Origin of the sequence: Rahnella ecdela, assembly GCF_019049625.1 — a bacterium.
GTDB lineage: Bacteria > Pseudomonadota > Gammaproteobacteria > Enterobacterales > Enterobacteriaceae > Rahnella > Rahnella ecdela.
Map to the genome: position 1 here is coordinate 57,672 of NZ_JAFMOY010000121.1, position 57,671 is coordinate 115,342.

General features: G+C 50.7%; 52 protein-coding genes (1 of these 52 only partly in view). 33 read left to right on the forward strand and 19 right to left on the reverse strand.

The genetic code is table 11. The annotated features are described in order from the left end of the window. The first annotated feature begins 80 nt into the window (after positions 1-80). The 5 genes from gpmM (at position 81) to J1784_RS09195 (ending at position 6,332) form a co-directional block, all read left to right on the forward strand. On the forward strand, positions 81-1,625 hold the full coding sequence (gene gpmM / locus J1784_RS09175) for a 2,3-bisphosphoglycerate-independent phosphoglycerate mutase (RefSeq protein WP_217148943.1): 1,545 nt from the start codon (positions 81-83) through the stop codon (positions 1,623-1,625). Between the two features lie 172 nt (positions 1,626-1,797). Next, positions 1,798-3,063, forward strand: a complete 1,266-nt coding sequence (envC, locus tag J1784_RS09180; RefSeq protein WP_217148993.1) for a murein hydrolase activator EnvC — start codon at positions 1,798-1,800, stop codon at positions 3,061-3,063. A gap of 2 nt (positions 3,064-3,065) precedes the next feature. After that, positions 3,066-3,998, forward strand: a complete 933-nt coding sequence (locus J1784_RS09185) for a divergent polysaccharide deacetylase family protein (protein WP_217148944.1) — start codon at positions 3,066-3,068, stop codon at positions 3,996-3,998. Positions 3,999-4,176: 178 nt separating this feature from the next. Then, positions 4,177-5,400, forward strand: coding sequence for a glycosyltransferase (locus tag J1784_RS09190; RefSeq protein WP_217148945.1), 1,224 nt, complete (start codon positions 4,177-4,179; stop codon positions 5,398-5,400). Between the two features lie 2 nt (positions 5,401-5,402). Continuing rightward, positions 5,403-6,332: a hypothetical protein gene (locus J1784_RS09195; RefSeq protein WP_217148946.1), complete on the forward strand. Its 930-nt coding sequence runs from the start codon at positions 5,403-5,405 to the stop codon at positions 6,330-6,332. Between the two features lie 69 nt (positions 6,333-6,401). On the opposite strand, the gene tdh is transcribed toward J1784_RS09195, so the two are convergent. Both tdh and kbl read right to left on the reverse strand, forming a co-directional pair. Further along, a complete protein-coding gene (tdh, locus tag J1784_RS09200) occupies positions 6,402-7,424 on the reverse strand; it encodes an L-threonine 3-dehydrogenase (protein ID WP_217148947.1) in 1,023 nt (340 codons plus the stop codon). Positions 7,425-7,433: 9 nt separating this feature from the next. Then, entirely contained in the window at positions 7,434-8,630 is a 1,197-nt protein-coding gene (kbl, locus tag J1784_RS09205) for a glycine C-acetyltransferase (RefSeq protein WP_217148948.1), read from the reverse strand. A 241-nt stretch (positions 8,631-8,871) separates the two neighbouring features. Here kbl and rfaD point away from each other — a divergent pair, with 241 nt between their 5' ends. The 12 genes from rfaD to coaD all read left to right on the forward strand — a co-directional run bounded on the left by rfaD (position 8,872) and on the right by coaD (position 21,352). Then, positions 8,872-9,804, forward strand: a complete 933-nt coding sequence (gene rfaD, locus J1784_RS09210; RefSeq protein ID WP_112289323.1) for an ADP-glyceromanno-heptose 6-epimerase — start codon at positions 8,872-8,874, stop codon at positions 9,802-9,804. A 29-nt stretch (positions 9,805-9,833) separates the two neighbouring features. Then, positions 9,834-10,883, forward strand: coding sequence for an ADP-heptose--LPS heptosyltransferase RfaF (gene rfaF, locus J1784_RS09215; RefSeq protein WP_217148949.1), 1,050 nt, complete (start codon positions 9,834-9,836; stop codon positions 10,881-10,883). Then, positions 10,883-11,866 carry a lipopolysaccharide heptosyltransferase RfaC gene (gene rfaC / locus J1784_RS09220; RefSeq protein WP_217148950.1) on the forward strand — a complete coding sequence of 328 codons (984 nt, stop codon included), beginning with the start codon at positions 10,883-10,885 and terminating at the stop codon, positions 11,864-11,866. Before rfaF ends, rfaC begins: the two co-directional genes overlap by 1 nt. A 2-nt stretch (positions 11,867-11,868) precedes the next feature. After that, positions 11,869-12,966 carry a glycosyltransferase family 9 protein gene (locus J1784_RS09225; protein WP_217148951.1) on the forward strand — a complete coding sequence of 366 codons (1,098 nt, stop codon included), beginning with the start codon at positions 11,869-11,871 and terminating at the stop codon, positions 12,964-12,966. Continuing rightward, positions 12,959-13,963 (forward strand): glycosyltransferase family 8 protein, encoded by a 1,005-nt coding sequence (locus tag J1784_RS09230; protein WP_217148952.1) that lies wholly within the window; start codon positions 12,959-12,961, stop codon positions 13,961-13,963. Before J1784_RS09225 ends, J1784_RS09230 begins: the two co-directional genes overlap by 8 nt. Continuing rightward, on the forward strand, positions 13,960-15,246 hold the full coding sequence (locus tag J1784_RS09235; RefSeq protein WP_217148953.1) for an O-antigen ligase family protein: 1,287 nt from the start codon (positions 13,960-13,962) through the stop codon (positions 15,244-15,246). Before J1784_RS09230 ends, J1784_RS09235 begins: the two co-directional genes overlap by 4 nt. A gap of 66 nt (positions 15,247-15,312) precedes the next feature. Continuing rightward, complete coding sequence (locus J1784_RS09240; protein WP_217148954.1) at positions 15,313-16,320, forward strand: glycosyltransferase; 1,008 nt, start codon at positions 15,313-15,315, stop codon at positions 16,318-16,320. A 160-nt stretch (positions 16,321-16,480) separates the two neighbouring features. Continuing rightward, positions 16,481-17,563, forward strand: coding sequence for a putative lipopolysaccharide heptosyltransferase III (gene rfaQ, locus J1784_RS09245; RefSeq protein WP_217148955.1), 1,083 nt, complete (start codon positions 16,481-16,483; stop codon positions 17,561-17,563). Then, entirely contained in the window at positions 17,556-18,701 is a 1,146-nt protein-coding gene (locus J1784_RS09250) for a glycosyltransferase family 4 protein (RefSeq protein WP_217148956.1), read from the forward strand. Before rfaQ ends, J1784_RS09250 begins: the two co-directional genes overlap by 8 nt. 120 nt (positions 18,702-18,821) lie before the next feature. Then, positions 18,822-20,096 carry a lipid IV(A) 3-deoxy-D-manno-octulosonic acid transferase gene (waaA, locus tag J1784_RS09255; RefSeq protein ID WP_217148957.1) on the forward strand — a complete coding sequence of 425 codons (1,275 nt, stop codon included), beginning with the start codon at positions 18,822-18,824 and terminating at the stop codon, positions 20,094-20,096. Beyond that, positions 20,096-20,863: a glycosyltransferase family 2 protein gene (locus J1784_RS09260; RefSeq protein WP_217148958.1), complete on the forward strand. Its 768-nt coding sequence runs from the start codon at positions 20,096-20,098 to the stop codon at positions 20,861-20,863. Before waaA ends, J1784_RS09260 begins: the two co-directional genes overlap by 1 nt. 6 nt (positions 20,864-20,869) lie before the next feature. Beyond that, a complete protein-coding gene (gene coaD / locus J1784_RS09265) occupies positions 20,870-21,352 on the forward strand; it encodes a pantetheine-phosphate adenylyltransferase (RefSeq protein ID WP_120509378.1) in 483 nt (160 codons plus the stop codon). Positions 21,353-21,360: 8 nt separating this feature from the next. On the opposite strand, the gene mutM is transcribed toward coaD, so the two are convergent. The 4 genes from mutM to radC form a co-directional block, all read right to left on the reverse strand. Continuing rightward, a complete protein-coding gene (gene mutM, locus J1784_RS09270) occupies positions 21,361-22,170 on the reverse strand; it encodes a bifunctional DNA-formamidopyrimidine glycosylase/DNA-(apurinic or apyrimidinic site) lyase (protein WP_217148959.1) in 810 nt (269 codons plus the stop codon). A 141-nt stretch (positions 22,171-22,311) separates the two neighbouring features. After that, on the reverse strand, positions 22,312-22,479 hold the full coding sequence (gene rpmG / locus J1784_RS09275) for a 50S ribosomal protein L33 (RefSeq protein ID WP_004392084.1): 168 nt from the start codon (positions 22,477-22,479) through the stop codon (positions 22,312-22,314). 11 nt (positions 22,480-22,490) lie between these two features. Then, positions 22,491-22,727, reverse strand: coding sequence for a 50S ribosomal protein L28 (rpmB, locus tag J1784_RS09280; protein ID WP_004953342.1), 237 nt, complete (start codon positions 22,725-22,727; stop codon positions 22,491-22,493). A gap of 265 nt (positions 22,728-22,992) precedes the next feature. Further along, complete coding sequence (gene radC, locus J1784_RS09285; RefSeq protein WP_217148960.1) at positions 22,993-23,673, reverse strand: RadC family protein; 681 nt, start codon at positions 23,671-23,673, stop codon at positions 22,993-22,995. A 188-nt stretch (positions 23,674-23,861) separates the two neighbouring features. On the opposite strand from radC, the gene coaBC reads away from it, so the two are divergent. The 3 genes from coaBC (at position 23,862) to slmA (ending at position 26,280) form a co-directional block, all read left to right on the forward strand. Next, entirely contained in the window at positions 23,862-25,076 is a 1,215-nt protein-coding gene (gene coaBC, locus J1784_RS09290; protein WP_217148961.1) for a bifunctional phosphopantothenoylcysteine decarboxylase/phosphopantothenate--cysteine ligase CoaBC, read from the forward strand. Continuing rightward, positions 25,054-25,512, forward strand: coding sequence for a dUTP diphosphatase (gene dut, locus J1784_RS09295; protein ID WP_217148962.1), 459 nt, complete (start codon positions 25,054-25,056; stop codon positions 25,510-25,512). The genes coaBC and dut overlap by 23 nt, the downstream gene beginning before the upstream one ends. 171 nt (positions 25,513-25,683) lie before the next feature. Further along, on the forward strand, positions 25,684-26,280 hold the full coding sequence (slmA, locus tag J1784_RS09300) for a nucleoid occlusion factor SlmA (protein ID WP_217148963.1): 597 nt from the start codon (positions 25,684-25,686) through the stop codon (positions 26,278-26,280). 64 nt (positions 26,281-26,344) lie between these two features. Here slmA and J1784_RS09305 read toward each other — a convergent pair whose 3' ends face one another. The 4 genes from J1784_RS09305 to rph form a co-directional block, all read right to left on the reverse strand. After that, on the reverse strand, positions 26,345-26,881 hold the full coding sequence (locus J1784_RS09305) for a GDYXXLXY domain-containing protein (RefSeq protein WP_217148964.1): 537 nt from the start codon (positions 26,879-26,881) through the stop codon (positions 26,345-26,347). Next, positions 26,868-29,075: a DUF2157 domain-containing protein gene (locus tag J1784_RS09310; protein WP_217148965.1), complete on the reverse strand. Its 2,208-nt coding sequence runs from the start codon at positions 29,073-29,075 to the stop codon at positions 26,868-26,870. The genes J1784_RS09305 and J1784_RS09310 overlap by 14 nt, the downstream gene beginning before the upstream one ends. A 32-nt stretch (positions 29,076-29,107) precedes the next feature. Continuing rightward, a complete protein-coding gene (pyrE, locus tag J1784_RS09315) occupies positions 29,108-29,749 on the reverse strand; it encodes an orotate phosphoribosyltransferase (RefSeq protein ID WP_217148966.1) in 642 nt (213 codons plus the stop codon). Between the two features lie 83 nt (positions 29,750-29,832). Further along, positions 29,833-30,549 carry a ribonuclease PH gene (rph, locus tag J1784_RS09320; RefSeq protein WP_013577632.1) on the reverse strand — a complete coding sequence of 239 codons (717 nt, stop codon included), beginning with the start codon at positions 30,547-30,549 and terminating at the stop codon, positions 29,833-29,835. 126 nt (positions 30,550-30,675) lie between these two features. On the opposite strand from rph, the gene J1784_RS09325 reads away from it, so the two are divergent. After that, the gene (locus tag J1784_RS09325; RefSeq protein ID WP_217148967.1) at positions 30,676-31,539 is read left to right on the forward strand and encodes a YicC/YloC family endoribonuclease; all 864 of its coding nucleotides are present in this window, start codon (positions 30,676-30,678) and stop codon (positions 31,537-31,539) included. 78 nt (positions 31,540-31,617) lie between these two features. Here the strand turns inward: J1784_RS09325 and fabF are convergent, their stop codons facing one another. After that, a complete protein-coding gene (gene fabF / locus J1784_RS09330) occupies positions 31,618-32,892 on the reverse strand; it encodes a beta-ketoacyl-ACP synthase II (protein ID WP_217148968.1) in 1,275 nt (424 codons plus the stop codon). Between the two features lie 141 nt (positions 32,893-33,033). After that, the gene (locus tag J1784_RS09335) at positions 33,034-33,654 is read right to left on the reverse strand and encodes a TetR/AcrR family transcriptional regulator (protein ID WP_217148969.1); all 621 of its coding nucleotides are present in this window, start codon (positions 33,652-33,654) and stop codon (positions 33,034-33,036) included. 345 nt (positions 33,655-33,999) lie between these two features. Here J1784_RS09335 and J1784_RS09340 point away from each other — a divergent pair, with 345 nt between their 5' ends. Next, positions 34,000-34,617: a trimeric intracellular cation channel family protein gene (locus J1784_RS09340; RefSeq protein WP_217148970.1), complete on the forward strand. Its 618-nt coding sequence runs from the start codon at positions 34,000-34,002 to the stop codon at positions 34,615-34,617. Positions 34,618-34,632: 15 nt separating this feature from the next. On the opposite strand, the gene ligB is transcribed toward J1784_RS09340, so the two are convergent. Beyond that, positions 34,633-36,327, reverse strand: a complete 1,695-nt coding sequence (ligB, locus tag J1784_RS09345) for an NAD-dependent DNA ligase LigB (RefSeq protein WP_217148971.1) — start codon at positions 36,325-36,327, stop codon at positions 34,633-34,635. 278 nt (positions 36,328-36,605) lie between these two features. On the opposite strand from ligB, the gene gmk reads away from it, so the two are divergent. The 6 genes from gmk to J1784_RS09375 all read left to right on the forward strand — a co-directional run bounded on the left by gmk (position 36,606) and on the right by J1784_RS09375 (position 44,030). After that, positions 36,606-37,229, forward strand: coding sequence for a guanylate kinase (gene gmk, locus J1784_RS09350; protein ID WP_217148972.1), 624 nt, complete (start codon positions 36,606-36,608; stop codon positions 37,227-37,229). Between the two features lie 54 nt (positions 37,230-37,283). Continuing rightward, positions 37,284-37,559 carry a DNA-directed RNA polymerase subunit omega gene (gene rpoZ, locus J1784_RS09355; protein WP_015699238.1) on the forward strand — a complete coding sequence of 92 codons (276 nt, stop codon included), beginning with the start codon at positions 37,284-37,286 and terminating at the stop codon, positions 37,557-37,559. A gap of 19 nt (positions 37,560-37,578) precedes the next feature. After that, a complete protein-coding gene (spoT, locus tag J1784_RS09360; protein ID WP_120509389.1) occupies positions 37,579-39,687 on the forward strand; it encodes a bifunctional GTP diphosphokinase/guanosine-3',5'-bis pyrophosphate 3'-pyrophosphohydrolase in 2,109 nt (702 codons plus the stop codon). 5 nt (positions 39,688-39,692) lie between these two features. After that, positions 39,693-40,391, forward strand: coding sequence for a tRNA (guanosine(18)-2'-O)-methyltransferase TrmH (trmH, locus tag J1784_RS09365; protein ID WP_217148973.1), 699 nt, complete (start codon positions 39,693-39,695; stop codon positions 40,389-40,391). Continuing rightward, entirely contained in the window at positions 40,388-42,469 is a 2,082-nt protein-coding gene (gene recG, locus J1784_RS09370) for an ATP-dependent DNA helicase RecG (protein WP_217148974.1), read from the forward strand. Before trmH ends, recG begins: the two co-directional genes overlap by 4 nt. A gap of 232 nt (positions 42,470-42,701) precedes the next feature. Further along, entirely contained in the window at positions 42,702-44,030 is a 1,329-nt protein-coding gene (locus tag J1784_RS09375; protein WP_217148975.1) for a PTS sugar transporter subunit IIC, read from the forward strand. Positions 44,031-44,085: 55 nt separating this feature from the next. On the opposite strand, the gene gltS is transcribed toward J1784_RS09375, so the two are convergent. Further along, entirely contained in the window at positions 44,086-45,297 is a 1,212-nt protein-coding gene (gene gltS, locus J1784_RS09380) for a sodium/glutamate symporter (protein WP_217148976.1), read from the reverse strand. A gap of 239 nt (positions 45,298-45,536) precedes the next feature. On the opposite strand from gltS, the gene J1784_RS09385 reads away from it, so the two are divergent. Together J1784_RS09385 and J1784_RS09390 are read left to right on the forward strand one after the other, a co-directional pair. Then, on the forward strand, positions 45,537-46,928 hold the full coding sequence (locus tag J1784_RS09385) for a nucleobase:cation symporter-2 family protein (protein WP_217148977.1): 1,392 nt from the start codon (positions 45,537-45,539) through the stop codon (positions 46,926-46,928). Between the two features lie 154 nt (positions 46,929-47,082). After that, positions 47,083-48,777 (forward strand): AsmA family protein, encoded by a 1,695-nt coding sequence (locus J1784_RS09390; RefSeq protein ID WP_217148978.1) that lies wholly within the window; start codon positions 47,083-47,085, stop codon positions 48,775-48,777. 69 nt (positions 48,778-48,846) lie between these two features. Here the strand turns inward: J1784_RS09390 and fabY are convergent, their stop codons facing one another. The 5 genes from fabY to typA form a co-directional block, all read right to left on the reverse strand. Further along, complete coding sequence (gene fabY / locus J1784_RS09395) at positions 48,847-49,779, reverse strand: fatty acid biosynthesis protein FabY (protein ID WP_217148979.1); 933 nt, start codon at positions 49,777-49,779, stop codon at positions 48,847-48,849. A gap of 33 nt (positions 49,780-49,812) precedes the next feature. Beyond that, entirely contained in the window at positions 49,813-50,250 is a 438-nt protein-coding gene (gene dtd, locus J1784_RS09400) for a D-aminoacyl-tRNA deacylase (protein ID WP_112289293.1), read from the reverse strand. An 18-nt stretch (positions 50,251-50,268) separates the two neighbouring features. Continuing rightward, positions 50,269-51,138 carry a virulence factor BrkB family protein gene (locus tag J1784_RS09405; protein ID WP_217148980.1) on the reverse strand — a complete coding sequence of 290 codons (870 nt, stop codon included), beginning with the start codon at positions 51,136-51,138 and terminating at the stop codon, positions 50,269-50,271. A gap of 11 nt (positions 51,139-51,149) precedes the next feature. Then, positions 51,150-51,737: a glucose-1-phosphatase gene (yihX, locus tag J1784_RS09410; protein WP_217148981.1), complete on the reverse strand. Its 588-nt coding sequence runs from the start codon at positions 51,735-51,737 to the stop codon at positions 51,150-51,152. A 163-nt stretch (positions 51,738-51,900) separates the two neighbouring features. Beyond that, positions 51,901-53,724 carry a ribosome-dependent GTPase TypA gene (gene typA / locus J1784_RS09415; RefSeq protein ID WP_217148982.1) on the reverse strand — a complete coding sequence of 608 codons (1,824 nt, stop codon included), beginning with the start codon at positions 53,722-53,724 and terminating at the stop codon, positions 51,901-51,903. A 457-nt stretch (positions 53,725-54,181) separates the two neighbouring features. Here typA and glnA point away from each other — a divergent pair, with 457 nt between their 5' ends. The 3 genes from glnA to glnG all read left to right on the forward strand — a co-directional run. Continuing rightward, positions 54,182-55,591: a glutamate--ammonia ligase gene (gene glnA, locus J1784_RS09420; RefSeq protein ID WP_013577652.1), complete on the forward strand. Its 1,410-nt coding sequence runs from the start codon at positions 54,182-54,184 to the stop codon at positions 55,589-55,591. A 270-nt stretch (positions 55,592-55,861) separates the two neighbouring features. Next, the gene (gene glnL, locus J1784_RS09425) at positions 55,862-56,911 is read left to right on the forward strand and encodes a nitrogen regulation protein NR(II) (RefSeq protein WP_217148983.1); all 1,050 of its coding nucleotides are present in this window, start codon (positions 55,862-55,864) and stop codon (positions 56,909-56,911) included. A gap of 7 nt (positions 56,912-56,918) precedes the next feature. Next, positions 56,919-57,671: the 5' portion of a nitrogen regulation protein NR(I) gene (glnG, locus tag J1784_RS09430; RefSeq protein WP_217148984.1), read on the forward strand. The gene runs 660 nt beyond the window's last position; 753 of the gene's 1,413 nt are visible here — the first part of the coding sequence; the start codon lies at positions 56,919-56,921; its stop codon lies off the right edge, out of view.

Genomic DNA, 57,671 nt, shown 5'->3' on the forward strand with positions numbered 1-57,671 from the left:
GCCTTTAGCCGCGCCTGTTTATCCCATTTCAGCGGGCGAGCCTATTGAGCATTTCATCTTTTAAACTGAGGTCAATTGACATGTCGAGCAACAAAAAACCGATGGTTCTGGTGATTCTGGACGGCTACGGACATCGCGAAGAGCAACAAGATAACGCGATTCTGAACGCCAAAACGCCGGTGATGGATAACCTGTGGGCCAATAATCCGCACACGCTTATCGCCGCCTCCGGGCTGGATGTCGGCCTGCCTGACGGTCAGATGGGCAACTCCGAAGTTGGCCATGTCAATTTAGGTGCGGGCCGCATCGTGTATCAGGATCTCACCCGTCTGGATAAAGAAATCAAAGAAGGCGATTTCTTTAATAATAGCGTACTGACTGGTGCTGTTGACCGCGCAATCAGCGCAGGCAAAGCGGTTCACATTATGGGTCTGTTGTCAGCGGGTGGCGTTCACAGCCACGAAGATCACATTATGGCGATGGTAGAACTGGCGCACCGTCGTGGCGCGAAAGCGATTTATCTGCATGCATTCCTTGATGGCCGTGATACACCGCCACGTAGTGCAGAAGCAGCACTTAAACGCTTCTCTGAGAAATTCGCGCAAATTGGTACCGGTCGTATCGCATCCATCGTCGGTCGTTATTACGCGATGGATCGTGATAACCGCTGGGATCGCGTGCAGCTGGCTTACGATTTGATGTCTCAGGCCAAAGGCGCGTTCACCGCTGATAACGCACTTGGAGGTCTGCAGGCCGCATATGCCCGCGATGAAAACGATGAATTCGTGAAACCTACCGTATTGCAGGCAGCAGGTGAAGAATCTGCTGCGATCCATGACGGCGATGCAATGATATTCATGAACTTCCGTGCTGACCGTGCCCGTGAAATCACCCGCGCCTTTATCAACCCAGATTTCGACGGCTTTACCCGTGAAAAAGTCATTAACTTCGGCGATTTTATCATGCTGACCGAATACGCCGCTGACATCAAAGCCGCCTGTGCTTACCCACCAGCATCGCTGAAAAATACCCTCGGCGAATGGCTGATGGCGCACGGCAAAACACAGTTGCGTATTTCAGAAACCGAAAAGTACGCGCACGTTACCTTCTTTTTTAACGGTGGTATGGAAGACTCATTTGAAGGCGAAGACCGTATTCTGGTGAAATCCCCGAACGTGGCAACCTACGACCTGCAACCGGAAATGAGCTCGGTTGAACTGACGGAAAAACTCCTCGGCGCGATTGCCAGCGGCAAATACGACACCATTATTTGTAACTATCCGAATGGCGATATGGTCGGTCATACCGGCGTTTACGACGCCGCGGTGAGCGCCGTTGAAGCACTCGATAATTGCGTTGCTCAGGTTGTGGATGCAGTGAAAGCTGTCGGTGGCCAGTTGCTGATCACCGCCGACCACGGCAACGCAGAACAAATGCGCGACCCGGCAACCGGTCAGGCGCATACCGCGCACACCAGCCTGCCGGTACCGTTAATCTATATCGGCGGAAACGCGCAAGCGGTTGAAGGTGGTAAATTGTCTGATATCGCACCAACGATGCTTTCACTGATGGGCATGGAAATTCCGGCTGAAATGAGTGGCAAACCGCTGTTTATTGCGCGCTAATTTCCTTTAAAGCTCAGTTAAAAAGGCGTACTGACACCCGTTGGTACGCCTTTTTTGTTTGTGCATCAGCCGGTTGATTAGTGTTACGATACGATAAGGGACAGCCATATTGTCTATCATCCACGGTCGACAAGCGGAAAAAAGTTTGAGCAAATTCATTCATTTCAGCCTGATGAGAACCCGCCTTTCCGCTCAGGACAAGGTCGTATCCGCCTTCCCATCTTCAGCCTTATTGCTTTGTGCTTCTTTACTCTCTCTTTCCGTGAGTGTGCATGCTGACGACAATAAAGATCAGCTCAAAACCATTCAGCAAAACATCGCGGAAAAAGAAAAAAGTGTAAAACAGCAGAAACAACAGCGCGGCACTCTGTTGCAGCAATTGCAGGCGCAGGAAAAAACCATTTCCTCTGCCAGCAGCCAGCTTCGCGGAACTCAGTCAACGCTCTCCACGCTCAGCAAAGACATTGCCAGCCTGAATGCCTCAATAGATAAATTGCAGAAACAGCAAAAGACTCAGGAAGAGATCCTGGCGAAACAGCTCGATGCGGCATTTCGTATCGGCCAGCATAAAGGTTTGCAGCTACTGCTCAGCGGTGAAGAAAGCGACCGTAATGAGAGGCTTCTGGCATATTTCGGCTATCTGAATACCGAGCGTCAGAAAACCATCGAAGAACTGAAACAGACCCGCACCACGCTGGCTGAACAGCGTGTTTCTTTGCAATCAAAGCAAACACAGCAAAAAAGTCTGCTGACTGAACAGCAAACGCAGCAACAAAAACTCGAACAAGCGCGTGCCGCCCGTAAGCAAACCCTTACGGCGCTGGAATCCTCATTGCAAAAAAATGAGCAGAGTCTGACGGAACTGCGAGCCAACGAATCCAGCCTGCAAAACAAAATTGCTGCCGCTGAACGTGCCGCCAAAGCGCGCGCGGAAAAAGAAGCGCGTGAAGCCGCTGCCGTCAGGGCGAAAGAACAACAAGCGAAGAAAAAAGGTTCTACCTATAAACCGACCCAAAGCGAACAGTCACTGATGGCCCGAACCGGCGGTCTGGGACGTCCATCCGGGCAAAATATGTGGCCGGTTAACGGTTCGTTGATACATCGCTTCGGCGAACAACTACAGGGTGAACTACGCTGGAAAGGCATGGTCATTTCAGCACGCGAAGGCAGTGATGTCCGGGCGATTGCAGACGGACGCGTCATTCTGGCGGACTGGTTGCAGGGCTACGGGCTGGTTGTGGTGATCGACCACGGCAAAGGCGACATGAGTCTGTATGGTTACAACCAGGATGCGCTGGTCAGCGTCGGCGATCAGGTGAGAACCGGTCAGGCTATCGCGAAAGTGGGGAACAGCGGCGGACAGGGCCAGCCATCGCTGTATTTTGAAATTCGTCGTCAGGGCCAGGCAGTAAATCCACAACCGTGGTTGGGAAGATAGCATTGCGATATAAAAAGTCCGTTTTAGCTGCCCTTTGTGGTACTGCGTTTTTCGTTTGTCAGGTTCAGGCAGCGAAATTATCCATCCTGATTGATGACTTTGGTTATCGCCAGCATGAGGAAAACCAGGTACTTCAGATGCCTAAAGCGGTATCCGTCGCGATTTTTCCTAATGCGCCAGATTCGCAAATGATGATGAACAAGGCACATCAGCAGGGCCGGGAAATTCTGATCCACCTGCCGATGGCCCCGCTCAGTAAGCAGCCACTGGAAAAAGATACGCTGACACCTTCTATGAGTACCGCAGAAGTGAAACATATTGTCGATCAGGCTATCAGCAATATCCCGTACGCGATTGGTATCAACAATCATATGGGCAGCGCCATGACCTCCAGTCTGACCGGGATGGAAAACGTCATGCAAGCCATGAATGCCCACAACTTATTCTTTCTCGACAGCATGACGATCGGTAACACCAAGTCGGTTCAGGCCGCTCAGGGAACACGGGTGAAAGTGATTAAGCGCAACGTCTTTTTAGATGATGTGCAGAATGAAGCTGAAATCCGCCATCAGTTTGAACGGGCTATTCAGCTTGCACGCAAGAATGGATATGCCATTGCCATCGGTCATCCCCACCCGACCACGGTAAAAGTGCTGCAGCAGATGCTGTCGAATTTACCTTCCGATATCGTACTGGTACGCCCAAGCGATCTGCTCAACGAACCGCAGCGAAGCGCCCCGGCAGGTAAAGTGACCCGTACCGTGCCGTCGAAACCATCGCGTAAAGGCATCAGCATCTGCCGCGTGAAACAGCCTGTCCCTCAAATTTATGCCGATAGCATGTTTAAAGTGCTGGGTGAAAGTCTGTCTGCATTACCGGCAGTACAGTTTGTTGAACGCCAGTATTTAACGTGGACCACACTTTCTGGAAAATAGGATCCACAGACATTGACGGGTGTCAGGTTCTCATTTTGGAAAATGGATTTAAAACACTCATACAACATATTGATATGAATGGTTTTAGCTTCAGAATCAAATAACTAGAGCTTATAGGATTTGCCTCTTATAATGGGTAGCATATTTTTTTAACCGGGCTGAGCAAGGGCGCTAACCGATGGGACTAGATCGATCTAAAATTCTGCTGCTGGACAGCGGCAAAGAATGGGGAGGTGGCACCAACAGCATGTTGGAGCTGCTGAAAAGAATCGATCGTGAAAAGTTTGAAATCAGTTGCTGCTTTTACAATGATTATGCCCGCGATAACGGCGAAACAATCAGCCAGATATTGAACTCGCTCAATGTGCCGGTGTTTTTCATTCCCCAGGTCAGACAACCCACGTGGGCGAAAATCAGCAAAGAAATCCTGCGAACGCTGTTTTTCTTTAGCGGTAATTTGCGCCAGAAAGCCATTTATTCCGTCGATAAAATCTGGCGCATTAACCCCAATATCCGAAAAATTCATTCCCTGCTTGAGCTCGGTCAGTTTGATATTTTATATATGAATAATCAGCCCAGCTCTAACGTGGAAGGCTACTATTCGACCGCAGGCTTACCGACAGAAATCGTGCAACATTGCCGCATTGAACCGGTTCTTAACAGGGAGGTTGTGCGCATCGTTAACCGCTTCTGCCACAGCATTATCTCTGTTTCTCAGGGCGTTCAGGAACAATTGCTTAAACGTGGCGTGCGCAAAGAGCTGTGTTTTACCGTCTTCAACGGTATTGATATTCATCAGCCCTTGCCCGATGGCACCAGGATCCGCGAAGAACTCGGCGCAACGCAAGACACGTTCATCTTAGGCAGTATCGGCTCTCTGATTAACCGTAAAGCCCACCACTTCACTTTACTGGCACTCGACAAATTTAACCGCGCGTTCCCGGAAGCGAAATGGAAAATGGTGTTTGTCGGTGAAGGCCCGAATTTACGCCGTCTCATTCAGCAAGTTTCGGCTCTGAATATGATGGATAAAGTGGTATTTACAGGCTTCCAGAGCAATGCGCTAGAATATCTGGCGGCCTTTGACACCTTTATCTTAGGCTCAAAAAGTGAAGGCTTACCGCGCGTGGTACTTGAGTCCATGTTACTGAAAACACCGGTGATCGGGTCGAATGTCACGGGAACTGCTGAGCTGATTAAAAATGCAGAAACCGGGATGCTTTTTGAGTATGGCGATATTGAGATGCTCTTTAATCATATGAAAACGCTGTATCTCAACACCCATTTGCGAAGTGAAATCGCGGCGCAGGCAAACCTCAATGTCCGCGAAAAATTTGCGATTGAAAAATATGTCTCTGGCGTGGAAACCGTTTTAAGCAGCGTTAAAAAGAAACAAGGCTGAACATGTTTAAATTTCTAAATCCTAAATATCGTCACATTCTTTCACGCCACAATCTGCCATATGCCAATACGGTCTTAGCGGGAGCGCCGAAGAACAATATCACCTCTGTCGTCATTCCTTCCGCAGGTGCTGACTATATTGAAGAAGCTTGCTTATGCGCGGAATTTGCCGATAAATTCGCCACTCAGTTGCAGGAAATCGTCATTGTGACCGATCAGGATGCCAGCCTGTTCCGGCCTTTGCCTGAAAAAGTCCGGATCGTTACGCTTAATCCTGAAACCAAAACGGGTGATTATCGCTATAAACAAATTTATCTCAGCCGTCTGATTAAACTGCTGGCCCCTTTGCAGGCGAAAACTGACGGTATTTTGATGATCGATTCAGACCTGAATCTGCTGAAAATGCCTGAGATTCAGCTGCACGAAAACCATATTTATTCGAGTTTCCGTCAAGGCAAAATGATTGCCAAACTCCAGGGGTGCGACCCGGAAATTATTCCGGCGTATTACAAAAACAGCGTGCGGCCTTATATCGTTGACCACGTCAACGGCGCATTTTTAGCGGCGACGCGTAAAACCTGGGAACGTTTGTGTCCGCTGTGGATGATGTTTTTCAGAGATACCTGGAATATCCTGCCAGACAATCAGCCTCCAACGGATCAGCTGCCACTGGCGGCAATGCTCGATACTCTGGATATCAAAAGCGTCAATCTCGGCGACTGGATGAACTGGCCGGTTTCGAAGAAAATTGGCGGCACGCCGTCGGTTATTCCGAAAGAAGTCATTGGTGCGCATGGCGGTTTCCCGCTGACTGAATGGCAAAAATATCTGGCCTCGCCGGATAATGAGCTGCTGTTTAAAGGCCAGGATTACACCCGTAAAGTGCGATATCTGACAGATGTCGAGAAACAACAGGCAGAGACGGGCGCATAAAAATGCTCTTCAGGTCAGACAAAAGCCCGCCATTTCAGCGGGCTTTTGTCATATCTGCGAAAAGTCAGCTCACCAGTTAAGGATGACTTTTCCGGAATGTCCGGAACGCATCGCATCAAACCCTTTCTGAAATTCATCAATCGGGAAATGATGAGTGATCAAAGGGGTGAGATCTAAGCCGGACTGGATAAGAGCAGCCATTTTGTACCAGGTCTCAAACATTTCCCGCCCGTAGATCCCTTTAATAAACAGCCCCTTGAAAATCACCTGATTCCAGTCGATGGCCATTTCCGTGGAAGGGATACCGAGCATAGCAATCCGCCCGCCGTGATTCATGGCACTGAGCATGCTGCGAAACGCCGCCGGTGCGCCGGACATTTCCAGTCCGACATCAAACCCTTCCGTCATCCCCAGTTCTTCCATAACGTCCGGCAGGCTTTGCTGGCTGACATTGACCGCCCGCGTCACGCCCATTTTGCGTGCCAGTTCGAGGCGGTATTCGTTCATGTCGGTGATCACCACATGACGCGCGCCAACGTGTTTGCAAATCGCTGCGGCCATTATCCCAATCGGACCAGCACCGCTTATCAGCACGTCTTCCCCGACGAGATCAAAAGACAGTGCGGTATGAACCGCATTGCCCAGCGGGTCGAAAATTGCCGCCAGATCATCAGAAATATTGTCGGGGATTTTGAACGCATTGAACGCTGGCAAAACCAGATATTCCGCAAAGGCACCAGGACGGTTTACTCCGACGCCCTGAGCATTGCGACATAAATGCGTGCGTCCGCCACGGCAGTTTCGGCAATGTCCGCAGGTGATATGGCCTTCACCGGAAACACGGTCGCCAATGCTAAAACCTTTGACTTCCTGACCAATTCCGACAACTTCGCCGACGTATTCATGCCCGACCACCATCGGCACGGGAATGGTTTTTTGCGACCACGCATCCCAGTTGTAAATATGCACATCAGTTCCGCAGATGGCTGTTTTACGGATTTTGATCAGCAAATCGTTATGGCCCATTTCGGGCACCGGCGCATCCGTCATCCAGATGCCTTCTTCACGTCTGAGTTTTGCTAAGGCTTTCATGGAAACTCCTCAGGCGATCACGCCAAGTTTTTTGCCGATACGGGTAAAGGCTTCAACCGCCTTTTCGATTTGTTCGGTGCTATGTGCCGCAGACATCTGGGTGCGGATTCGCGCCAGCCCTTGCGGCACCACCGGATAAAAGAAACCGGTGACATATATGCCTTCCTGCTGCAAAAGTGCGGCAAATTCTTGCGCTAAACGGGCTTCGCCCAACATGACAGGAATGATGGCGTGATCGGCTCCCGCCAGCGTGAAACCAGCAGCAGTCATTTTTTCACGGAACATTTTGGAATTGCGGAGCACGCGCTCACGCAGTTCGCTGCCTGCTTCAAGCATGGACAACACTTTTAGCGAGGCAGAAACAATCGAAGGCGCTAAAGAATTGGAGAAAAGATAAGGACGTGAACGCTGGCGCAACCAGTCAATCACTTCCTGACGCGCCGCCGTATAACCACCGGAAGCGCCGCCCAGCGCTTTACCCAGCGTACCGGTGATGATATCTACCCGCCCCATCACGTCACAATACTCGTGAGTACCGCGTCCTTCGGCACCGACAAAACCGACAGCATGGGAATCGTCGACCATCACCAGCGCGTCAAAACGTTCCGCCAGATCGCACACACCTTTCAGGTTGGCAATCACGCCATCCATGGAAAATACACCGTCGGTCGCGACCATAATATGCCGGGCACCCTCGTCTTTTGCCTGCTGTAAGCGGGCTTCGAGTTCGTCCATATTATTGTTGGCATAGCGATAGCGTTTGGCTTTGCACAACCGGACGCCATCGATGATTGATGCGTGGTTAAGCGCATCTGAAATGATAGCGTCTTCTTCACCCAGCAGCGTTTCGAATAAGCCACCGTTAGCATCAAAACAGGAGGAATAAAGGATCGCGTCGTCCATACCGAGAAAATCTGCCAGACGATGTTCGAGTTCTTTATGAGTATCTTGTGTACCGCAGATAAAACGCACCGATGCCATACCGAAACCGTGGCTGTCGAGCCCTTCTTTCGCGGCCCGGAGAAGCTCCGGATGGTTAGCTAACCCGAGATAATTATTGGCGCAGAAATTGATAACCGGCTTGCCACCGGCGACAGAAACTTCAGCTTGCTGAGGCGTGGTTAAAATACGTTCTTCTTTAAACAGTCCTTCAACCCGCGCCTGATCGAGCTGGTCTTCCAACTGCCGATAAAACGAAACAGACATACAGTATTCTCCTGAAATGACTCATTCACGGAATACCTTACTAATCTGGATATGAAATAACGATGGAACCGCTCACAATATCTTAGTTTTGTAGCATAGTTCACGCCTTACGGTCTGAAACACAAGAATGCGTGTTATCGGACACCTTCCCAATGTGAGCTTCATAATGAAGTGTTATGATATTACCCAATTACAGGCTGCGCATGGTGCGCGGTTCTTCAAATGATTAAAGGTGGATCCCATGATAATCGTCACTGGCGGCGCTGGTTTTATCGGCAGCAATATTATTAAATCGCTCAATGATATGGGATACCGCGATATTCTGGTGGTTGATAACCTGAAAGACGGCACCAAATTCGTCAATCTGGTTGATCTGGATATTGCGGATTATTGCGACAAAGAAGATTTCATCGCCAGTATCGTTGCAGGCGACGATTTAGGTGATATTGACGCCATTTTCCATGAAGGCGCCTGTTCGTCCACCACTGAGTGGGACGGCAAGTACATGATGGATAACAACTATCAGTACTCTAAAGATATTCTGCATTATTGCCTGGATCGCAGCATTCCTTTCCTTTACGCCTCTTCTGCAGCTACTTACGGCAGCCAGAGCACCAGCTTTGTAGAAGACCGTAAATACGAGCAGCCGCTGAACGTCTATGGCTATTCAAAGTTCCTGTTTGACCAGTATGTTCGCGAAATTTTGCCACATGCAGAATCTCAGATTTGTGGTTTCCGTTACTTCAACGTCTACGGACCACGTGAAGGCCATAAAGGCAGCATGGCCAGCGTCGCGTTCCATCTGAATAACCAGATCAACGCCGGCGAGAACCCGAAATTGTTCTCCGGCAGCGAAGGTTTCAAACGCGATTTCATCTACGTGGGCGACGTGGCTGCGGTAAACCTGTGGTTCTGGCAGAACGGTGTTTCCGGTATTTTCAACTGCGGTACCGGCCGTTCAGAATCCTTCCAGGCCGTGGCAGATGCGGTGGTGGCGTACCACAAATCTGGCGATATCGAATACATTCCTTTCCCGGAAAAGCTGAAAGGCCGTTATCAGTCCTTCACTCAGGCCGATATGACCGCGCTGCGTAATGCCGGTTATGACAAACCTTTCAAAACGGTTGCTGAAGGCGTGACGGAATACATGAGCTGGCTTAACCGCACAGTTTAAGCCCTGCACATTGAGGAATGGTTAACGGTATGAAAATACTGGTGATTGGGCCGTCATGGGTCGGTGACATGATGATGTCTCAAAGTCTCTACCGCACCCTGAAAGCTGCGCACCCGCAAGCACAAATAGACGTGATGGCACCTGCATGGTGTCGTCCTTTGCTCGACCGGATGCCACAAGTCAATCAGGCACTGGCGATGCCATTGGGTCACGGTGCTCTGGAGCTTGGCGAGCGTCGCCGTCTGGGCGTTTCATTACGTGATACGCATTATGACCGCGCCTATGTCTTGCCTAATTCCTTTAAATCAGCGCTGGTTCCGTTCTTTGCGCACATTCCTCGGCGTACTGGCTGGCGTGGCGAAATGCGCTATGGCCTGCTCAATGATTTGCGGGTGCTCGATAAGGTGGCATTTCCGCTGATGGTTCAGCGCTACGCTGCACTGGGCTACGAAGCCGGGCGAATCAAAACGGCTGCTGATCTTCCGCAGCCCATTCTGTGGCCAAAACTTCAGGTCACCGAAGCCGAAATCACCGCCGTCAAAAACGCATTTAATGTCGATAATACACGTCCGTTGATCGGGTTTTGTCCGGGCGCTGAATTCGGTCCGGCCAAACGCTGGCCGCATTATCACTACGCCGTGCTGGCCGAAAAACTGATCAGTGAAGGCTATCAGGTCGCGCTGTTTGGCTCAGAGAAAGACAATGCGGCAGGGGAACAAATCCGCCTGGCGCTGACCGAAAATGCTCAGCCCTTCTGTTTGAATCTTGCCGGTAAAACCTCATTGGATCAGGCGGTTGTGATGATAGCTTCTTGTCAGGCTGTGGTCAGCAATGACTCAGGTCTGATGCATGTGGCCGCTGCGCTGGGAAAACCGCTGGTAGCACTATACGGGCCGAGCAGCCCGGACTTCACCCCGCCGCTCAGTCATCAGGCAAAAGTGATCCGCCTTATCACCGGCTACCATAAAGTCCGAAAAGGCGATGCCGAAGAAGGCTATCACCAGAGTCTGATTGATATTCAACCAGAGCAGGTTTATCAGGAATTAAGCCAGTTACTGAGCGCAAGGAAGGAGCTTTAATGCGGGTTCTCATCGTCAAAACCTCGTCCATGGGCGATGTTCTGCACACGCTTCCGGCGTTAACGGATGCCATGCAGGCTATTCCCGGGATCCGCTTTGACTGGGTTGTGGAAGAAGGTTTCACTCAGATCCCCGGCTGGCATCCGGCTGTAGACCGCGTTATTCCGGTGGCCATCCGCCGCTGGCGTAAAAACTGGTTTGGCTCTGAAACCCGGCAACAACGTTGTGATTTCAAACGTGAAGTTCAGTCCACCAGCTATGACGCCATCATTGACGCTCAGGGCCTAATCAAAAGTGCAGCGCTGATCACCCGCGTCGCCAAAGGTGAAAAACACGGGCAAGACTGCAAAAGCGCCCGTGAACCTTTCGCCAGCTGGTTCTTTAATCAGCGGCACGAAATTGATAAAAAGCAGCACGCCGTGGAACGAACCAGAGAATTGTTCGCTAAAAGTCTCGGTTATGAAAAACCTGCGAACCAGGGCGACTACGCCATTGCGGCGCGTTTCCTTTCACATCTGCCTGACGATGCCGGTCAGTATCTGGTCTTCCTCCATGCGACCACCCGTGCAGACAAACACTGGCCGGAAGAAAAGTGGCGGGAGCTGATCGGGATGCTGAGTACAACTAATCTACGCGTCAAACTGCCGTGGGGCGCTGAGCATGAATATCAGCGCGCATTGCGCCTCGCTGAAGGGTTCCCGTACGTGGAAGTCTTGCCTAAATTGAGCCTCGAGAAAGTAGCCGAGGTGTTAGCCGGTGCAAAAGCCGTTATCTCGGTGGATACCGGACTCAGCCATCTGACCGCCGCGCTGGATCGGCCGAATATCACCCTTTATGGCCCGACAGATCCGGGTTTGATTGGCGGGTACGGGAAGAATCAGTTTGTCCTGAAAGCAGAAAATAACTCGCTGGAGAATTTGCCGGCGGAACGCGTTTTTGAGCAACTTAACGATGTAATTTCTGCCGATAAGGAAATGGACTGACCATGAGCTATGTGATTATTTTCATTTTGCTGTGGCCATTCAAAATGCTGATGAAACCTTTTCATCAGCGCAAAGGACGCAATCTGGTCATCCAGACTGCCAAAATTGGCGATTTTGTTAATATCACGCCGCTACTCAAACATCTGAAAAAATCAGATGTGCTAATCAGTAAAACAGTGCTCCCGCTGGCGGGGCGCGATTCAACGATTGAGTCGTGCTTCCTGATTGAAGAATACAAAAATTCTCTGTTGGGCAAAATCCGTCTGGCATTCAAATTGCTTAACCGTTACGAGAATGTCTATCTGCTGCAACCCAACAGCACTAATGCGTTCTACGCTGCATTTTGTAATGCGAAATACAAAGCCTTTCTGATCGCCTACACCCGCAAGTGGTATCACGGGATTTTTTATCAGACGGCCGACGTGGTTCGCTTGCATCAAAAAACCGATTTCACACTGGAAAGTTACCTGAAGCTGGCAGATGCCAGTCTCAGTGCAGAAAGCTATTCTAAACATGCCACCTATCCCTTGTGGAAGCCTGAAAGAACGTTGCCGGAGCTAACTGAAAACAATAAGATTAAAATTGGCATCAGCATTTCGGCAGGTAATAAAGCTAAAACAATTCCGACGGCCGTATGGATTAAAATCCTCAATATTCTGGCCGGGATGCCTTGTCAGTTTTATGTGTTTGGTCCGGAAAATGAGCAGAAATATCTTGATCAGCTACTGGAGAAACTGGGCAATAGCGAAAATATCATCAGCTTAATAGGTAAACTCGAATTGCAGGAAGTTCCCTATGCGATTTCGCAGATGGATATGTATATTGCCTCAGACTCTGGCAACATTTATATCGCTGATGCCGTTAATATCCCGGTAGTTTGTCTTGCGGGCCCGTGCGACCTGACTGAGCAACATCCGACCTGCGCACCTTTGATTTTGACACCAGAAGACAAAAAGCTCATACCCGAATCTTTCATTTTCTCAGCACCTTATAAATTCAGGCACAGTGCAGAAGAACTCTTTGCATTAAGCGATACACAGCTGGATAAAATACGTTCATTCGTTATGAACAAAGTATTTCAGGGACAAAGCCATGTCTGACCATGAATATCTGAACTATCTCGAGTATAAAGAAGAGCTCGTGAACAATTTGGGGGTTTCACCCTTTCCTGTGGTTCATATTGCATTCGGAATAAACAATGCATATGCCCGCGGCATGGGGATTACTATATTTTCTGTATTAGAAAACAACCCTGAACTAGCATTTCATATTCATGTTTTTGGCAGTGTACTGGACGAGAAGTCAAAATCTCTGCTGCTTGAACTGGCAGTGGATAACCCACTCGCTATTACCTGTTACGTTTTTAAGGAGTCTGCCTTCTCCGATTTTCCGCTGATGGGTCGCTATCCACAGGCAATATATTATCGTCTGTTTACTCCTTATATTCTGGCTGACGTCACATCGAAATTTATCTATCTTGACGCAGACACCTTATGCTTAGGCAGTTACAAAGAGCTGAATGAGATGGATATCAGCTCTTATACGCTGGCAGCCGTGAATGATACGCAACGAGCCAGAAATAAGCTATGTTCTCAATTAGGCCTGACCAACAACAATTATTTTAACTCAGGTTTTTTATACATCAACATTCCTCAGTGGCTTGCGAAAAACACAACTGAACGGATAATTAAGACGCTTTCCTGTCAGAAAAATGAATTTAAATTCCCAGACCAGGACGCCCTCAACATCGTTCTTGAGCATGAAGTATTTCTGCTTCCTAAAAAATACAACTTTGTTTGCGACATAATTTTAAACAAAGTGGGAAAAAAAATAGCGATTCCGGAAGATACCATCCTGATCCATTATACCGGGAAGTGTAAACCCTGGCATATTTGGGGAATGGGAGAGCTGGCTGATATTTACGATCGTTATTATGCACAATCTCCGTGGCACGCAGTTCCACACGATATGCCTGTTTCGTATAAAGAGATGAAACGCTATGCGCAGGCGCTCTGGCACAAAGGCCGGTATGCGGCAAGTTTATGCTGGATGACTAAGTACATGAATAGTAAGATTTTCAGGAAGAGTCCTTTATGATCAGGCAGCTGATAACAGAGATTAAACAATCGTCCTTTGACGATAAACTGGCATCTTTATTTTTCTTATTTATTACAATTTCCATTTCCTTCTTTATGTACTCCGGGGAGGTAACCCGTAACTTCTTTTATATCGCCACCTATATCGCTGTAATCTACTTTATCTACCTCACCTTACGGGTTGAAAAGAAGATTTGCTTTCATCCGATAACCACGGTAGTTCTGCTACTGGGGATCAGTAAGTTGCTTTGGGTTATCCTCACCATAAATCATGAATATCCGCTAATCGCTTATCATTATCAAATTAGTGGGAAAAGACTCATATTAGCGTCTTTTATCCTGTATGCCATTGAACATAATATCCATAAATGGAAGATTCCCACACTGACAGTCCGCACAGGCATCTCCATTATGACGCTTCTGTTTATCATCATCTCTGTCACACGGATAGTTATTTATTTAAAAACTGGCGACAGAATAAAAATAAATTCTGATGCCCCAACTACCGGCGCTTATACATTCACTATTTTCTCGCTACTGGTGATGTACAGCCTGAAGTTTCATGGATTAAAACATTACAGGCTCATTTGTCTGGTAGTCATGACCATGACCTTTGGTGTTCTGGTAGCAACAGAAACCCGTTCAGCGGTCATGCTCTTTACCTTAATCAGCGCATGCAGCGTGCTTTACGATTTCGCGAAGAGTTCACATACCTCAAAAGTGATTTATGGCTTTGCTATTGCAGGGTTAATCATCGCAGCTGTTTTATCCGGCCACCCTTATTACAGCAAAGTCGTCAACCGTATAGATAATCTCCATAATGAAATCGAATCTTACGATGCCGGAGATCGTAATACTTCAGTGGGCGCACGTTTCTCAATGTGGCGTGCGGGTATCGATGCTTTTAAACATCACCCTTTCGGGCAGTCAGCTGACAGCCGGAATGCGCTTGCAACAACCTTCATCAATCAACATGAGGGAGGAAACCCGGAAGCCCTGCGTAATCTGCAATTCCATTTGCACAATGACATTATTGATACGATGTCATTACAAGGGATTTTTGGCGCATTGATTATGGTGCTTTTCTTCGCCACATTACTGCTCTATCCCTTCAGACTTGTTCCTAAAGGTTACGAGTTTTTATTACTTTCAGTTCCAGTTATTTACTTTAGTCTGGGTGATACTCAATTTTATAATCGCGAATCGCCGTATTTTATTGTACTGGTTTTTGCCTATCTGCTGATGCTGAGAATGAAGACTTCTTCAGTGCCTGAGAAACCATGATTTTCCGGGCCGAGCTCCCCGCCCGGTCCGGTTGCCTGATGTCCTTATCCGTGGAAACATTGTGTTATGACCCTTACAACGCCATCCGAAAACATTAAGCTCAGCGCGATCATCCCTATGTACAACGCAGGGGCGATGTTCCGGAATTTTATGGATTCACTCGTCGCGCAAACGCTGGATAGCCTCGAAATTATCATCGTTAACGACGGTTCTACGGACGGGTCAGAGCAGGTTGCACAGGAGTACGCTGAAAAACACTCGCATATTCGTGTCATTACTCAGGAAAACGGCGGAGTTTCGCGCGCGCGTAATGCCGGTCTGGATATCGCCCGAGGCAAATATGTGACCTTTCCGGATGCCGATGACGTCGTCTATCCGGATATGTATAAAACGTTGATAGAAATGTGTGAGCAGGACAGTCTTGATGCCGCGCAGTGCAATGGCGAACGCTACTTTGTCGGCTCAGAAAAAGTAAAACCACTCATCCCTGTGGATCGTTTAACTTCAACGGGTGTACTGGATGGGCCTTTGTGGCTGAAAACGGCGCTGGCGACCAACCGGTATTTACATGTGGTCTGGCTTGGTGTTTATCGTCTTGAGCTGATTAAAAAACAGGGGCTGTATTTTGAACCTGGTTTACATCATCAGGATATTCCCTGGACGACCGAATTCATGTTCAATGCCCGCCGCGTGAGATATACCCAAACCATCCTCTATCGCTATTACATTCACGGTCAGTCAATCAGTAATCAGAAACGCACCGGAATGAAAAATGTTGAATATCAAAGACATTATCTGAAAATCGCTAAAATGCTTGATGAGCTGAATGAGCAGTATAAAGACCGGGTAAAAATTTATGCGGAGTTTCCACGGCAGGTCACACGTGAAGCGCTGACGGTATGCCATTCTCTTCGTCGTGAACCTGATCCCGCGGCGCAAAAAGCCATGATTGAAGATATTTACACCTCCGGCACTCGCAGAATAATGCTCCGCAATGCCCGCGGCCCGAAGCAATGGTGGCAATTACTGTTATGGTTAAAGCGACTGCATAACTTGCGTAAAAAACTCGCCTGAGACCTTTAAGAAAGAGATGATTTTATTACCCAGACAATTCCTTTATAACTATTTCCTAAACGAAGTTATTTACCTTTCTATATCAGGCAGATAAATAACTTCACAGCGTAGGATTCTTCACCTAAAATCTATTCACTATATTCTAATATCAGATAATAGAATGCCTAACTCAGAAGCCAAGTACGCAGCCTTTATCCCCAGACGAATTTTGCTGGTGAAACTCCGTCATCACGGAGATATGGTGCTCACTACACCAGTGATAAACAGACTGCGACAGCATTACCCTGATGCTGAAATCGATGTGCTTCTCTATAAAGAAACCCGCCCGATCCTGAGCGAACATCCGGCGCTTTCCCATATCCATGTCATTGACAGAACATGGAAAAAACAAGGGATCCGCTATCAGTTACAGCAAGAATATAAGCTCCTGAAAGCCGTTCGTGCACGACATTATGATCTGGTGATCAATCTGGCTGATCAGTGGCGCAGTGCGCTGCTTTCATTGTTCACAGGAGCAAAAGTCCGGCTGGGTTTTGACTATAAAAAACGCCGTTCTCCGGTCTGGCGAGCGGGTCATACAGGATTGGTGACCACTGAAAATCACGGTATTTTGCATACCGTAGAACAAAACATGTCGATTTTATCTCCGCTGGGGATCTCCCTGGAGAATGCCCAAACGTCGATGCATTATTCAGAAAGTGATAAAGCTTTTTGCCAGCAGTTGCTTCTCAAACATAAGGTGACTGGCGGATACATCGTGATCCAGCCCACTTCCCGCTGGACGTTTAAATGCTGGGATGATGAGAAATTTGCCAATGTCATTGATGGACTGGCAGATACAGGGCTGACGATCGTCATGACTGCCGGCCCCGATAAAAAAGAGCTGGATATGGTGCGGAAAATCCAGGATCTCACACATAACCCGCAGGTTATTTCTGTTGCGGGGCAGTTGTCGCTTACGCAACTGGCCGCCATGATAGATGGCGCGAAACTTTTTATTGGTGTCGACTCCGCGCCTATGCATATGGCAGCAGCGCTCAATACGCCTTGTGTGGCCTTGTTTGGTCCGACAAAAATGCAGCACTGGCGCCCGTGGGGGAATAATAATACGACCCTCTGGGCCGGTGATTACGCCCCGCTGCCCGCACCGGATTCGATTGACACAAAAACCCAGCAGCGTTATTTGCATGCCATTCCGGTCAGCGATGTCATTGATGCTGCCAGGAGTTATCTGCATGACTAATTCTGCCGGTGCGAAAAGCATCCGTTTAGCGATCGTCAGACAAAAATATCGCCCGGATGGCGGCGCAGAACGCTTTATCTCCCGCGCACTGGAAGCGCTGGACGATCAGAATATCGACCTGAACATCATCACCCGCCAGTGGGAAGGTAAGCCTAATCCGAAATGGAAGATTCATCTTTGTAACCCGGCAAAATACGGTCGGGTTTCCAGAGAAAAAGGTTTTGCCGCAGCTGCGCAGCAATGCTGGGAGCAGGAGCATTTCGATATAGTACAAAGCCATGAGCGAATCCCGGGATGCGATATTTTCCGGGCGGGCGACGGAGCACACCGCGTCTGGCTTGAACAAAGGGCACGCGTCATTTCCCCTCTTCAGCGTTTTCTTACGCAAATCAGTCCCTACCATCGCTACGTCCTGCAAGCCGAAGAAGAAATGTTCCATTCGCCGGAATTGAAAAAAATCATCTGTAACTCTGAGATGGTAAAACGCGACATCATGCGTTGTTACGGCGTCGATGAAAGCCGGTTCGAAGTTATTTATAATGCTATTGATTCGCATAAGTTTATTCCGGCAACTGACGAACAACGCAATGCCTCGCGTGAAATGCTTTCTATCCCGGCAGAAGCTGTTGCGCTCATCTATGTGGGTTCAGGCTTTGAGCGCAAAGGTCTTAAACCTGCAATAGCAGCCATTGCCGCCAGTGACCGTTACCTCATCGTTGTCGGACAGGATAAAGATCAGAAAAAGTACGAATCCCTGGCAAAACAAGCGGGATGTCTCGAAAGAATCCGTTTCGCTGGCGTACAAAACAACGTGCTCCCTTACTATCACGCAGCTGACGGGATGATCTTACCGACGCTGTATGACCCGTTTCCTAACGTCATTCTTGAAGCGATGGCTTGTGGCCTTCCGGTCATCACCAGCCAGACCTGTGGCGGAGCGGAATTCATTCGGGAAGGCTATGAAGGGTTTGTTTGTGATGCGCTTGATGTGGCAAAACTCAGTGAATATGTGAAGAGAATTCCTTCCCGGCTGCATAATGCCGAAATGGGGAATTCAGCCAGAGAGCGTATTCTCCCTTATAGCCCGAAAAACCTTTCACAACAGCTGGTTGCGCTTTATCACTCGTTGCTGGCCTGATGCCATTGACGCTGACATGATGAGTCGATCACACTTATCTGGTAACATGTGCTCATCTATCCGCCGGGACTATTTTCGCTTCATGAAATTGACTTTCCCTAACGCAATGCCTGATAAAAGATGAATATTTTTTATAATATAATCATATATTTAATTCAGCCACTCATCTGGATCCGTTTACTGTTACGCAGCAGGAAGTCTCCTGCATATCGTAAACGCTGGGCTGAACGTTATGGCTTTTGCAAGGGGAAGGTTGTCTCGGGTGGCATCATGCTGCATTCCGTCTCCGTAGGCGAAACACTGGCAGCCATTCCTTTAGTCCGTGCTTTACGCCATCGCTATCCTTCCCTGCCGATTACCGTCACGACGATGACACCAACCGGCTCGGAGCGTGTTCAGTCGGCTTTCGGTAAAGGCGTGCATCATGTTTACCTGCCTTATGATCTGGCAGGATCGGTAAATCGTTTTCTGGATGAAGTGAATCCTAAGCTGGTGATCATTATGGAAACCGAGCTGTGGCCGAACCTCATCAGTGCCCTTCATCGTCGTCAGATCCCGCTGGTCATTGCCAATGCGCGCCTTTCCGCACGCTCGGCGAAGGGATATCAGAAACTGGGCAAGTTCATTCGTACCATTTTGCAACGCATCACCCTGATTGCCGCGCAAAACCAGGAAGATGGTGAACGTTTCCTTTCGTTAGGGCTGAAACGTAATCAACTCGCGGTCACCGGTAGCCTTAAATTCGATATCTCCGTGACGCCCGAACTCGCCGCCAAAGCCATTGCGCTGCGCAGTCAGTGGGCATCACGCCGTCAGGTCTGGATAGCGGCAAGTACGCATGAAGGTGAAGAAACCTTGCTGCTGGAAGCGCACAAAGAGTTGCTGAAAGCGCATCCGAACTTGCTGCTGATTCTGGTTCCGCGCCATCCTGAACGGTTCCCGGTTGCCTGTGAACTGACCCGTAAAGCCGGGCTTTCCTTCATTCAGCGCAGTTCCGGCGAAGTGCCTTCATCGGCGACTCAGGTAGTGATTGGCGATACGATGGGCGAATTAATGCTGCTTTATGGCATTGCTGATCTGGCATTTGTCGGCGGTAGTCTGGTTGATCGCGGTGGTCATAACCCGCTTGAAGCCGCGGCTCACGCCATTCCGGTTCTGATGGGGCCACATACCGTTAATTTCAAAGATATCTGCGCCAAGCTGGCTCAGGATGATGGTCTGATTACGGTGACGGATACCGCATCGCTGGTAAAAGAAATTTCGACCCTGCTCACTGACGAAGACTATCGATTGTACTATGGACGCCACGCCGTTGAAGTCCTGCATCAAAATCAGGGGGCATTGCAGCGCCTGCTGCATTTACTGGAGCCTTATCTGCCTGTCCGGAGTCATTAATGGCTGATAAAAAACGTTTATCCGTTGTACTGATTGCGCGTGATGAGGCCGGTTTGTTGCCGGAATGCCTCGAATCAGTCGCATGGGCAGATGAAATCATCCTGCTCGACTCCGGCAGCAAAGATGCAACGCAGGACGTCGCCCGCAGTTTCGGCGTGAAAGTATTTAAAAATACAGACTGGCCGGGATTCGGCAAACAACGCCAACTGGCACAAAGCCATGCCACCGGCGACTATATTTTGATGATCGATGCCGACGAACGTGTTACGCCTGAACTACGTCAGTCGATTGAAAACGTTATGAATAACCCTCAGGAAAATACCGTTTATAGCCTCGGGCGCAGTAACTTATTCCTCGGAAGATTCATGCGTCACAGCGGCTGGTATCCCGATCGCGTCAACCGTTTGTACCCTTGTGCATTCAGCTATAACGACGATCTGGTTCATGAATCACTGAACATCGGCAATGCTGTGGTCGTACCGTTGCAAGGTGATCTCCAGCATCTTACCTGTCGCAACCTTTTCACGTTTCAGCGTAAACAACTCAGCTATGCACAGGCCTGGGCGGAACAACGCCATCAGCAGGGGCGTAAGTGCAGTTTCTTCTCGATTATTTCGCATACACTGGGGGCATTCACGAAAACCTGGATACTTCGCGCTGGTTTTCTTGACGGAAAGCAGGGGTTGATCCTGGCAGGCGTCAATGCACAATATACGTTCAATAAATATGCTGCCCTGTGGGCGCTCAGCCATCAACTGCAAAAGTGAGCCGTCATGAGCACTAAGGCAATTTACCCTGGTACGTTTGACCCGATGACCAACGGACATCTCGATATCGTCACTCGTGCGGCGCTGATGTTCGACCATGTTATTCTTGCGATTGCGGCCAGTCCCAGCAAAAAACCAATGTTTTCGCTGGATGAGCGCGTGGCTCTGGCGACACAGGTGACGTCGCATCTGGATAACGTCGAAGTCATTGGATTCAGTGATCTGATGGCTAATTTTGCCAAAGCTCAGGGCGCTAACGTGCTGGTTCGTGGTTTACGTGCTGTCTCTGATTTTGAATATGAGATGCAGCTGGCGAACATGAACCGGCATTTGCTGCCGACGCTGGAAAGCGTGTTCATGATGCCATCTAAAGAGTGGTCGTTTATTTCCTCTTCTCTGGTCAAAGAAGTGGCGCGCCACGGTGGAGACATTACGCCTTTCCTGCCGCAAATCATCACTCAGGCACTGATGGAAAAAATCAGCGCCTGAATACGGTATCAGTGCTGACAGTTCGGGCAGAAAAAAGTGGTGCGCTGAGCGTGTTTCTTACTCTCAATAGGCGTACCACAAGCCCGGCAAGGTTCACCCGCTCTTCCGTACACCTGCAACTCCTGCGCAAAATATCCCGGCTTTCCATCAGACTGTAAAAAGTCTTTCAGCGTCGTCCCGCCCTGTTCAATCGAACGTAATAATACCGCTTTGATGGTACTGACCAGCAAGGCTGCTTCATCATGTTTGAGCGAATGTGCGGGTCTGTCAGGTGAAATGCCGGCAACAAACAAGGATTCGCTGGCGTAAATGTTCCCCACGCCGACCACCAGTTTGTTATCCATCAGCCACGGTTTGATCGGTAGTTTCTTCGTGCGGCATTTATCAAAAAGATAATCCGCCGTGAAATCTTCGCTCAGCGGCTCCGGCCCGAGATGCGCCAGGACATTGCTGGCGGTCAGATCAGAAGACCATAACCAGGCGCCAAAACGACGCGGATCGGTATAACGCAGCACATAGCCGGTATCCATCACCAGATCGACGTGGTCATGTTTGCCGGGCTCCGTTTCTTCCGGTAATACCCGCAAACTCCCGGACATGCCCAGATGAATGATGATCCAACCGGTTTTCAGTTCGACCAGGAGATATTTTGCGCGGCGCTGAACACTCAGAACGGGCTGATCGCTTAATGCTAAGATCTCCGCCGAGACAGGCCATCGTAAACGCGGATTGCGTACGACGGCATGGAGTATCGTGTGACCTTTCAGATAGGGTTCAATCCCTCTGCGGCTGGTTTCAACCTCAGGTAATTCCGGCATAATTTCTCCCTTAGCAGAATCAAGATCAGAGTGTGTCGCAGACACCGACATCAGGCAAATAAAAGTCGCTGAGAATAGAAATCACAAAATTCAGGCAATAAAAAACCCGGCCGGAGCCGGGTTTTTAGCAATCCACTAAAATTATTTAATTTTAGCTTCTTTGTAGATCACGTGTTGACGGACAACTGGATCGAATTTCTTCAGTTCCAATTTTTCCGGCTTAGTACGCTTGTTCTTCGTAGTGGTATAGAAGTGACCAGTACCAGCAGAAGAAACCAGCTTGATCTTCTCGCGAACACCTTTAGCCATGATGCAGTTCCTTAATACTTCTCACCGCGGGTACGCAGATCGGCCAAGACCGTCTCAATACCCTTCTTATCGATAACACGCATACCTTTAGCAGATACACGCAGAGTTACAAAGCGCTTCTCAGCCTCAACCCAAAAACGGTGGGAGTGCAGGTTCGGCAGAAAACGGCGTTTGGTCGCGTTCATTGCGTGGGAACGGTTGTTACCGCTCACCGGGCGCTTGCCAGTAACTTGGCAGACTCGGGACATGTCTATTCTCCAAAAATCAAATCAGCTCGAGCTTCGTATAGGGTATGGCCGCCTCGTCAGGCTTTTAGAGCCCATCTCAGCAAACTCCACTGAGAACCGACTCACTGTCGTCGGGTAAAAACCAATTCATCAGGTCAGAAACCTGCTGAGATAGGCTCTTAACGCCAAACCCAAGATTCTCAAAGGTGGCGTAGTATACGCTCTGTAGCGTAAGTGCTCAAGTCCCGAACAGCTAAAGATCCCTAAGGATCTTCAAAAAACGAGGTTAAATCCAACCGCGCTCGGCAAAAGATACCGTTTCTCCGTGACCTACAACCAAATGATCGAGGACACGGATCTCGAGCAGCTGGCACGCTCGAATAATCTGTTCAGTCACTTTTCTGTCCATCAGACTGGGCTCAGCCCGACCGGATGGGTGATTATGCGCCAGAATTAGGGCTGCCGCATTAACCTTCATCGCACCACGAACAATTTCGCGGGGATACACTTCTACGTGCCCAATAGTACCAGCAAACATCTCCTCATGGCGAATAACGCGATGCTGGTTGTCGAGAAAAAGTACCAGAAAGACCTCTCTTTCCCGAAAAACGAGCAAATTCTGTAAATATTCTCTGATAATCTCTGGGCTGAGCATCGCATTTTCGGCGCTAAGGTGACGCAGATAGGCGCGGCGTGATAATTCAGACACGGCGACCAGCTGGGAAAACTTGGCGACGCCCATGCCTTTAGTGCGAGCCATCGCGTCAAAATCTGCCATCAGTAACTGATGCAAAGAACCAAACTCCTCCAGCAGGTTCTTTGCCAGTTCCATCACATGCATCCCCCGGCATCCTGTGCGCAGGTAGATCGCCAGCAGTTCCTGATCCGACAGCTCTTTCGCCCCTTGTTGTAATAATTTCTCCCGCGGTGGCATCACGCCCGGCCAGAGCTCCTGTCGTTTCGTCATCCTGACTCCTTAATGGGCAGAGATTGTGGCACAACGGCAGACAACTCGTAATTTCCATCCGATCAGCTTGCGAGGCGTTACGCAGAATTTTTATTGCTCCGGTAATGGAGCATCGCCAATAGCTGTCATCATTGCGCGTTATGCTAAAATGTCGCTTCTTCCAGCTTTCAACCAATCGGACAATGATGATGACGGGACTTTCCGGCAAACATATTGTGCTCGGTATCAGCGGTGGTATCGCGGCCTATAAAGCACCAGAACTGGTACGTCGCTTACGTGAAAGAGGCGCTGAAGTCCGCGTCGTCATGACAGAAGCGGCGAAATCCTTTGTGACTCCGCTGAGCCTGCAGGCTGTTTCTGGTTATCCGGTTTCTGATGACCTGCTCGATCCGGCAGCTGAAGCGGCAATGGGTCATATCGAGTTAGGCAAATGGGCAGATTTAGTGATTATCGCCCCCGCTACAGCGGATTTGCTGGCCCGTATGAATGCCGGTATGGCGAATGACCTGCTGACGACGGTGTGTCTGGCGACAGCTGCGCCAGTCGCTGTGCTCCCGGCAATGAACCAGCAAATGTATCGCGCGACCGTCACGCAGGAGAATCTGCAAAGCCTGGCGGCGCGGGGCACGTTGTTATGGGGCCCGGACAGCGGCAGTCAGGCTTGTGGTGATGTCGGACCAGGTCGCATGCTCGATCCCCTGGTGATTGTTGATATGGCGAATGCGCATTTCTCTTCGCGCAACGATCTGGCGCATCTGAACATTATGGTGACCGCAGGTCCGACACGTGAGCCACTGGATCCGGTCCGTTTTATCAGTAATCACAGTTCAGGAAAAATGGGTTTCGCGATTGCTAAAGCCGCCGCAGAACGTGGTGCGCAGGTTACGCTGATCGCGGGACCTGTTATGCAGCAGACACCCGTAAATGTCCGTCGTGTTGATGTGGAAAGTGCCCTGGAAATGCAAAAAGCAGTGCAGCTTTCTGTTGGTTCTCAGCATATTTTTATTTCCTGCGCTGCCGTGGCAGATTACCGCGCAGAAACTATTGCTGATGAGAAAATCAAAAAGCAAGGCGATGAAATCACTGTAAAAATGGTGAAAAACCCCGACATTGTCGCGGGCGTTGCTGCCATGAAAGAGAACCGGCCATACGTCGTGGGGTTTGCCGCTGAAACCCAGAATGTGGAAGAATACGCGCGGCAAAAAAGGATCCGTAAGAATCTGGATCTGATTTGCGCCAACGATGTTTCACTTGCCGGGCAAGGTTTCAACAGCGATTCCAATGCCCTGCATCTTTTTTGGCCGGATGGGGATAAAATCTTACCGCTCAGCGATAAGTCCCTGCTTGGTCAACGTTTATTAGAAGAGATTGTCAGCCGTTATGATGAAAAAAATCGACATTAAAATTCTCGACCCGCGCATCGGTTCGACTTTCCCTCTACCGGCTTACGCGACACCAGGGTCCGCAGGTCTGGATTTACGTGCTTGTCTGGACGCGTCAGTAGAGCTGAAACCAGGTGAAACCACGCTGCTGCCAACTGGCCTGGCTATCCATATCGGTGATGCTAATCTGGCGGCGGTGATTTTGCCACGCTCCGGTCTGGGCCATAAACACGGCGTCGTGCTGGGCAATCTGGTTGGTCTTATCGACTCTGATTATCAGGGCCAGCTGATGGTGTCGGTATGGAACCGCGGCCAGACCACATTTATTATTGAACCGGGCGAGCGCATTGCACAGATGGTATTTGTGCCTGTTGTTCAGGCAGAATTCAATCTGGTGGAAGATTTTGACGCCAGTGAACGCGGCGCAGGTGGTTTTGGCCATTCTGGTCGCCAATAAGAACCTGTTCAGCACCGCAGATTTTGACGCGATATTGAACAGATCCTTATCACTATCAGACCGTAACAACGCGAAGGGAACTAAATAAGCCGCAGGATCACAGTGATTCATGCGGCAGTTGTGCGGTTTCTCCATGGTTTTAGCCGTTTTTTAGCAAGGGTCTATTCAGACATGGCAGAGAAAGAAACGACAAAAAGGAACAGGCGCGAAGAGATTTTGCAGGCGTTAGCGCAAATGCTTCAGTCCAGCGATGGCAGTCAGCGGATCACGACTGCGAAACTCGCCGCCAGTGTAGGTGTTTCAGAAGCAGCTCTTTACCGTCATTTTCCCAGTAAAACGCGGATGTTTGACAGCTTAATCGAGTTTATCGAAGACAGTCTGATCACCCGTATCAATCTCATCCTGCAGGATGAAAAAGATACCTTAAACAGAATTCGACTGATTTTGCTGCTGATTTTGGGCTTTGCCGAACGTAATCCGGGGCTGACCCGCATCATGACCGGTCATGCACTGATGTTTGAACAAGATCGCCTGCAAGGGCGCATCAACCAGCTGTTTGAGCGAATTGAAGCGCAATTGCGTCAGGTTTTGCGGGAAAAGAAAATGCGTGAAGGCAGTGGATTCATCAGCGATGAAACCCTGCTCGCCAGCCAGTTACTGGGCTTTTGCGAAGGAATGTTATCGCGCTTTGTACGCTCTGAATTTAAGTACAAACCGACTCAGGACTTCGATACCCGCTGGCCGCTTATCTCAGCTCAGTTGCAGTAAGCGCGGGAAGCAGGGACAAACGTCAGAAATCAAAAAGGGCCGAAAGGCCCTTTTGTTTTTCCCGCTACGGCTGAATCATTTTTCCATTTTCATCCAGCATCGCAGTCAGTAACGCCGTACCGTCTTCCCCGACCCTGAATGCACCATAACGCGCGCTGGCGAAACGCTCACCGTGACCTTCCTGGAAAAAGTAAGCATCCGTTCCCACCGTCAGTATTCCCGAATTCATATGATAGTTAACCCGCAACTCATCAGGTTTCAGCGGTTCACCTCTATCAAACTGCGCCTGAGTCACCTGCCGTTGCTCATTAACTGCCACAATAATTTTGCCACTGACGGGTAAACAAGTTACCTGCGGTTCAGAATCGCAAACCTGACGTTGCTGGTATAACTCCTGCTGCAAAGAGCGGGTAATGGCGTAACTTAGAGCCATGTAATCGCCCTGCATCAGGGAGCGCGGGTCCACTGGCGCAAGCTGCAATATCATCACAGCACCCTGTTTCAGCACCTGCTCTTTTTGCCAGATCCCGGCATTCACTGCGATCAGCGCCACCAGTATTACTAATCCTGCCAGCCATTTTCTCAAATTACTGGTTTGCATAAGTTTCCTCCTTATGCACCGGTATCAGTTTTTTGGCCGCAAACGCCAGCGCCAGCAGCACCACGCCTGTGACAAACAGTAAAAGGGATTTCTGCAACAAGCTGACGCCGAGGAAGTAATACCAGTCAATAACATACAGCGCGAGGAAACAGCCGCTGGCAGCCAAAATCCCCTGACTTCCCTGATAACGCGCCATCAGTAACAACCACAGGCCCAGGCCGATTCCCGGCGCATAAAAGGCTGCGATACCACACAAGATTGCCGCCACCAGAAGCAACGGGGATGAAGGCGTCTTTTTCACTACAGCCTGATACAAACATCCGAGTATTAAACCTGCGGCAATACCTGCGCCGGTTCCCAGCGAAAGAGTGAAATACCCTGCTGGACGCCAGAAAAAATCGAAGAGAAGCGAGGAATTAATAGCGGAAAAACACTGCAATATCAGGCCGGAAGGAATACCCCAGAGGAGAGGGAAAACTGCCTCAGCGCCTGTTGTGGCTTTTAAGTTAATTTGCTCCCTGAAAATCCACAGCCAGAAAATCACGATGGCAGCAATCAGCGCTGAAACTGCCCAAAAACGGGCGACCAACGGTAAATACATTCCGGCCAGCAAATTGCCGGAGAGGATCAGTAAAAATGTCAGCGCGGTTATCGCCATAAAGCGGAAAGTACGATCTGCCATTGCCAGCGCCATCACCGCAAGAACCGGCAATGAACAGAGTGAACCCACCAGAAAAGACTTTTCCCAGTCAGGCTCAAAGAGCAGAAAGAAACCAAAACAGAGGCCACAGGTTGCGGCTATCGCCCATGCCAGCCCGATATGATGCTTACTCACGCCCTGCACGCGCAAAAGTCCGCCCGCGACAAAGGCAAGTAGCAGCGAAGGAATAATCACCGTGGCAGCATTGGGATCGTTAAGCAGGCCGACAACATATAGCACCAGTATCAACAGGAGCAGAATGATCATCGCCGCCACCCAGCCACCAATACCCAGCGTCAGCCGCAGATACCAGGGGAGATGGGAGGAATGATCATATTGCTGAATCTCTTCAATTTGCGTCTGATTAAGCAAATCATGCTGGTGCAATTGTTCCGTCAGCAATGCCACTTCCGTGGCGGTAACCTCGACCGGCTGACTCTCATAGAGTTTGCGCCGCAAGTAGAGCATCAGGGCGCCACATCCCGCCAGCCATAAAGCCATCAGGCAGCCAAGCATAAACAGGCCGCCCACATCGTAAGAACTGTCGAACATCTGCATGATCAATACGCACCCGATGGCGGCTAAACTGGCGGCCCCCAGTGTCAGCATGCAAAGATCAGGATGACGATAGCGGTAGAAGAAGTAGCCCGCCAGCAAAACGAACAGCCACAAAGCCGCCACAAAGTGATGATGGGGACCGTAACCCCACCCGGATATATTTCCTGCCACGATGGACGTCAACATCAGCAGCAGAAAACCCGCCATCACGCGGGAGAACCAGCGACTGGCGAGCCAGGAATGAGGGTTGTGTTTAATGGCCCGCAGGGCAAGCACTTCACGCGTGACCAGGCACAACACCTGCATAATCAGGTAACTGTAGAGCGCGGTTGTGGGAAAATAGTCGAGGCCGTCGAATGCCGCGCTGTCCATCAGGGACATAGATACCGTGGCGTAATAGAGCTGAAACGTAAGATTGGCCAGCAACCACGAGCAGAACCACAAACTGTTCTGTCGGGCGATGAGGGCTAAAGGCAGGAAAACGAACAACCAGGCTCTGAACAATTCCCAACTGTCAGCGCCCGTCTGATAAATCTGGCCATAGAGGGCAAACAGCGCGCCAAAACTGAGACCGGCGGCCAGTAAGGCACTGCGCGCAAGTCCGTCATACCAGCGCCACCAGACGACAACGGCAAGCACAACCACCAGCAACTCTGCCAGCGCAAACTTTGCCATCTTCGGCATATCCGCCCAGTTCCAGGCGACAAAAAAAATGGCACCCGCGACCAGTGACAACAAACCCAGCAGCGAGAGTAAAGGAACAAGAAATTTTCGCCATTGCGGATAACCAGGCCGGACACCACAATAATCATAAATACGCTGACATTCAGCCGGTGTCAGGCTTCTGCCTTTAACCAGCTGCTCCGTCTGGCGACAGAGAAACTCTGCCGCCCGGGAAGGCATCCATTCTTTACTGTCCGCTTCAATTTCTGTCATGACATCCCTGCCTTTTGAACTGTTACCCGATATTAAACGCCATACTCCTGCCGGTAAGCCCGCACAGCAGCCAGATGGTCAGCCATTTCAGCTTTCTCTTCCAGATACTCAATCAGGTCAGCCAGCGTAATGATAGAAATCACTTTGCAATGATAGTCGCGCTCAACTTCCTGAATGGCGGAGATATCAGCACGTCCGCGTTCCTGACGATCCAGAGAAATCAGTACGCCTGCCAGTGTGGCTTTATTGGCACTGATAATTTCCATCGACTCACGGATGGCGGTACCGGCGGTTATCACATCATCCACCAGCATGATGCGCCCCTGCAACGGACTGCCGACCAGCAAACCGCCTTCGCCGTGGTCTTTGGCTTCTTTGCGGTTAAAGCAGTATGGCACATCGCGCTCATGGTGCTCGGCCAGCGCAACCGCAGTGGTCGTCGCGATCGGAATACCTTTGTAAGCCGGACCAAACACTAAATCGAAATCAATTTTGGAATCCACCAATGCTTCGGCATAAAAACGTCCCAGTAACGCCAGGTCACGGCCAGTATTAAACAAACCGGCATTGAAGAAGTAAGGACTGATGCGCCCGGACTTCAGGGTAAATTCGCCGAATTTCAAAACCTGTTTGTTCAGTGCGAACTCAATAAACTGGCGCTGATAGGCTTTCATTGATGGTCTCCTCGATAATGTCTTATTTCTTATTGTCAGCCCGCAGGCCATAAAAAAGGCGACTTCTCAGTCGCCTAAAAAAATTATTCCGCCAGCGCCGCTTTCTGCGCCTGGAAGATAGTGTCGATGCCCCCTCTGGCGAGGGCCAGTAAACCGAGCAACTCCTCATGACTAAACGGCTCGCCTTCTGCGGTGCCCTGCACCTCAATCATGCGGCCATCTTCCATCATCACGACGTTCATATCCGTTTCAGCTGCCGAATCTTCGACATACTCAAGGTCGCACAGCGCTTCGCCTTTGACAATCCCGACAGAAACTGCTGCAACCATGCCTTTCATCGGGTTCGCTTTCAGTTTACCCGCAGCCACCAGCGCATTCAGCGCATCGGCGAGCGCCACACAAGCACCGGAAATAGATGCAGTGCGCGTGCCGCCGTCTGCCTGCAACACATCGCAGTCGAGGGTAATGGTGAACTCACCGAGTTTTTTCAGATCCACCGCAGCACGCAGGGAACGGGCAATCAGACGCTGAATTTCCAGCGTACGGCCACCTTGCTTACCTTTTGCGGCTTCACGCGCATTACGCGTGTGAGTTGAACGCGGCAACATGCCGTACTCTGCGGTGATCCAACCTTGTCCCTGACCTTTCAGAAAACGCGGAACACCTTCCTCCACCGTGGCGGTACACAGCACTTTGGTATCACCAAACTCCACCAGCACGGAACCTTCAGCGTGTTTAGTGTAATGGCGGGTCAGTGTTACGGGGCGCACTTGTTGTGCATTTCGGCCTGCTGGACGCATGGATAGTTCTCCGGGTCGCGAATCATGTTTGGCTGCGCATTATACGGACTTCGCGAGGTAATGCCTATCATGACCCGCCCGCCGAGGCTATAATCGCTGCATCTTTATATTAACAGGTACGCATACATGATCAGAAGTATGACCGCTTATGCCCGACGCGAAATTAAGGGTGACTGGGGCAGCGCAGCGTGGGAACTCCGCTCGGTAAACCAACGTTATCTCGAAACTTACATCCGTCTGCCCGAGCAATTCCGCAGCCTGGAGCCGGTTGTCCGCGAGCGCATTCGTGCCCGTCTGACCCGCGGTAAAGTCGAATGTAATCTGCGTTTTGATCTCGATCCCGGCGCACAAAGCACATTGCAGCTTAATGAAAAACTGGCCAAGCAGCTGGTTGAAGCAGCTCAATGGGTAAAAATGCAAAGTGACGAAGGCGAAATCAATCCGCTGGAAGTGCTGCGCTGGCCGGGCGTAATGCTGGCCGAAGAACAGGATCTGGATACTATCAGCAACGAATTGCTGCTGGCGCTGGAAACAGCACTGGACGATTTCATAAGCGCCCGCGAAAGCGAAGGTGCGGCACTGAAAACGATGATCGAACAACGCCTCGATGGTGTCAGCGCAGAAGTCATTAAAGTGCGCGCCCAGATGCCAAACATTCTGCAATGGCAGCGTGAGCGTCTGGTCAGCAAGCTGGAAGATGCGCAGGTACAGCTGGAAAATCCCCGTCTGGAGCAGGAACTGGTTCTGATGGCGCAACGTGTTGATGTTGCAGAAGAGCTGGATCGTCTGGAAGCGCACGTCAAAGAAACGCACAAAATCATGAAGAAAGAAGAAGCCGTGGGCCGTCGTCTTGATTTCATGATGCAGGAATTTAACCGCGAGTCGAACACGCTGGCGTCTAAATCCATCAACGCCGATGTCACAACTTCCGCCATCGAGCTGAAAGTGTTGATCGAGCAAATGCGAGAGCAGATTCAGAATATCGAATAACTTTCCTGCCCCGCATAATAAAAACGCCTCAGGTCATCACAACCTGAGGCGTTTTTTATGCATTAACGGAGAAGGAAATTAGTTTTCCCAGCGTTTCAGCAATACGCAGGCGTTAACACCACCGAAACCGAAGCCGTTTGACAGCGCATACGTAATATCGTGTTTCTGTGCAGTGTTCCCGACGATGTTCAAACCGGCAGCTGCTTCATCTTTGTTTTCCAGATTCAGCGTCGGAGGAACAATCTGGTCGCGTACGGCCAGAATGGTGAAGATGGTTTCCAGACCGCCAGCCGCGCCCAGTAAATGTCCGGTCGCAGATTTAGTAGACGTCACCGCCAGCTTACCGTCGGTACCGAACAGGGTTTTAATCGCATTGATTTCACCCAGATCACCCACCGGCGTAGACGTTGCGTGAGCATTCAGGTGCTGAACTTCTGAAGGTTGGATCCTTGCCTGACGCAGAGCAATTTTCATTGCACGGCCAGCACCGTTGCCGTCTTCCGCACCCGAAGTCATGTGGTAAGCATCTCCGCTGGTGCCGTAACCGACAATCTCAGCCAGAATTTTGGCGCCACGAGCTTTCGCGTGTTCCAGTTCTTCGATTACCAACATGCCCGCACCTTCGCCCATGACGAAGCCATCACGTGCACTGTCGAACGGCCGGGATGCCTTTTCCGGATGATCTTCGTGACCGGTGGACATCGCTTTCGCCGCGGCAAAACCACCCAAACTAACAGTATCGATGGCCGCTTCTGCGCCGCCACAAAGTGCAACATCGGCTTCGTCATTACGAATCAGACGCACCGCATCACCAATCGCCTGAACACCCGCCGCGCAAGCCGTTACCGGCGCGCCAATCGGGCCTTTAAACTGATGCTTAATGGAAACCTGACCTGACGCCAGATTCACCAGGAATGAAGGAATAGTGAAAGGAGAAAGACGCTTAGCACCACGGCTGTCATTGGTACGCACAGCATGAGCTATCGCCGGGAAACCACCAATACCAGAACCGATGACAGTTGCAGTACGTTCCTGTTGTTCCTGAGTTTCTGCTTTCCAGCCCGCATCAGCAACGGCCATATCAGCAGCTGCCATTGCGAAAAGAATGAAACGGTCCATTTTTTTCTGGTCTTTCGGTACCACGAACTGGTCCGGATCGAATCCTGATTCAGGATCCTGTTCTTTGGTTTGTACCTGACCACCAATTTTCACGGTCAGGGTTTCAACAATCTCTTCCGGTAAAACACGGATACCAGACTGACCGGCCAGCAGGCGCTTCCAGATCGTTTCGATATCACAGCCCAGAGGACTCACAGCCCCCATGCCGGTTATAACTACTCGACGATGAGTCATAAAACATTCCTCTCTCTGTTTAGGACGTAAGTTTCTGCGGGTGCTTTTATGAACCGGCCAGAAACGGGTTTCTGAAAATAAGGCTGACAGTATGTGACGAATTACGATTTTGTAAACCCGTAACCAAAAATTTCATTATGACTATTTTGCCAGACTACGCAAAACCAGACTGGTGATCGCCTGAACGCGTTCTTCCAGCTGTTCCGGCGTTTTTTGCTCCAGCAACAACGGATGGGAGAACGGCGTAGTTACGCTGGTGATCGCCATGCAAACCTCATCCAGTGGCGTTTTACGCTCAAACTCACCGGATTCGCGCCCGTCGTTGACCACTTTCTCAACAATGCTGTACATCATAGCCCGGTGATTCAGAGTCGATTTCCACTGCTGAGCTGAAGCTGTGGCGGCCAGGTCATGTAATTTTCTGTCCTGGAAGAAGAGATCCAGGCTACGGGTCAGTAATGTTTTAAAAATAGATCGCAGACGCAGAGTCGCACTTTGGTCACTTTGTGCAATCAGCATCAGAGCTTCATCTATCTGCCCGACACGTTGCGAGCATATCGCTTCGCCAATAGCCTGTTTAGACTCAAAAAACTTGTAAATATAAGCACTTGAGACACCAATCGATTTCGCCAGATCGGCTACTGATGTCTTGGCATATCCATAAAGCCGGAAGTGCTCGAATGCCGCATCAATAATCTGTTCACGCCGTTCATGCTCGGCAGGTCCACGCTGTGTTAACGCAACCGGAATATCGGGCTTCATACACTCCTCCGGGCAGATAAAACAATTAAGCTGAGCGTCAGCGAGTGACGATTTTAATTAATCGTAACCTATAAACAGAGAAAATTCACTTCTGATAAGAAAGAGCGGGCTGGTACATAAACAGAAAGAGGAAGGCTAAAGTCACGAGCAATTGCGATTTTTCTAATCTAAAATAACCCGACATTCTTATTCATCCTTTCGCACAGGCAAGCCTCAGGGGTGAACGCATTAGATTTAGTAATTTCAAAATCAATGCAAAAGAAAAACTCAGTCGAGAGGCAATGGGAAACTCATTACTCTACGCGGCTACCGCTTTCTCATTACTGATTCGTCTGGCGCACATCGATGTTACTCACTGTTCTTTATATTATTGGGATCACCGCAGAGGCCATGACCGGCGCTCTTGCTGCCGGACGGCGCAAAATGGACTCCTTTGGCGTCATTATTATCGCAGCTGCAACGGCTATTGGCGGTGGCTCTGTCCGCGACATGCTGCTGGGGCACTATCCTCTGGGATGGGTCAAGCATCCGGAATACATTGTCATTGTGGCCGTCGCCGCACTCATGACTACCTGGCTGGCACCGCTGATGCAACACCTGCGCCGTCTCTTTTTAGTACTGGATGCGCTGGGGCTGGTGGTGTTTTCTATTATCGGGACACAAGTGGCTCTCGATATGGGGCATGGGCCTATCATCGCTTCCGTTTGCGCTGTCATTACCGGCGTTTTCGGTGGTGTCCTGCGGGACATGATGTGTAATCAGATCCCGCTGGTCTTTCAGAAAGAAATTTACGCTGGCGTTTCTTTTGCCTCTGCCTGGGTCTACATCGGGCTGCAATATTTCTCGCTGCCGCACAATCTGGTGGTGATCATCACCCTGCTGGTCGGTTTTATTGCCCGCCTGATTGCGTTGAGGTTCCGCCTTGGATTGCCTGTCTTCAATTATCCGCATTCGGACCATTAGCCCGGTTTCTATACCTCACTGAAAGGCAGGCAAATGCGCATGCCTTAATGCCTCGGCGATTGCGATAACCTGCGGATGATGAATAAATTCAAAAATTTGCTGCGCTCGTGTTTTCCCTATTCCTGCTGTCGCCTCCCACTCCTGCGAGTTCAAAGCTTTCAGCTGATCCCAGGAATGCTGATTCTCTGCAAATTTCAGTGCAAATGATGGAAAACCCATTGCAGAAAGCCAGTGTTGAAAATCTTTTTCCCGTGCCAGGGAAATCTGGGCAACCAGTTTCTGAGCCTGTTTAACGCTTATCCCCGGAACCTCAGCCATCTCTTTTTCGTTGATATCTAACCAGCTGACCAGCGAATCAGCAGGAAAAGCATCGAGCAACTTTTGCCAGGTTGCTCCACCAAATCCGGCCATATCTAACGCTTCTGGCCCGCTTAACCAGATCAGACGGGACAAGAACTGCTGCGTACAGCCAGGTTCAGGCGTAAAACAGGAAAAAGCATTGTATAGCTGCGGGTCTGGTAATTGCAGGACTTGGCGCTCGCTGACACGCCATACCACTTCATCAAGACGCGGTATTCCCTGCCCGGCCAGTGTAATGGCCACCTGATCGCCGGGGAGCACATCCCATTTTCGAAAACGGCTGACCGATCCCACGCTCACCTTATTCACCCATTTGTCATCCAGTCTGAGGCTTTTCAGATTCAGAATGACGGTGACTTTCCCGCTTCGCCCGATAGTCGTCGTGATGCCAGCAACTTCTGTGAGTTGTCTTGCCGGAGGATATTTCCATGCCACAGCCCAGCTTGCTGGCTTATTTTTCCAATATTTACCCGCCGGTTCTTCTTCCTGGCGGATGACTACCCCATCAGTCGCAAAAGGCAAAGGCTGGAGAAACCAAATATCTCGCCATGTAGCCACCTCATCAACAGAACTCACGGGCAGGGTGTACTGAGAAACCGCAGGAAAACCTATCTGGCTTAGTTTCTCAAGGCGAGAAGCCATACCGACAGGGCCATCCGGCCACGACCAGATAAAAATTCCCAGCTGATTCAATATGTCAGAAGCAGTAGTACGCATCATTGCACCCGCAACTTTCGATCGTGCATTCATGCCGCCATCAGCATTTTGCTGATGACCGGTCATCTTCAGATACAGCTCGCCCTGTAATACCAGTTCGGGACTGATATCCTTAATTTTGAGCGGGATAGCCGGGATCAACGAAGCTTTTGCCGTCCAGCTTTGCCCTTTTTCGCCATCACCGCGGCTTAACAACGCTGCCAGTTGTCCGTACCGGTAAACCAGCGACACAGCCACGCCATCTATTTTGGGTTGCACCCAAAGATTTTTACGCCCCTCCATCCAGTCTGCAACAGCCTGCTTGTCTCTCATTTTGTTCAGCCCTGTGTGGGAAACCGGATGAACAGAAATGGCATCATCCGCGCGGGGGATCACGGGTGCGGGTAATATCTGACCAGCGCATTGCATCCAAAAACTTTGTTTCTGTCGTAAATTGTCATACACAGAATCCTCCACCGGGCTGACGCCTGACTGGTGATAAGCAGTGTCCCATTGCGCAAGTTGTGCCGTGAGCTTGAGTGTTTCCTTTTCCAGATGTGTTGCCGGCCAGTCCGGGCACGCTCCATCAGGCAACGCTGCGCAAAAAGTAGAAAAATGGATAAATATCAGGCTGATAATCAATAATTGGCGCATTAGCACCTCCTTGTGGGTGCCAGTAAGCGCCCCGGGGAAGTACTGCGCCAGTCTCATTTTCTATTCCTGCGAGAGGCTTCCACAGATATTTAGCGAGTTGCTGTAACGAAAAGAAATTTTGGAATACGGCGCGTAAATCTGCCAAGAAAGGTTATTTTCCCGTGCGAAGTTACGATGAAATACGTCTGGGCGCTGCACCGAATGCGGCGAGCGTGTATACTGTGCGAGAGATCACTCTTCGCATACTTCCTATCAACCCATTCAGTTGAAACGTCATCATGGTTCAAGGCACGCTATATATTGTCTCCGCCCCTAGTGGAGCAGGTAAATCAAGTCTGATTCAGGCTTTACTTAAAACACAACCGCTCTACGACACACAGGTTTCTATTTCTCATACCACCCGTTCAATACGACCGGGCGAGAAACACAGCGAACATTACTTCTTTGTCTCTAAAGAAGAGTTTCGCGAGATGATTGAACGTGATGCCTTTTTAGAACACGCAGAAGTTTTCGGTAATTATTACGGCACTTCACGTGAAACCATTGAGCAGGTTTTAGCTTCTGGTGTGGATGTTTTCCTGGATATCGACTGGCAGGGCGCTCAGCAAATCCGGAAAAAAATGCCTCAGGCACGCAGTATCTTTGTATTGCCGCCATCAAAAGATGAACTTGATCGTCGCCTGCGTGGCCGTGGTCAGGACAGCGAAGAAATTATCGCAAAACGTATGGCGCAGGCTGTTGCAGAAATGACGCACTTTGCCGAATACGACTATTTAATTGTGAATGATGATTTTGATCTGGCGTTATCGGATTTAAAAACCATTATTCGCGCCGAACGTCTGCGTCTGAGCCGTCAGCGGCTCCGTCATGACGGATTAATCACCAAACTATTGGCAGACTGAAGTCACTTTCAGTATTATGCCCAGTCTTTCGTCACCCTGTGGAGTAGCACATATATGGCACGCGTAACTGTTCAAGACGCTGTTGAGAAAATTGGTAACCGTTTTGACCTGGTGTTGGTGGCTGCTCGTCGCGCACGCCAGCTGCAATCTGGTGGTAAAGATCCACTGGTTGCTGAAGAAAACGATAAATTCACCGTTATTGCCCTGCGCGAAATCGAAGAAGGCCTGATCACGAATCAGATCCTCGACGTTCGTGACCGTCAGGAGCAGCAAGAGCAGGAAGCCGCAGAGATTCAGGCAGTGACTGCCATCGCTGAAGGCCGTCGTTAATTAACGAAACGGATCTCACTTGTATATCTTTGAAAGCCTGAATCAACTGATTCAAAAATACCTGCCGGAGGAGCAAATTAAGCGCCTCGTGCAGGCTTACCTCGTGGCGCGGGATGCGCACGAGGGGCAGACACGCTCCAGCGGTGAGCCTTATATTACTCACCCGGTAGCCGTGGCCTGTATTTTGGCTGAAATGAGGCTCGATCATGAGACTCTGATGGCGGCGTTATTACACGACGTTATCGAAGACACGCCTGCAACTTACCAGGATATGGAACAACTGTTTGGCAAGAGCGTTGCTGAGCTGGTTGAAGGCGTTTCAAAGTTAGACAAGCTGAAATTCCGCGATAAGAAAGAAGCGCAGGCGGAAAACTTCCGCAAAATGGTCATGGCGATGGTACAAGACATCCGCGTCATTTTGATCAAACTCGCTGACCGTACCCATAACATGCGCACACTGGGCTCTTTACGCCCGGATAAACGTCGCCGCATTGCCCGCGAAACGCTGGAAATTTACAGTCCGCTGGCACACCGTTTGGGTATTCACCATCTGAAAACCGAGCTCGAAGAGCTGGGCTTCGAAGCACTCTATCCAAACCGTTATCGCGTCATTAAAGAAGTGGTGAAAGCCGCGCGTGGTAACCGTAAAGAGATGATCCAAAAAATCCTCTCTGAGATTGAGGGCCGTTTAACCGAAGCCGGTATTCAGTGCCGAGTGAGTGGTCGTGAAAAACATCTGTATTCTATCTATTGCAAAATGCACCTTAAGGAACAGCGTTTCCATTCCATTATGGATATTTACGCTTTCCGGGTGATCGTTAAAGACCTCGATACCTGTTATCGCGTATTAGGACAGGCACACAGCCTTTACAAACCGCGTCCAGGCAGGGTCAAAGATTACATCGCAATCCCAAAAGCTAACGGCTATCAATCCTTGCATACTTCACTTATCGGCCCGCACGGCGTACCGGTTGAAGTGCAGATCCGTACTGAAGATATGGATCAGATGGCAGAGATGGGGGTTGCGGCTCACTGGGCTTACAAAGAGAACAGTGAAACCAGCACCACAGCGCAAATACGCGCTCAACGCTGGTTACAGAGTTTGCTTGAGCTGCAACAAAGCGCAGGCAACTCCTTTGAATTTATCGAAAGCGTGAAATCGGATCTGTTCCCGGACGAGATTTATGTCTTTACGCCGGAAGGCCGTATCGTCGAATTGCCAGCAGGCGCGACACCGGTCGACTTTGCTTACGCCGTGCATACCGATATCGGTCATGCCTGCGTGGGTGCCCGCGTTGACCGTCAGCCTTATCCGCTTTCACAGCCGCTGACCAGCGGCCAGACTATCGAAATCATTACCGCACCGGGTGCCCGCCCGAATGCTGCCTGGCTGAACTTTGTCGTCAGCTCACGCGCTCGCGCCAAAATCCGCCAGATGCTTAAAAACCTGAAACGTGATGACTCCGTTTCACTGGGCCGTCGTCTGCTGAACCACGCGCTGGGCGCCGGTAAAAAACTGTCAGATATTCCGCCAGAAAACATCAAAAACGAGCTGGATCGTATGAAGCTCGCCGCGATGGATGATCTGCTGGCTGAAATTGGTCTCGGCAATGCCATGAGCGTTGTTGTTGCTAAAAATCTGATGGGCGATCAGTCTTCCATGGCAACATCGGGTACGCGCAATCTGCCGATTAAAGGCGCAGATGGCGTACTGATCACGTTCGCAAAATGCTGCCGTCCGATCCCAGGCGACCCGATTATTGCCCACGTCAGTCCGGGCAAAGGTCTGGTTATCCACCATGAATCCTGCCGTAACATTCGTGGCTATCAGAAAGAACCTGAGAAATTCATGGCCGTTGACTGGGATGACCATCAGGAAACGGATCAGGAATTCATCGCGGAAATTAAAGTCGATATGTTCAACCATCAGGGTGCGCTGGCAAACCTGACTGCGGCAATTAATGCCGCACAGTCGAACATTCAGAGTCTGAGCACCGAAGAAAAAGACGGTCGCGTCTACAGCGCCTTTATCCGCCTGACGACCCGCGATCGCGTTCATCTGGCGAATATCATGCGTAAAATTCGTATCATGCCGGACGTCATCAAAGTTACCCGCAACCGAAACTGATTGTTATGACCCCAGAACGTTATGCGCGCATCCGTGAAATGCTTGCGGCCCGACAGCCAGACCTGACGGTCTGCATGGAACAGGTGCATAAACCGCATAACGTTTCTGCCGTCATTCGCACGGCAGATGCCGTCGGCGTTCACGAAATCCATGCGGTCTGGCCTACCACCCGAATGAAAACGCTGGTCTCTTCGGCGGCGGGCAGCAACAGCTGGGTTCAGGTTAAAACACACAAAACCATTCAGGATGCCGTCGCCAAAATGAAGGCGAAGGGTATGCAAATACTCGCCACGAATCTTTCCGAAAAAGCCGTCGATTTCCGTGCGATTGATTACACCCGCCCGACCTGCATTTTGCTGGGTCAGGAAAAAACCGGTATCACACCGGAGGCATTAGCACTGGCAGACAGCGATATCATCATTCCGATGATCGGTATGGTGCAATCCCTGAACGTATCTGTCGCTTCAGCGCTTATCCTTTATGAAGCCCAGCGCCAGCGCGAAAACGCGGGATTGTATCGCCGCGAAACCAGTCTGCTAAGCGAAAAAGAACAACAGCGTCTGCTTTTTGAAGGCGGCTATCCTGTTTTGTCGAATGTGGCGAAGCGAAAGAAACTTCCGCGCCCTTTCATTGACGATCACGGGCAAATCGTTGCCGATGATGAATGGTGGTCTGCGATGCAAATGACGGTTAAGAAAAGATGAAAGGCCGCCTGCTCGACGCCATCCCGCTGACGTCGCTTTCCGGCGTCGGAGCCAGTCAGGCAGACAAACTCGCTAAAATTGGCCTTGAAACCATTCAGGATTTACTGCTTCATCTTCCTTTACGTTATGAAGACCGCACCCGCCTTTACACCATCAATGATTTACAGCCCGGCATTTTCGCAACTATAGAAGGCGAGGTGCTGCGCAGTGATATCAGTTTTGGCCGCCGCAGAATGCTGACCTGTCAGATAAGCGACGGCACCGGCATGGTGACATTGCGCTTCTTCAATTTTAACGCTGCGATGAAAAATAGTCTGGCCGCAGGCCGTCATGTCACCGCTTATGGCGAAATTAAACGCGGCACAATTGGCGCAGAAATTATTCATCCTGAATACCGCATTCAGGGTGAAAACAGCGAAGTGGTTTTACAGGAATCACTGACGCCGGTCTATCCGACAACGGAAGGTATTCGCCAGGCAACACTGCGTAAGCTGACCGATCAGGCGCTGGAATTGCTCGATACCGTCCCTATCGCAGAATTATTGCCGGAAGAACTGAGCCGTTCGCTAATACCACTTCCTCAGGCGCTGCATTTACTGCACCGCCCGCCGCCAGATATCCAGCTCGCCGATCTTGAGAAAGGTCATCATCCTGCTCAACGCCGCCTGATTATGGAAGAACTGCTGGCGCATAATCTCAGTATGCTGGCCGTCCGCGCTGGCACACAAAGCTATAAAGCCCTGCCGCTGCATCATGACGACCGGCTGAAAAATCAATTCCTCGCGTCCCTCCCCTTCAGTCCGACCGGTGCGCAACAGCGCGTGGTGGCTGAAATCGAGCAGGATCTGGCGAAAAGTTACCCGATGATGCGGTTGGTTCAGGGCGATGTGGGTTCCGGCAAAACGCTGGTGGCTGCTCTCGCCGCACTTTGCGCTATCGCTCAGGGGCAACAGGTCGGATTAATGGCACCGACTGAATTACTGGCCGAACAGCACGCCAATAATTTCCGTCAGTGGTTTGAACCGCTGGGTATTCAGGTTGGCTGGCTGGCCGGTAAGCAAAAAGGTAAAGCACGACAGGCTCAGCAGGATGCTATCGCCAGTGGCCAGGTTTCCATGGTGGTGGGCACACACGCCATTTTCCAGGAGCAGGTACAGTTCTCGTCATTGTCCTTGGTCATCATTGATGAACAACACCGGTTTGGCGTACATCAGCGTCTGGCACTGTGGGAAAAGGGGCTGCAACAGGGCTTCCATCCTCATCAGTTGATTATGACGGCGACACCCATCCCGCGAACACTGGCCATGACTGCCTATGCGGATCTTGATACGTCAGTGATCGACGAACTGCCGCCGGGCCGTACGCCGGTGACCACCGTCGCCATTCCTGATACACGCCGAAGTGACATTATCAGCCGCGTCAAAAGTGCCTGTGAGCAGGAGAACCGTCAGGCCTATTGGGTTTGTACGCTGATTGAAGAATCGGAAATGCTCGAGGCTCAGGCGGCAGAAGCGACCTGGGAAGGGCTGAAAGAAGCCCTTCCGGCACTGAATGTCGGGCTGGTGCATGGCCGTATGAAAGCGCAGGAAAAGCAGGCCGTCATGCAGGCATTTAAACAAGGCGAAGTGCAGCTTCTGGTGGCAACGACCGTTATTGAAGTCGGCGTTGACGTGCCCAATGCCAGTCTGATGATAATCGAAAATCCGGAGCGTTTAGGACTGGCGCAGCTGCACCAGCTGCGCGGACGCGTCGGGCGTGGAGCAGTGGCCTCGCATTGTGTTCTGCTCTATAAAACTCCGCTTAGCAAAACCGCACAGAAGCGTTTGCAAGTGCTGCGTGACAGTAACGATGGCTTTGTCATCGCCCAGCAGGATTTAGAGATCCGCGGGCCGGGTGAGTTACTGGGTACGCGCCAGACCGGCAGCGCCGAGTTCAAAGTTGCGGACTTGCTGCGCGATCAGGCGATGATCCCAGACGTCCAGCGTATTGCGCGCTATCTCCAGCAGCAGTTCCCGGAACATGCCAAGGCACTGATTGAGCGCTGGCTGCCGGAAAGAGTCAGATACACTAACGCCTGATCCACTCTCCCCAAAATCCTAAACCGCAAATTCATTATGAAAAATGATGTTTTGGCGTCTTCGCATTCATCCGAATTTTAATGTGACCGCTGCTGAACCGCTTTCTTCATTGGTTATTTGATGACCTTCACAGACTGAGGCAAAGCCGGTAACCGGTTTCATACCCCACCACTACACTGATGATAATTAAGGCAACCGTGTCTGAACTCTTCAACATAAGGCCAATATTATTATGAGCATCAGCCAGTCACTCTTTAATTTTATAGAACAAAAGATCAGCCCATTTGCTGCCCGGCTATCCTCACAACGGCATGTCATGGCGGTACGTGACGGTTTCATTTCAGCAATGCCGTTTATGATTGTTGGCTCGTTTTTACTGGTTTTTGTCCATCCGCCCTTCTCACCTGAATCCTCATGGGGTTTTGCCAGAAGCTGGCTGGCGCTTTCGGCCAAATATGAAGTGCAGATCCTGACGCCGTTCAATATGACGATGGGGATCATGTCGATCTACATCTCAGCATCGATTGCCTACAATCTGGCAAGAAGTTACAAACTTGACCCGTTTATGACGGCCATGCTGGCGCTGATGTCATTCCTGCTGGTCGCTGCGCCGCAGATTGATGAGAAGATGTCGACCGTTGCGCTGGGTGGAGTGGGAATATTTACCGCCATATTGGTGGCTATTTATGTGACAGAGCTGACGCGGTTGCTGAAAAAATACAATATTGGCATACGCTTACCCGAACAGGTTCCTTCAAACATAAAGCATTCGTTTGATTTGCTGATCCCGATTATTGCGGTGGTTGTAACCCTTTTCCCCCTGAGCTTGCTGGTGCAGTCAGGGTTCGACATGCTGTTGCCGCAGGCGATTATGGCGCTGTTCGAACCACTGATTTCCGCGGCTGATTCTCTCCCTGCGGTGCTGCTTGCCGTGCTGATTTGTCATCTGCTGTGGTTTGCCGGTATTCACGGTTCGGCCATCGTTTCGGGGATGCTGCAGGCCTTCTGGTTAACTAATCTCGGCCTGAATCAGACTGATCTCGCAGCAGGTTTACCGATGACGCACATCATGACCGAAGCGTTCTGGAACTTCCTGATTGTCATCGGGGGCTCTGGTGCGACCATCGGGCTGGTATTGTTGTTCTGTCGCAGTAAGTCGGCGCACCTGCGTACGATGGGTAAACTCAGTCTGGTTCCCAGCTGCTTTAACATTAATGAGCCGGTGATCTTCGGCACCCCAATTGTCATGAATCCGGTATTTTTTATCCCTTTCCTTCTTGCACCCATGGTGAATGCCGTTATTGCCTACACCACAGTTAAAACCGATCTTCTGCCGCATATGATTTCACTGGTGCCATGGACATCCCCGGCACCCATTGGTGCCGCCTGGGCGATGGGATGGGATTTCAAAGTGTCGATTTTGGTCATCATGCTGATGGCGCTTTCCATGGTGATCTACTATCCGTTCTTCAAGGTTTATGAGAAACAGCTGCTCACGCAGGAGAAAGCGGCTGAAGCGGAAGATCAGGCATTTAGCGAAAAGGCAGATGCTGCGCAATAAGAGGTAAAACTACAGGAGAAATTCAGGCACAGAAACCTAGCTTCTGTGCCTTTTTTTAGCTGATCGAAGGGAAGATGGGCAACATGAGGTAGAGCTTAATCACGATCGCATTGGCGATATCAATGAAGAACGCTCCAACCATAGGCACGACCAGAAAAGCGAGATGTGAAGGACCAAACTGGTTGGTGATTGCCTGCATATTGGCAACGGCGGTTGGCGTGGCGCCAAGTCCGAAGCCGCAATGCCCGGCAGCCAGCACTGCCGCATCGTAGTTTTTACCCATCACCCGATAGGTAACGAAAATCGCGTAAAGTGCCATCGCGATGGTTTGCACAATGAGAATGGCCATCATCGGCAACGCGAGTGATGCCATTTCCCAAAGCTTCAGGCTCATCAGCGCCATTGCCAGAAACAGCGAAAGACTCACGTTCCCCAGCACGGAAACAGCCCGGTCGAAAACGCGGTAAAAACCGAGCCATGCCATGACATTACTCAGGATCACACCAATGAAAAGTACGCACACAAATGTGGGGATTTCGAAAGCTGAACCTTGCAGAAGCACGGAAATATGGCTGCCTGCGGTCAGGCAGATGGCAATCAGGGCGATCGTTTCCACCATCACAAGCGGCGTGATCATCCGCCCGATAGTCGGCTTTTCGAATGCGCTCGGATCTGCGGCATCTTCCGGTGTGCCGTTTGGCGTAGAGGAGTGGCTGACCAGATAACGCGCCACCGGCCCGCCTATGATCCCGCCCAATACTAACCCGAAGGTCGCGCAGGCCATCGCAACTTCTGTCGCGTTTTCAAAGCCATAACGTTCGATAAACAGTTTACTCCACGCCGCGCCCGTTCCGTGGCCGCCGGAAAGCGTAATCGAACCGGCCAACAGGCCCATCAGCGGATCCAGCCCCAGCATTTTCGCCATACCGATACCGATAGCGTTTTGCATCATCAACAGGCCGATGACGACAAAGACCAGAAGGAACAATGACTTGCCGCCGGCGCGCAAGCTTGCAAGGTTGGCGTTCAGACCGATTGTCGCAAAGAACGCCAGCATCAGTGGCTCTTTCAGGGACATATCAAATCCGATTTCCCAGCCGAATATCTGATTGGCGATGAGCAACAGCAAAGCGACCAGCAATCCGCCAGCGACGGGCTCAGGAATGGTGTATTTTTTTAGAAACTTGACCGACTGGACGCATTTTCGTCCTAAAAGGAGTACCAGCGTGGCGGCAACCAACGTGCCATAGGTGTCGAGCTGAATCATTGAAAAACTCCATTTTAAAAAAATATCCAATAATATTATTGAGTTATAAAATTCTCATTCAAGTATCATTTCCCAGAGGCTGAATTAGAAGTCATAAAAGCTGCTATAAGCAAGAAAAACAGACCATAAACCTCTCCTTAACCAAAACTTCCCATCAAAAATTGCTGATAGCAAACGATTGCTTTTGTCGTTAATTTCAATAAAAATGCCCGCTTTGCCGCTTATTGGAATGCCATAACATGAGTTCGCAAACAGCAGAACAAGAAACACAGCAACCTGATGTCTCCCGCCAGCAAAAAAGTGAACTGATTTACCGGCTCGAAGACCGCCCGCCACTCCCTCAGACGTTATTTGCCGCCTGTCAGCATTTGCTGGCGATGTTTGTTGCGGTGATCACCCCGGCATTACTGATTTGTCAGTCACTGGGTTTACCTGCGCAAGACACGCAGCACATCATCAGCATGTCGCTTTTCGCCTCCGGTCTGGCTTCCATTTTACAGATTAAAACCTGGGGGCCGGTCGGCTCGGGATTACTCTCCATTCAGGGCACCAGCTTTAACTTTGTTGCGCCGCTTATCATGGGCGGAATGGCGCTGAAAAATGGCGGAGCCGATGTCCCCACCATGATGGCAGCACTGTTCGGCACACTGATGTTGGCTTCCTGCACTGAAATCATTCTTTCCCGATTCCTGCATCTGGCGCGCCGCATAATTACGCCGCTGGTTTCCGGCATTGTGGTGATGATTATCGGGCTGTCACTGATCCAGGTCGGACTGACGTCTATTGGCGGCGGTTACTCTGCCATGAGTGATCACACGTTTGGCGCGCCAAAAAATCTGTTGCTGGCCGCCGTCGTACTGGTGGTGATTGTTCTGCTGAACCGCCAGCGTAATCCTTACCTGCGCGTAGCGTCTCTGGTGATTGCGATGGCCGTGGGTTATCTGGCGGCATGGATGATGGGAATGTTGCCAGCGGTCGCGCCAGCCACACAGACAAACTGGATAACCTTACCGACGCCGCTTTATTACGGACTGGGCTTTGACTGGAACCTGCTGATCCCGCTGATGCTGATTTTCATGGTCACGTCGCTGGAAACTATCGGTGATATTACCGCGACCTCAGACGTTTCTGAGCAGCCGGTCAGCGGTCCGCTTTACATGAAGCGCATCAAAGGCGGCGTTCTGGCAAATGGCCTGAACTCGATGCTTTCTGCGGTATTTAACACCTTTCCGAATTCATGCTTCGGGCAAAACAACGGCGTGATTCAACTGACCGGCGTTGCCAGCCGTTACGTCGGTTTTGTCGTCGCGCTGATGTTGATCATTCTCGGTCTGTTTCCTGCCGTAGCCGGCTTTGTACAGCATATTCCGGAACCCGTTCTGGGCGGTGCTACCATCGTAATGTTCGGTACGATTGCCGCTTCCGGCGTACGTATTGTTTCCCGTGAGCGCCTGAACCGCCGCGCGATTATGATCATGGCGCTTTCACTGGCCGTCGGTATGGGTGTTTCGCAGCAACCCCTGATCCTGCAATTTGCGCCGGACTGGCTTAAAACCCTGCTGTCTTCGGGAATTGCTGCCGGTGGTATAACTGCGATTGTTCTGAATCTGGTTTTCCCTCACGAAAAGTAATCACCGGATGTAATCCGAGTGCAACAGCGGCAGCGGGTCTGGAACCCCTGCCGCTTTTTATTGTCTCCATTCTGCTAACCTGTTGAGAAAAATCGCGGTTTGCGGCATAAACAAAGAATCTTTTTTCCACTTTCCCGTTACAGGGCTCCAGACGATGAGATTTATCGGTAAAATTTTGCTGACGTTCGCCTTACTTCTGGTGCTGGCGATCGTGCTGGTGTACGTCCTATTACAAACCCGCTGGGCGGCTGGCTGGGTCAGCCGCTGGATAAGCGATAACAGCGAGTACCGCGTCTCCGTTGAGAAAATCGACCATAACTGGTCATCTCCGGGTCGCGTGACGTTAAACAATGTCGTCTTCGGGCAAAAGAATCAGCCGGAAATACTGAACGCAGGCGAAGTCGATTTAGATTTAAGCTGGCGTCAGATAACCGAGCCGCGCTTTTTTGACCGCCTGGTTCTGGCGAACGGGCGCCTCAACGTCAACCTTTCCCCGATGAATTTACCGTTGCAGGCCGATACCCTTCAGCTCAGCAAAATGGCGCTGACCGGGAAAATCGATGGATTAGATATTCAGGGACAGCAGATTAATGCCGGTATTTCACCGTGGCAGCCAAAACCGGCTCAGTTGCTGGGAGACAAAGCCGATTTCCAGCTGAGTGCCGCCAGCCTGACGGTTAACGGACTTCCGGCCGAAAATGTGCTGATTCAGGGCAAAATCAATAATAAGAATCTGACGCTGAGCAATTTTGGCGGCGATCTGGCGCGCGGTCAGCTGACCGGGAAAGCTACGCAGGCTGCCGATGGCAGCTGGAATATTGAAAACCTGCGCCTGAGCAATGTGCGTCTGCAAACCTCTAAACCGCTTTCTGCTTTCTTCGATGATTTCCAGACGCTGCCCAAAGTGACCATCCAGCGTCTGGATCTGATTGACGCGCGTTTACAGGGAACTGACTGGGCGTTCAGCGACGTGGATTTATCCGTGCAGGATCTGACGCTTGAAAAAGGCGACTGGCAAAGCGATGAAGGGGAAATTACCCTGAACGCCACCGATATGATTGATGGCAATGTGCATATTCAGGACCCGATCATCAGTCTCGACCTTTCGCCGCAGGGAATTGCTATCAAACAGGCGACGGCGCGCTGGGAACGCAGTTTGCTGCGCACCACCGGTAACTGGCTGCGTGCTAACAAACGTCTGCAACTTGATGAAGTTTCCATCGCGGGTCTGGAATATACGCTGCCGGAAAACTGGAAACAGCTCTGGAATCAGGCGCTGCCGGATTCGCTTTCTGAAGTATTCGTCAGCCGGTTTATTGCCAACCGCAACCTGATTATTGATATCAATCCGCAGTTCCCCTTCCAGCTGACCGCGCTTGATGGTCTGGGTAATAACCTGCTGCTGGCACGTAATCATCAGTGGGGGATCTGGAACGGCACGCTGAATCTGAACGCCAGCGAAGCCACCTTTAACCGCAATGATGTGCGCCGCCCTTCCATTACGCTGAATGCAAACGACAGTCAGGTGAATATTTCTGAGCTGAGCGCCTTTACCAAAGAAGGTTTGCTGGAAGCCACGGCGACCATTGACCAGCAGCCGCAGCGCCATTTCGCCGTGAAGATGACCGGTCGCTCTGTACCGGCTAATCAGCTGGAAAACTGGGGATGGCCGCACATTTCGCTGGAGGGTAATGCCAATATGCAGCTGAATCTGCAAGGGCAAATGCCGGCGAATGTAGATTACAAACCGACTCTGAACGGGACGTTGCAAGTGAATGGCAGCCAGGCGATTGATCAGAGAATGGTCAACGGACTGGTCACCGGCGCGCCAGCACCTGTCGCCCCGTAGTTCTTAACGGCCTCTTAAAAGCAAAAAAGGCACCGCAATCGCGGTGCCTTTTAATTGGTCTGAAACAAATCAGTTAATTTCAGGCTCCAGCGGTGCACCGGGTGCCGCAGGAAGGACCAGATAGGTCCCTTCAAACACCGCGCCATCCACTTCATCACCGTATAAATTCACCTCAAGCTGAACGCGGGCTTTACGTCCGCGCGCCAGACGGTCAAGGTCACCACTGACTGAGCCGAGATCGGCCACCGCACGAGGCCTGCCGGTCACCGGAGAACTGTAGCGTATATGGGCGTCGGCCAGCACGATGGTGCCGCCCAGATGCCGTTCACGCAGCAGCAGCCAGATCAAACCCCAGCCGGTCAGCGTTGCCAGCGAGAATAAACTCCCGGCGAATAACGTATGGTGCGGATTCTGGTTGCCTGTTTCCGGCATCGTGGTCACAAAACGCTGGCCGGTATACTGGCTGATCCGCACCCCCATTTTCTCACTCAGAGGAATATGGTCGTACCAGGCTTGTTGCAACTGCCCGCACCAGTCGGGGCGATGGAGAATGTCATCCAGCGTTTCAATAGGTTTAATCATCAGGAAGTGGCGGACCGGAGTCGTTTGCGGCGTGGTAATCTCGCCCTGATTCACAAAACCCAGTTTGGCAAAGAAGTCGACCGCGTCTTCGCGGGCACTACAGACTACGCGCTTTACCCCTTCCTGACGCGCCACAGACTCCAGAGTCATCGCCACCAGCGTTCCTAACCCTTTGTCCTGCACATCCGGATCAACGGCCAGGAAGCGGATTGAGGCTTCGTTATCGGCATTAATGTATAAACGGCCAACCGCGACCGGCTCGCCGCTTTCATCCACAACCATCTGATGATGCGCAATAGAATCGTAGGCATCCCGTTCGGAGCCTTCAGGTTGCCGCAGGGGTTTGCGCAGCATTTCCCAGCGAAATCGGTAATAGGCGGCCAGTTCTTTTTCGGTCGTCGGTACTCTCAGGTGATACATAGATGCTTTCTCTCCGGCGTTATGCCTTATCGATCAGACTTGTAGCCAGAAGGTCACCGGCCCGTCGTTCACCAGTGCCACTTTCATATCCGCAGCGAAACGCCCGGTTTCGGTCACAATGCCTTTCTCACGGCACTGCCCGCAAAAATACTGATACAACCGGTCGGCTTCCTGCGGCTCAGCACCGCGCGAGAACCCCGGACGCATGCCTTTTTGCGTGTCAGCCGCCAGCGTAAATTGCGACACTACCAGCAGACTGCCGCCAGCCTGCTGCACGTTAAGATTCATTTTGTCATTTTCGTCGCCGAAAATTCGGTACCCGATCACCCGTTCACAAAGGCGCTTAGCTTTTTGTTCGTCATCGCCCTGTTCAACACCCAGTAAAACCAGCAATCCCGGCCCTATCTGGCCGCAAACGTCGCCATCGATAGTGACACTGGCATTCAAAACCCGCTGAATTAACGCAATCATACAAATCCTTCAGACTGATTATTCTTCTGCCTTGTATTGAGCAGACTGCAATTTTCTCACGGAGCGAAACTCGCCAAGCGTGACGGTAATTTCGGCCCCAAGAAGCACGATACACCAGCTGACATAGACCCAGAGAAATAAAATGGGGATCACAGCCAGTACACCGTAAATCAACTGATATGACGGGAAAAGCTGAATGTATAAGGTGAAGATTTTTTTACTCAGTTCAAATAATGCACCGGATACCAGCGCGCCTATCAGCGCATCTTTTGCCGGAACTCTGACCGTTGGCACCACCTGATATAAAAGCCAGAACGTCACCCAGGAAATCAGTAACGGCAGAATACGCAGCGCATGGTCGATAAGGGAATGCACCCCGCTGAGGTTCAGCCAGTTCAGTGAAAGCAGATAAGAACTGACCGCCACGCTGGCCACCAAAAGAATTGGGCCGAGCGTTAATACCATCCAGTACACCGCAAAGGAGAACACAATCGGGCGCTTGGTTTTGCTGTTCCAGATTTTGTTCAGCACGCTGTCTACGGAGGCTATCAGAAGCAGTGCGGTGACGATTAACCCGCAGGTGCCCACCGCCGTCATTTTGCTGGAGTTGGCAACAAACTGTTCGAGATAACGCTGAATGGTATTGCCCGTCGCCGGCATGAAGTTAGAAAAGATGAAGGTTTTCAGCTGCGCGCTGATATCCGAGAACACCGGGAATAACGCGAACAGCGAAAATACCACAGCGATCAAAGGTACCAGCGAAAGCAAAGAGACATAGGCTAAATGGCCCGCGAGAAGCGTCAGGCCATCCTTGTCTGAGCGCTTTAAGAGCAGGACTGTGAACTTCCACAATGATTTTGGATAGTGGCTCAATGCCCTGTGCTGCATCCTTACATCCTTCAGGAAAAGTATTTCGGTACCGTCTGGTTATCTTCCACCCACACAGCTTCAATGCCTGCCGCGCGGGCAGCTTCAATATTCTCTGCCACATCATCAAAGAAAACTGCCTCGCTGGCAGTAAAGCCTTCTTTTTCCAGCACATGCTGGAAGATTTCCGGTTCAGGTTTTCGCATACCCAGATTTTGCGAAAGATACATTGCATCGGTATTGGCTTCGATTTCCGGATAGTGCTGAGGCCAGAAATCCAGGTGTAAACGGTTAGTATTCGACAGCACGACAACGCGATGACCTTCTTCGCGCAGCTTCTGGAATAAAGTGATGACTTCAGGACGCAGACCGACAAATACCGCGTGCCAGCCCGCACTGAACTGCTCGAAACTGAGCGCAATGCCCATTTCATTACACAGATCGGCTGCAAACTGTTCGTCGCTGATTTCACCCCGCTCGTGCTTCTGGAACACATCGCCCATTTTGAACCGCTCAGTCAGCGTGGCCAGCGGCGTTCCGCTGAGATGACTCCACACGCCAAGGACACGTTTGAAATCAATATCAATAATGACGTTTCCCATATCAAAAATGTACAGCATTGCACGCTCCTGATTTCAAAGATGACTTTTAACTTTAGCGGTAAAACGTACACCTGAACAGTGACAGAGTTGCGGTGTTTACCTCAGCGTTAGAAAAAAAGACAAAAAAAACAGGGTACCCAAAGGCACCCTGTTTCTGTGTAACGGCGAGCGTTAAAGAAGATTAACCTTCTTTAGGACCACGCATAGCACGTTTACGATCGTTCTCGGTCAGGTGACGTTTACGGATACGTACAGACTGAGGAGTTACTTCGACCAGTTCGTCATCATCGATGAATTCCAGAGCTTGCTCCAGAGACATTTTGATAGCAGGAACCAGAGTCGTTGCTTCGTCAGTACCGGACGCACGCATGTTGGTCAGTTTCTTACCGGTCAGGCAGTTCACGGTCAGGTCGTTAGAACGTGAGTGAATACCGATGATCTGGCCTTCATACACTTCTGCGCCGTGGCCCAGGAACAATTTACCGCGGTCTTGCAGGCTGAACAGTGCGAACGCAACTGCTTTACCCTGACCGTTGGAGATCAGCACGCCGTTCTGACGCTGGCCGATTTCGCCCGGACGAACGTCATCGTAGTGGCTGAACGTGGAGTACAGCAGACCGGTACCAGAAGTCATGGTCATGAATTCTGTACGGAAGCCGATCAGGCCACGAGCAGGGATCAGGTAATCAAGACGGATACGACCTTTGCCGTCTGGGATCATGTCTTTGACATCGCCTTTACGCTCACCCATGGCCTGCATTACAGAACCCTGGTGTTGCTCTTCGATATCCAGTGTCACGTTCTCGAATGGCTCTTGCATGCGGCCATCGATTTTACGGTTGATTACTTTAGGACGGGAAACCGCCAGCTCGAAACCTTCACGACGCATGTTTTCGATCAGAACCGACAGGTGAAGTTCACCACGGCCTGAAACGCGGAATGCATCAGCATCTTCAGTTTCTTCAACACGCAATGCAACGTTGTGCACCAGTTCTTTGTTCAGACGGTCAAGGATCTGACGTGAAGTCACATACTTACCTTCTTTACCGCAGAACGGAGAGGTGTTAACGCAGAAATACATGGTCACTGTTGGTTCATCAACGCTCAGCGCTGGCAGAGCTTCAACATTCGCCGGATCACAAATAGTGTCGGAGATGTTCAGTTCGCCCAGGCCGGTGATTGCGATGATGTCGCCCGCTTCAGCAATGGTCGCTTCGATACGCTCAAGACCCATGTGGGTCAGAACTTTACCGACTTTACCATTACGGGTTTTGCCTTCGCTGTCGATGACAGTGATTTGCTGGTTAGGCTTCACGGTACCGCGTTTGATGCGGCCGATACCGATGACGCCAACATAGTTGTTGTAGTCCAGCTGAGAGATTTGCATCTGGAAAGGTGCTTCCATCTCAACTTGTGGCGGAGCTACGTGGTCAACGATCGCCTGGTACAGCGGGGTCATGTCTTCGGCCATAGCATTATGGTCGTTACCCGCGATACCCATCAGTGCTGATGCATAGATGATTGGGAAATCGAGTTGTTCGTCGGTTGCGTCCAGGTTTACGAACAGGTCGAAGACCTGATCAACAACCCAGTCAGGACGCGCGCCAGGGCGGTCAACCTTGTTGATTACCACGATCGGCTTCAGACCATTAGCGAATGCTTTTTTGGTCACGAAACGGGTTTGCGGCATTGGGCCATCCATTGCATCCACAACCAGCAGCACCGAGTCGACCATTGACATCACACGCTCTACCTCACCGCCGAAGTCGGCGTGTCCTGGGGTATCCACGATGTTGATGCGGTAGTCTTTCCAATTAATGGCGGTGTTTTTTGCGAGGATGGTAATCCCACGCTCTTTCTCCAAATCGTTGGAGTCCATTACGCGTTCAGTGGCTTCTACACGCTCTCCGAAAGTACCGGATTGTTGCAGCAGCTTGTCGACCAGGGTGGTTTTACCATGGTCAACGTGGGCAATAATGGCGATGTTACGCAAATTTTCGATCACAGCTTTGCCTCAGGCATTAGAAATAGCGCGCTATTGTACACGTATTAAGCGAGGTTCTAAACAAGATCACAAGGATCTTGATGAAACAACTTATGGATGGTTACTTTGTGATCCCTTTCACGGTGCAAAAAGACCACTGAACCATTATGACGCACCGTTTTGGTGCCATGCATCTCAGAGTTAGCACCATTATAGTGCAGAAATTCCGTTATGGTGCATACTTATCGAGTGCAAGAGCCCTGTAAAATGGCGTTGTTTGCATTTTCTCAAAGTTGGCACACTTTTCGCTAATAGTTTTTAGGGTAAAAAAAAGTTTTTACAGGGTGAAGCGTCTGACCAGTCAAATAATAGCGCTGTTCAGTCCACACGCCAGTTCAAGTAAAGCTGTTATTTCCAACTAAAGACCAAAAATGGTTATTCGTTCCACGACGATAATGAGAAATTCGGGAGAACTAGTATGTCCGCTGAACACGTTTTGACGATGCTGAATGAGCATGAAGTGAAATTCGTAGATTTACGTTTCACAGATACCAAAGGCAAAGAACAGCACGTCACCATTCCTGCACACCAGGTTAGCGCTGACTTCTTCGAAGAAGGCAAAATGTTTGATGGCTCTTCAATCGGTGGCTGGAAAGGCATTAACGAATCTGACATGGTTTTGATGCCAGATGCGAGCACTGCTGTTCTTGATCCGTTCTACGAAGAAACCACTCTGATCATTCGTTGCGACATCCTTGAGCCAACTACGCTGCAAGGTTATGACCGCGACCCACGTTCTACCGCAAAACGTGCAGAAGACTTCCTGCGCTCTTCCGGTATCGCGGACACCGTTCTGTTCGGGCCAGAGCCAGAATTCTTCCTGTTTGATGATGTGCGCTTCGGCAGCAGCATCTCCGGTTCTCACGTTGCTATCGATGATATCGAAGGCGCATGGAACTCCAGCACCAAATACGAAGGCGGCAACAAAGGCCACCGGCCTGCAGTTAAAGGCGGTTACTTCCCGGTTCCTCCGGTCGACTCATCCCAGGATCTGCGTTCTACCATGTGTCTGACCATGGAAGAAATGGGTCTGGTTGTTGAAGCTCACCACCACGAAGTGGCAACTGCTGGCCAGAACGAAGTGGCCACCCGCTTCAACACCCTGACCAAAAAAGCTGACGAAATCCAAATCTACAAATACGTGGTTCACAACGTGGCTCACGCATTTGGCAAAACTGCTACCTTCATGCCAAAACCAATGTTTGGCGATAACGGTTCCGGTATGCACTGCCACATGTCTCTGTCCAAGAACGGTAACAACCTGTTCGCTGGCGACAAATACGGCGGCCTGTCTGAAATGGCACTGTTCTACATCGGCGGTATCATTAAACACGCTAAAGCGATCAACGCCTACGCTAACCCGACGACTAACTCCTACAAACGTTTGGTCCCGGGCTACGAAGCACCAGTTATGCTGGCTTATTCTGCGCGTAACCGTTCTGCATCCATCCGTATTCCACACGTATCAACGCCTAAAGCAATGCGTATCGAAGCACGCTTCCCTGATCCAGCGGCTAACCCATACCTGGCGTTTGCTGCACTGATGATGGCTGGCCTGGACGGTATCATCAACAAGATCCACCCTGGCGATGCGATGGACAAAAACTTGTACGACCTGCCACCGGAAGAAGAAGCAGAAATTCCAAAAGTTGCAGGTTCACTGGAAGAAGCCCTGAACGCACTGAATGAAGACCGCGAGTTCCTGACCCGTGGCGGCGTGTTCACTGACGACGCTATCGATGCTTACATCGGTCTGCGTAAAGAAGAAATGGACCGCGTGCGTATGACTCCGCATCCGGTTGAGTTCGAACTGTATTACAGCGTTTAATAAAAACAGCGTTTAATTTTCGAATTGAACCTGAACTCAGCGCCCGCCCTCTGACCGGCGCTGAGAGAAATACCTGACTGAAGGTCTGGCGGTAAGAAAAACCTTCAGCGTCAAAATTAAGTAAAACGATTTTATTTGTTGCCGTGGAAACTTTCAGCCCATCTCCGGATGGGCTTTTTTCTCCACACTCTTTCCTGCTTAACCCCTCTGACCCGTGATTTCGCCGGGTAGCGAGATAAAATGCACCCATCAGGTGCGGGAGACTGCGGTATGGCAACTGGCAAGCTGCCCGATGCTGGGCAGATCCTGAATTCTTTAATCAACAGCGTTCTGCTGTTGGACGACGATTTGGCTGTGCATTACGCCAACCCGGCGGCTCAGCAGTTACTGGCGCAAAGTTCCCGCAAACTTTTTGGCACCCCTTTGCCAGAACTGGTGGGATATTTTTCGCTCAACATTGAGTTAATGCGTGAAAGTCTGACAGCCGGACAGGGCTTTACAGACAGCGAAGTGACCTTAGTCGTCGATGGCCGCGCGCATGTATTGTCACTGACCGCGCAGATGCTGCCGGAGGGTTTCATTCTGGTCGAACTGGCGCCGATGGATAATCAGCGACGACTCAGTCAGGAACAATTGCAACATGCTCAGCAGGTTGCAGCCCGGGATTTAATCCGCGGCCTCGCGCACGAAATTAAAAATCCGCTTGGCGGTTTGCGTGGTGCAGCTCAGTTATTATCAAGAGCGCTGCCGGATCCGGCTTTGCTGGAATACACCAAAGTCATTATTGAGCAAGCAGATCGCCTGCGTAATCTGGTGGACAGATTGCTGGGGCCGCAACGACCGAGCCAGCACATTACACAAAGTATTCATCAGGTTGCAGAGCGCGTTTGCCAGCTGGTGTCGATGGAAAAACCCGATAACGTTCAGCTGGTGCGGGACTATGACCCGAGCCTGCCGGAACTGGCACACGACCCTGATCAGATAGAACAGATTTTATTGAATATCACCCGCAATGCCTTACAGGCGCTGGGGGAGGAAGGCGGCACAATTACACTGCGCACGCGGACTGCTTTCCAGATTACGTTACACGGCGTGCGTTATCGTCTGGCGGCACGAATCGATATTGAAGATGACGGCCCCGGCGTACCGGCACATTTGCAGGACACTCTTTTTTACCCCATGGTCAGTGGCCGCGAAGGGGGCACCGGTTTGGGCCTTTCCATCGCGCGCAGTTTGATTGATCAGCATTCGGGTAAAGTTGAATTTAACAGTTGGCCAGGACATACCGAATTCTCGGTTTACCTGCCTATTCGCCAGTGAGGTTCTTATGCAACGAGGGATAGTCTGGATCGTCGATGACGATAGCTCCATCCGCTGGGTACTTGAACGTGCGCTCACTGGAGCCGGTTTAACCTGCACCACGTTTGACAGCGGCAATGAAGTGCTTGATGCCATTGCGACTCAAACCCCTGACGTTTTGTTATCAGATATCCGTATGCCCGGGATGGACGGTTTAGCGCTGTTAAAACAGATTAAACAACGCCACCCCATGCTTCCGGTCATCATAATGACAGCACACTCCGATCTGGATGCCGCGGTCAGCGCCTATCAGCAAGGCGCATTTGATTATCTGCCAAAACCTTTCGACATTGACGAAGCCGTGGCACTGGTTGAACGTGCCATCAGCCATTATCAGGAACAACAGCAACCGGCACGCAGCCAGCCTTCGAGCGGCCCGACGGCGGATATTATCGGCGAAGCGCCAGCCATGCAGGACGTGTTCCGCATCATCGGTCGCTTGTCCCGCTCCTCAATCAGCGTGCTGATTAACGGGGAATCAGGAACCGGTAAAGAGCTGGTCGCTCATGCTTTACACCGCCACAGCCCGCGCGCCAAAGCGCCTTTTATCGCGCTGAACATGGCGGCTATCCCGAAGGACCTGATCGAGTCAGAATTATTCGGCCACGAGAAAGGGGCGTTTACTGGCGCTAACACCATCCGTCAGGGACGTTTTGAGCAGGCCGATAATGGCACGCTGTTCCTCGATGAAATCGGTGATATGCCGCTCGATGTGCAAACC

Excerpts from the sequence above, each read along its gene's own strand:
- gpmM (WP_217148943.1), top strand. The coding sequence starts at position 81 with ATGTCGAGCAACAAAAAACCGATGGTTCTGGTGATTCTGGACGGCTAC.
- envC (WP_217148993.1), top strand. The coding sequence starts at position 1,798 with ATGAGAACCCGCCTTTCCGCTCAGGACAAGGTCGTATCCGCCTTCCCA.
- J1784_RS09190 (WP_217148945.1), top strand. The coding sequence starts at position 4,177 with ATGGGACTAGATCGATCTAAAATTCTGCTGCTGGACAGCGGCAAAGAA.
- J1784_RS09195 (WP_217148946.1), top strand. The coding sequence starts at position 5,403 with ATGTTTAAATTTCTAAATCCTAAATATCGTCACATTCTTTCACGCCAC.
- tdh (WP_217148947.1), bottom strand. The coding sequence starts at position 7,424 with ATGAAAGCCTTAGCAAAACTCAGACGTGAAGAAGGCATCTGGATGACG.
- kbl (WP_217148948.1), bottom strand. The coding sequence starts at position 8,630 with ATGTCTGTTTCGTTTTATCGGCAGTTGGAAGACCAGCTCGATCAGGCG.
- rfaD (WP_112289323.1), top strand. The coding sequence starts at position 8,872 with ATGATAATCGTCACTGGCGGCGCTGGTTTTATCGGCAGCAATATTATT.
- rfaF (WP_217148949.1), top strand. The coding sequence starts at position 9,834 with ATGAAAATACTGGTGATTGGGCCGTCATGGGTCGGTGACATGATGATG.
- rfaC (WP_217148950.1), top strand. The coding sequence starts at position 10,883 with ATGCGGGTTCTCATCGTCAAAACCTCGTCCATGGGCGATGTTCTGCAC.
- J1784_RS09225 (WP_217148951.1), top strand. The coding sequence starts at position 11,869 with ATGAGCTATGTGATTATTTTCATTTTGCTGTGGCCATTCAAAATGCTG.
- J1784_RS09230 (WP_217148952.1), top strand. The coding sequence starts at position 12,959 with ATGTCTGACCATGAATATCTGAACTATCTCGAGTATAAAGAAGAGCTC.
- J1784_RS09235 (WP_217148953.1), top strand. The coding sequence starts at position 13,960 with ATGATCAGGCAGCTGATAACAGAGATTAAACAATCGTCCTTTGACGAT.
- J1784_RS09240 (WP_217148954.1), top strand. The coding sequence starts at position 15,313 with ATGACCCTTACAACGCCATCCGAAAACATTAAGCTCAGCGCGATCATC.
- rfaQ (WP_217148955.1), top strand. The coding sequence starts at position 16,481 with ATGCCTAACTCAGAAGCCAAGTACGCAGCCTTTATCCCCAGACGAATT.
- J1784_RS09250 (WP_217148956.1), top strand. The coding sequence starts at position 17,556 with ATGACTAATTCTGCCGGTGCGAAAAGCATCCGTTTAGCGATCGTCAGA.
- waaA (WP_217148957.1), top strand. The coding sequence starts at position 18,822 with ATGAATATTTTTTATAATATAATCATATATTTAATTCAGCCACTCATC.
- J1784_RS09260 (WP_217148958.1), top strand. The coding sequence starts at position 20,096 with ATGGCTGATAAAAAACGTTTATCCGTTGTACTGATTGCGCGTGATGAG.
- coaD (WP_120509378.1), top strand. The coding sequence starts at position 20,870 with ATGAGCACTAAGGCAATTTACCCTGGTACGTTTGACCCGATGACCAAC.
- mutM (WP_217148959.1), bottom strand. The coding sequence starts at position 22,170 with ATGCCGGAATTACCTGAGGTTGAAACCAGCCGCAGAGGGATTGAACCC.
- rpmG (WP_004392084.1), bottom strand. The coding sequence starts at position 22,479 with ATGGCTAAAGGTGTTCGCGAGAAGATCAAGCTGGTTTCTTCTGCTGGT.
- rpmB (WP_004953342.1), bottom strand. The coding sequence starts at position 22,727 with ATGTCCCGAGTCTGCCAAGTTACTGGCAAGCGCCCGGTGAGCGGTAAC.
- radC (WP_217148960.1), bottom strand. The coding sequence starts at position 23,673 with ATGACGAAACGACAGGAGCTCTGGCCGGGCGTGATGCCACCGCGGGAG.
- coaBC (WP_217148961.1), top strand. The coding sequence starts at position 23,862 with ATGACGGGACTTTCCGGCAAACATATTGTGCTCGGTATCAGCGGTGGT.
- dut (WP_217148962.1), top strand. The coding sequence starts at position 25,054 with ATGATGAAAAAAATCGACATTAAAATTCTCGACCCGCGCATCGGTTCG.
- slmA (WP_217148963.1), top strand. The coding sequence starts at position 25,684 with ATGGCAGAGAAAGAAACGACAAAAAGGAACAGGCGCGAAGAGATTTTG.
- J1784_RS09305 (WP_217148964.1), bottom strand. The coding sequence starts at position 26,881 with ATGCAAACCAGTAATTTGAGAAAATGGCTGGCAGGATTAGTAATACTG.
- J1784_RS09310 (WP_217148965.1), bottom strand. The coding sequence starts at position 29,075 with ATGACAGAAATTGAAGCGGACAGTAAAGAATGGATGCCTTCCCGGGCG.
- pyrE (WP_217148966.1), bottom strand. The coding sequence starts at position 29,749 with ATGAAAGCCTATCAGCGCCAGTTTATTGAGTTCGCACTGAACAAACAG.
- rph (WP_013577632.1), bottom strand. The coding sequence starts at position 30,549 with ATGCGTCCAGCAGGCCGAAATGCACAACAAGTGCGCCCCGTAACACTG.
- J1784_RS09325 (WP_217148967.1), top strand. The coding sequence starts at position 30,676 with ATGATCAGAAGTATGACCGCTTATGCCCGACGCGAAATTAAGGGTGAC.
- fabF (WP_217148968.1), bottom strand. The coding sequence starts at position 32,892 with ATGACTCATCGTCGAGTAGTTATAACCGGCATGGGGGCTGTGAGTCCT.
- J1784_RS09335 (WP_217148969.1), bottom strand. The coding sequence starts at position 33,654 with ATGAAGCCCGATATTCCGGTTGCGTTAACACAGCGTGGACCTGCCGAG.
- J1784_RS09340 (WP_217148970.1), top strand. The coding sequence starts at position 34,000 with ATGTTACTCACTGTTCTTTATATTATTGGGATCACCGCAGAGGCCATG.
- ligB (WP_217148971.1), bottom strand. The coding sequence starts at position 36,327 with ATGCGCCAATTATTGATTATCAGCCTGATATTTATCCATTTTTCTACT.
- gmk (WP_217148972.1), top strand. The coding sequence starts at position 36,606 with ATGGTTCAAGGCACGCTATATATTGTCTCCGCCCCTAGTGGAGCAGGT.
- rpoZ (WP_015699238.1), top strand. The coding sequence starts at position 37,284 with ATGGCACGCGTAACTGTTCAAGACGCTGTTGAGAAAATTGGTAACCGT.
- trmH (WP_217148973.1), top strand. The coding sequence starts at position 39,693 with ATGACCCCAGAACGTTATGCGCGCATCCGTGAAATGCTTGCGGCCCGA.
- recG (WP_217148974.1), top strand. The coding sequence starts at position 40,388 with ATGAAAGGCCGCCTGCTCGACGCCATCCCGCTGACGTCGCTTTCCGGC.
- J1784_RS09375 (WP_217148975.1), top strand. The coding sequence starts at position 42,702 with ATGAGCATCAGCCAGTCACTCTTTAATTTTATAGAACAAAAGATCAGC.
- gltS (WP_217148976.1), bottom strand. The coding sequence starts at position 45,297 with ATGATTCAGCTCGACACCTATGGCACGTTGGTTGCCGCCACGCTGGTA.
- J1784_RS09385 (WP_217148977.1), top strand. The coding sequence starts at position 45,537 with ATGAGTTCGCAAACAGCAGAACAAGAAACACAGCAACCTGATGTCTCC.
- J1784_RS09390 (WP_217148978.1), top strand. The coding sequence starts at position 47,083 with ATGAGATTTATCGGTAAAATTTTGCTGACGTTCGCCTTACTTCTGGTG.
- fabY (WP_217148979.1), bottom strand. The coding sequence starts at position 49,779 with ATGTATCACCTGAGAGTACCGACGACCGAAAAAGAACTGGCCGCCTAT.
- dtd (WP_112289293.1), bottom strand. The coding sequence starts at position 50,250 with ATGATTGCGTTAATTCAGCGGGTTTTGAATGCCAGTGTCACTATCGAT.
- J1784_RS09405 (WP_217148980.1), bottom strand. The coding sequence starts at position 51,138 with ATGCAGCACAGGGCATTGAGCCACTATCCAAAATCATTGTGGAAGTTC.
- yihX (WP_217148981.1), bottom strand. The coding sequence starts at position 51,737 with ATGCTGTACATTTTTGATATGGGAAACGTCATTATTGATATTGATTTC.
- glnA (WP_013577652.1), top strand. The coding sequence starts at position 54,182 with ATGTCCGCTGAACACGTTTTGACGATGCTGAATGAGCATGAAGTGAAA.
- glnL (WP_217148983.1), top strand. The coding sequence starts at position 55,862 with ATGGCAACTGGCAAGCTGCCCGATGCTGGGCAGATCCTGAATTCTTTA.